The 54750-nt window shown below is 33.4% G+C and carries 44 protein-coding genes and 1 other RNA gene; 12 read left to right on the top strand and 33 right to left on the bottom strand.

Annotated features, from left to right (window positions below; genetic code table 11):
* Nucleotides 1-154 precede the first annotated feature (154 nt).
* The 12 genes from O9307_RS08780 to O9307_RS08725 form a co-directional block, all read right to left on the bottom strand.
* Nucleotides 155-664, bottom strand: coding sequence for a CAP domain-containing protein (locus O9307_RS08780; RefSeq protein WP_298297873.1), 510 nt, complete (start codon nucleotides 662-664; stop codon nucleotides 155-157).
* Nucleotides 665-830: 166 nt separating this feature from the next.
* Nucleotides 831-1475: a pyridoxamine 5'-phosphate oxidase gene (pdxH, locus tag O9307_RS08775; RefSeq protein ID WP_298297870.1), complete on the bottom strand. Its 645-nt coding sequence runs from the start codon at nucleotides 1473-1475 to the stop codon at nucleotides 831-833.
* A 72-nt stretch (nucleotides 1476-1547) separates the two neighbouring features.
* The gene (locus O9307_RS08770; RefSeq protein WP_298297867.1) at nucleotides 1548-2453 is read right to left on the bottom strand and encodes a ribonuclease Z; all 906 of its coding nucleotides are present in this window, start codon (nucleotides 2451-2453) and stop codon (nucleotides 1548-1550) included.
* 54 nt (nucleotides 2454-2507) lie between these two features.
* Nucleotides 2508-2840 (bottom strand): ribonuclease Z, encoded by a 333-nt coding sequence (locus O9307_RS08765; RefSeq protein WP_298297864.1) that lies wholly within the window; start codon nucleotides 2838-2840, stop codon nucleotides 2508-2510.
* Between the two features lies 1 nt (nucleotide 2841).
* Nucleotides 2842-3768, bottom strand: coding sequence for an aspartate carbamoyltransferase catalytic subunit (locus tag O9307_RS08760; RefSeq protein ID WP_159684602.1), 927 nt, complete (start codon nucleotides 3766-3768; stop codon nucleotides 2842-2844).
* An 8-nt stretch (nucleotides 3769-3776) separates the two neighbouring features.
* Nucleotides 3777-4322 (bottom strand): bifunctional pyr operon transcriptional regulator/uracil phosphoribosyltransferase PyrR, encoded by a 546-nt coding sequence (gene pyrR / locus O9307_RS08755; RefSeq protein ID WP_298297857.1) that lies wholly within the window; start codon nucleotides 4320-4322, stop codon nucleotides 3777-3779.
* 148 nt (nucleotides 4323-4470) lie between these two features.
* Nucleotides 4471-6090 (bottom strand): ABC-F family ATP-binding cassette domain-containing protein, encoded by a 1620-nt coding sequence (locus tag O9307_RS08750; protein WP_298297855.1) that lies wholly within the window; start codon nucleotides 6088-6090, stop codon nucleotides 4471-4473.
* Nucleotides 6091-6187: 97 nt separating this feature from the next.
* Nucleotides 6188-7276 (bottom strand): glycosyl hydrolase family 18 protein, encoded by a 1089-nt coding sequence (locus O9307_RS08745; protein WP_298297852.1) that lies wholly within the window; start codon nucleotides 7274-7276, stop codon nucleotides 6188-6190.
* A 191-nt stretch (nucleotides 7277-7467) separates the two neighbouring features.
* Complete coding sequence (locus O9307_RS08740; protein WP_298297849.1) at nucleotides 7468-9540, bottom strand: family 20 glycosylhydrolase; 2073 nt, start codon at nucleotides 9538-9540, stop codon at nucleotides 7468-7470.
* 101 nt (nucleotides 9541-9641) lie between these two features.
* Nucleotides 9642-11579, bottom strand: coding sequence for a glucosamine-6-phosphate deaminase (gene nagB, locus O9307_RS08735; RefSeq protein ID WP_064714843.1), 1938 nt, complete (start codon nucleotides 11577-11579; stop codon nucleotides 9642-9644).
* Between the two features lie 335 nt (nucleotides 11580-11914).
* Nucleotides 11915-13495, bottom strand: a complete 1581-nt coding sequence (locus O9307_RS08730) for a RagB/SusD family nutrient uptake outer membrane protein (RefSeq protein WP_298297845.1) — start codon at nucleotides 13493-13495, stop codon at nucleotides 11915-11917.
* A gap of 10 nt (nucleotides 13496-13505) precedes the next feature.
* Nucleotides 13506-16532 (bottom strand): SusC/RagA family TonB-linked outer membrane protein, encoded by a 3027-nt coding sequence (locus O9307_RS08725; RefSeq protein WP_298297842.1) that lies wholly within the window; start codon nucleotides 16530-16532, stop codon nucleotides 13506-13508.
* Nucleotides 16533-16811: 279 nt separating this feature from the next.
* Here O9307_RS08725 and O9307_RS08720 point away from each other — a divergent pair, with 279 nt between their 5' ends.
* From O9307_RS08720 to O9307_RS08710, 3 genes are all read left to right on the top strand, one after another.
* Nucleotides 16812-17864: a histidine kinase gene (locus O9307_RS08720; RefSeq protein ID WP_298297839.1), complete on the top strand. Its 1053-nt coding sequence runs from the start codon at nucleotides 16812-16814 to the stop codon at nucleotides 17862-17864.
* A complete protein-coding gene (locus tag O9307_RS08715) occupies nucleotides 17854-18561 on the top strand; it encodes a LytTR family DNA-binding domain-containing protein (RefSeq protein ID WP_298297836.1) in 708 nt (235 codons plus the stop codon). Before O9307_RS08720 ends, O9307_RS08715 begins: the two co-directional genes overlap by 11 nt.
* Before the next feature lie 166 nt (nucleotides 18562-18727).
* Complete coding sequence (locus tag O9307_RS08710; RefSeq protein ID WP_298297833.1) at nucleotides 18728-20167, top strand: MFS transporter; 1440 nt, start codon at nucleotides 18728-18730, stop codon at nucleotides 20165-20167.
* Nucleotides 20168-20392: 225 nt separating this feature from the next.
* Here O9307_RS08710 and fsa read toward each other — a convergent pair whose 3' ends face one another.
* The 4 genes from fsa to ffs all read right to left on the bottom strand — a co-directional run bounded on the left by fsa (nucleotide 20393) and on the right by ffs (nucleotide 22404).
* Complete coding sequence (gene fsa / locus O9307_RS08705; RefSeq protein ID WP_064714837.1) at nucleotides 20393-21049, bottom strand: fructose-6-phosphate aldolase; 657 nt, start codon at nucleotides 21047-21049, stop codon at nucleotides 20393-20395.
* A 173-nt stretch (nucleotides 21050-21222) separates the two neighbouring features.
* Nucleotides 21223-21423 (bottom strand): hypothetical protein, encoded by a 201-nt coding sequence (locus O9307_RS08700; protein WP_064714836.1) that lies wholly within the window; start codon nucleotides 21421-21423, stop codon nucleotides 21223-21225.
* A 3-nt stretch (nucleotides 21424-21426) separates the two neighbouring features.
* The gene (locus O9307_RS08695; RefSeq protein WP_298297826.1) at nucleotides 21427-22230 is read right to left on the bottom strand and encodes an SDR family oxidoreductase; all 804 of its coding nucleotides are present in this window, start codon (nucleotides 22228-22230) and stop codon (nucleotides 21427-21429) included.
* A gap of 76 nt (nucleotides 22231-22306) precedes the next feature.
* Nucleotides 22307-22404: signal recognition particle sRNA small type (ffs, locus tag O9307_RS08690), an RNA gene on the bottom strand.
* 88 nt (nucleotides 22405-22492) lie between these two features.
* Between ffs and O9307_RS08685 the strand changes: the two genes are divergently transcribed.
* Both O9307_RS08685 and hutI read left to right on the top strand, forming a co-directional pair.
* Complete coding sequence (locus O9307_RS08685; RefSeq protein WP_298297823.1) at nucleotides 22493-23545, top strand: glutaminyl-peptide cyclotransferase; 1053 nt, start codon at nucleotides 22493-22495, stop codon at nucleotides 23543-23545.
* 4 nt (nucleotides 23546-23549) lie between these two features.
* Nucleotides 23550-24788, top strand: coding sequence for an imidazolonepropionase (gene hutI, locus O9307_RS08680; RefSeq protein ID WP_298297820.1), 1239 nt, complete (start codon nucleotides 23550-23552; stop codon nucleotides 24786-24788).
* A 51-nt stretch (nucleotides 24789-24839) separates the two neighbouring features.
* On the opposite strand, the gene O9307_RS08675 is transcribed toward hutI, so the two are convergent.
* Nucleotides 24840-25715: a hypothetical protein gene (locus tag O9307_RS08675; RefSeq protein WP_298297817.1), complete on the bottom strand. Its 876-nt coding sequence runs from the start codon at nucleotides 25713-25715 to the stop codon at nucleotides 24840-24842.
* Between the two features lie 88 nt (nucleotides 25716-25803).
* Here O9307_RS08675 and O9307_RS08670 point away from each other — a divergent pair, with 88 nt between their 5' ends.
* Nucleotides 25804-26844, top strand: a complete 1041-nt coding sequence (locus O9307_RS08670; protein WP_298297815.1) for a formimidoylglutamase — start codon at nucleotides 25804-25806, stop codon at nucleotides 26842-26844.
* 126 nt (nucleotides 26845-26970) lie between these two features.
* Nucleotides 26971-28221 (top strand): DEAD/DEAH box helicase, encoded by a 1251-nt coding sequence (locus O9307_RS08665; RefSeq protein ID WP_298297812.1) that lies wholly within the window; start codon nucleotides 26971-26973, stop codon nucleotides 28219-28221.
* Here O9307_RS08665 and O9307_RS08660 read toward each other — a convergent pair.
* The 3 genes from O9307_RS08660 to aroC all read right to left on the bottom strand — a co-directional run bounded on the left by O9307_RS08660 (nucleotide 28218) and on the right by aroC (nucleotide 32982).
* The gene (locus O9307_RS08660) at nucleotides 28218-30422 is read right to left on the bottom strand and encodes a response regulator (RefSeq protein WP_298297809.1); all 2205 of its coding nucleotides are present in this window, start codon (nucleotides 30420-30422) and stop codon (nucleotides 28218-28220) included. The genes O9307_RS08665 and O9307_RS08660 overlap by 4 nt on opposite strands.
* Before the next feature lie 190 nt (nucleotides 30423-30612).
* The gene (locus O9307_RS08655; protein WP_298297806.1) at nucleotides 30613-31869 is read right to left on the bottom strand and encodes a cation:dicarboxylase symporter family transporter; all 1257 of its coding nucleotides are present in this window, start codon (nucleotides 31867-31869) and stop codon (nucleotides 30613-30615) included.
* Between the two features lie 51 nt (nucleotides 31870-31920).
* A complete protein-coding gene (aroC, locus tag O9307_RS08650; protein WP_298297803.1) occupies nucleotides 31921-32982 on the bottom strand; it encodes a chorismate synthase in 1062 nt (353 codons plus the stop codon).
* Nucleotides 32983-33341: 359 nt separating this feature from the next.
* On the opposite strand from aroC, the gene O9307_RS08645 reads away from it, so the two are divergent.
* Complete coding sequence (locus O9307_RS08645; RefSeq protein WP_298297800.1) at nucleotides 33342-33773, top strand: hypothetical protein; 432 nt, start codon at nucleotides 33342-33344, stop codon at nucleotides 33771-33773.
* A 48-nt stretch (nucleotides 33774-33821) separates the two neighbouring features.
* Here O9307_RS08645 and bshA read toward each other — a convergent pair whose 3' ends face one another.
* From bshA to O9307_RS08610, 7 genes are all read right to left on the bottom strand, one after another.
* Entirely contained in the window at nucleotides 33822-34955 is a 1134-nt protein-coding gene (bshA, locus tag O9307_RS08640; RefSeq protein WP_298297798.1) for an N-acetyl-alpha-D-glucosaminyl L-malate synthase BshA, read from the bottom strand.
* 69 nt (nucleotides 34956-35024) lie between these two features.
* Nucleotides 35025-35627 (bottom strand): phosphatase PAP2 family protein, encoded by a 603-nt coding sequence (locus O9307_RS08635; protein WP_298297796.1) that lies wholly within the window; start codon nucleotides 35625-35627, stop codon nucleotides 35025-35027.
* 79 nt (nucleotides 35628-35706) lie between these two features.
* Nucleotides 35707-36189 carry an ABC transporter ATPase gene (locus O9307_RS08630; RefSeq protein WP_298297795.1) on the bottom strand — a complete coding sequence of 161 codons (483 nt, stop codon included), beginning with the start codon at nucleotides 36187-36189 and terminating at the stop codon, nucleotides 35707-35709.
* 19 nt (nucleotides 36190-36208) lie between these two features.
* Entirely contained in the window at nucleotides 36209-37000 is a 792-nt protein-coding gene (locus O9307_RS08625) for a (Fe-S)-binding protein (protein WP_298297793.1), read from the bottom strand.
* A gap of 60 nt (nucleotides 37001-37060) precedes the next feature.
* Nucleotides 37061-38392 carry a (Fe-S)-binding protein gene (locus tag O9307_RS08620; protein ID WP_298297791.1) on the bottom strand — a complete coding sequence of 444 codons (1332 nt, stop codon included), beginning with the start codon at nucleotides 38390-38392 and terminating at the stop codon, nucleotides 37061-37063.
* Between the two features lie 4 nt (nucleotides 38393-38396).
* Nucleotides 38397-39362 carry an MlaD family protein gene (locus O9307_RS08615; protein ID WP_298297789.1) on the bottom strand — a complete coding sequence of 322 codons (966 nt, stop codon included), beginning with the start codon at nucleotides 39360-39362 and terminating at the stop codon, nucleotides 38397-38399.
* Nucleotides 39363-39410: 48 nt separating this feature from the next.
* Nucleotides 39411-40556 carry an N-acetylmuramoyl-L-alanine amidase gene (locus O9307_RS08610; protein WP_298297787.1) on the bottom strand — a complete coding sequence of 382 codons (1146 nt, stop codon included), beginning with the start codon at nucleotides 40554-40556 and terminating at the stop codon, nucleotides 39411-39413.
* Nucleotides 40557-40688: 132 nt separating this feature from the next.
* Here O9307_RS08610 and O9307_RS08605 point away from each other — a divergent pair, with 132 nt between their 5' ends.
* Both O9307_RS08605 and O9307_RS08600 read left to right on the top strand, forming a co-directional pair.
* On the top strand, nucleotides 40689-43379 hold the full coding sequence (locus O9307_RS08605) for a putative LPS assembly protein LptD (protein WP_298297785.1): 2691 nt from the start codon (nucleotides 40689-40691) through the stop codon (nucleotides 43377-43379).
* 105 nt (nucleotides 43380-43484) lie between these two features.
* Nucleotides 43485-43865 (top strand): RidA family protein, encoded by a 381-nt coding sequence (locus O9307_RS08600; protein ID WP_298297782.1) that lies wholly within the window; start codon nucleotides 43485-43487, stop codon nucleotides 43863-43865.
* Between the two features lie 285 nt (nucleotides 43866-44150).
* On the opposite strand, the gene O9307_RS08595 is transcribed toward O9307_RS08600, so the two are convergent.
* From O9307_RS08595 to pfkA, 3 genes are all read right to left on the bottom strand, one after another.
* Nucleotides 44151-45002: a hypothetical protein gene (locus tag O9307_RS08595; RefSeq protein WP_064714817.1), complete on the bottom strand. Its 852-nt coding sequence runs from the start codon at nucleotides 45000-45002 to the stop codon at nucleotides 44151-44153.
* A gap of 132 nt (nucleotides 45003-45134) precedes the next feature.
* A complete protein-coding gene (gene gap / locus O9307_RS08590) occupies nucleotides 45135-46139 on the bottom strand; it encodes a type I glyceraldehyde-3-phosphate dehydrogenase (protein ID WP_064714816.1) in 1005 nt (334 codons plus the stop codon).
* A gap of 54 nt (nucleotides 46140-46193) precedes the next feature.
* The gene (gene pfkA, locus O9307_RS08585) at nucleotides 46194-47180 is read right to left on the bottom strand and encodes a 6-phosphofructokinase (protein WP_298297774.1); all 987 of its coding nucleotides are present in this window, start codon (nucleotides 47178-47180) and stop codon (nucleotides 46194-46196) included.
* A 463-nt stretch (nucleotides 47181-47643) separates the two neighbouring features.
* Here pfkA and O9307_RS08580 point away from each other — a divergent pair, with 463 nt between their 5' ends.
* Entirely contained in the window at nucleotides 47644-47787 is a 144-nt protein-coding gene (locus tag O9307_RS08580) for an SsrA-binding protein (RefSeq protein WP_298297771.1), read from the top strand.
* Nucleotides 47788-48098: 311 nt separating this feature from the next.
* Here the strand turns inward: O9307_RS08580 and O9307_RS08575 are convergent, their stop codons facing one another.
* Nucleotides 48099-48959, bottom strand: a complete 861-nt coding sequence (locus O9307_RS08575; protein ID WP_298297768.1) for an EamA family transporter — start codon at nucleotides 48957-48959, stop codon at nucleotides 48099-48101.
* A 149-nt stretch (nucleotides 48960-49108) separates the two neighbouring features.
* Here O9307_RS08575 and O9307_RS08570 point away from each other — a divergent pair, with 149 nt between their 5' ends.
* A complete protein-coding gene (locus tag O9307_RS08570) occupies nucleotides 49109-51532 on the top strand; it encodes an AsmA-like C-terminal region-containing protein (protein WP_298297766.1) in 2424 nt (807 codons plus the stop codon).
* Between the two features lie 247 nt (nucleotides 51533-51779).
* Here the strand turns inward: O9307_RS08570 and O9307_RS08565 are convergent, their stop codons facing one another.
* Together O9307_RS08565 and O9307_RS08560 are read right to left on the bottom strand one after the other, a co-directional pair.
* Nucleotides 51780-53237: a magnesium chelatase gene (locus O9307_RS08565; protein WP_298297763.1), complete on the bottom strand. Its 1458-nt coding sequence runs from the start codon at nucleotides 53235-53237 to the stop codon at nucleotides 51780-51782.
* Nucleotides 53238-53334: 97 nt separating this feature from the next.
* A complete protein-coding gene (locus O9307_RS08560; RefSeq protein WP_298297760.1) occupies nucleotides 53335-54453 on the bottom strand; it encodes a VWA domain-containing protein in 1119 nt (372 codons plus the stop codon).
* Between the last annotated feature and the right edge of the window lie 297 nt (nucleotides 54454-54750).

Genomic DNA, 54750 nt, shown 5'->3' with positions numbered 1-54750 from the left:
GCGAACCAACCAACCAATCCAATTGCACCGAAGAACAACACCAAATGAACCGAAGAAGTGAGTTTATTATTACTGCACTTTAATAGGTTTTTCTAAACCAAAAAAATGCCCTCTGAATTTTTTCATGAGGGCATTTTTTTTAGAGGGAACAAAACTAAATTTTTGCAAATATATTGACATAATATTTTTTACCTGTTGCAGGATCTTCTCTCACAGAAATCCCAAAATGAGTATAATTACCAACGATATTTTCTTTATGAATAGGACTTTTTAACCATGCATCAAACGCTGCTGCAGGAGTAGCATAATTATAAGCAATGTTTTCTGAAACATTTCTTGCGCCTAAAACTCTAATAATTTCATTTGATCTTGACACAAAATCATTGTGATTCACAACATTGTTTGTGATCATGTAATTTACATGCTCTTGAGATTTTACTGAAATAAAGTTTATTTTTTCTAAAGTATTTAAGCCTATAGATTTTCTATAATTGTTGATTAAACTTAAGGTTTCTAATTCAATTGAATTATATGTATAAGCAACAGAGGACTCGGTATTTATTTTGGCTTCAGGCGTTGGGTTCTCTATTGAATCAGCAGTACATGAACAGAATAAAAAAGAGCTAACTAAAACTAACGATAGTAAGTTACAAATTGTTTTCATGATATTGGCAGTTTAAGTTTAAAGTAGATTTGGGGAAACTTCTTTAAATATGTTTTGAATCTTTTTCTTAATTAATTACAATTAAATTTAAGAAAAAAATCGTTTAAATACCAAACTTTATCGATAAACTACACTTTTAATGTATATTTGTAACTTTTTACTTATATTAAGGAGATAATCTACATGTTTTCCATGTATAATCACCTTGAAGTAAATATTGAATTCTATCATGCAAACGATTAGGTCTACCTTGCCAAAATTCAACTTCAAAAGGAACGACTAAATAACCTCCCCAAAAATTAGGTCTTGGAATTTCTTTTCCTTCATATTTAAGCTCCACTTCTTTTAAATTATTTTCTAAAAAATCTCGAGAAGGAATGATTTCACTTTGATTAGAAACAAGTGCTCCTAATTTACTCCCGTCAGGTCTTGAATCAAAGTAACCATCCGATACGATATCACTAGTCTTTTGAGCCCTACCTTTTATTATTACTTGACGTTCCATAGAAGGCCAAAAAAAAGACAAACATATATTTGGATTTGCCTCAATTGCTTTTCCTTTTTGTGAATTATAATTGGTATAAAAAACAAATCCTTCTTCATTGAATTTTTTTAACAGCACTACCCTAGATTTCGGAAATCCATCCAAACCTACTGTAGCCACAGTCATAGCATTTACCTCGTCTACTCCACCAAAATCTTCCACTTCATGAAACCAACGATGAAATAAGTTAATAGGATCTTCAGGAATATTGGATTCTAACAATTCACTTTTATCATAGGACTTTCTGTAATTACCTAAATCTTTCATTTGATTTTAATTTTAAATGATTCGAACAAATTTAAAAACAATTTTTATTTTGTTTTGAGATACAGATCAATACTAAATTTCGAAGGTGGTTCCGTCAGCTGCCAATTGCACATTAGAAAAAAAAGTTAAGGCTTCCTCTTTAAACGAAGCAATACTTTCGTATCGTGTAGAGTAATGACCTAAAAGTAACGATTTTACATTTGCCTTTGAAGCAATTGTAGCCGCTTGAATTGCTGTTGAATGCATCGTTTTTGTTGCTAATTGTGATTCACTTTCTAAAAAAGTGGCTTCATGGTAAAGCAAATCCACTTCTTTAATGATTGGAATTATTGCTTCACAATAAGCGGTGTCAGAACAAAAGGCATAAGATTTTGCAGATTCTCCAGGAAAAGTAAGCTGTTCATTATTGATAACTTGTCCGTTTTCTAGCGTAATGTTGCCTCCTTTTTTTATCTTTTTATAATAACAAACATCAATGGCCAGCTCTTCAATAGCATCAATATTTAATTTTCTATCACCTTCTTTTTCTTTGAATAAAAATCCATTGGTATACACTCTATGTTTTAATGGAATAGTTTGAATCATAACTTTTTCATCTTCAAAAATCAACTCGCTTTCTTTAGAGTGCAATTCATGAAAATGAATAGTATAATTTGTCCAAGAGTGCGAAAGTTTCAATTGAAGTTCGATAATTTCTTTTAATCCTTTCGGGCCATAAATATGTAAGTCTGCCACTCTAGACAAAAGTGAGAAAGAAGAAATTAAACCAATAAGCCCATAAAAATGATCGCCGTGTAAATGAGAAATAAAAATATGACTGATTTTGGTAAACTTAACTTTATTTTTACGCAGTTGTACTTGAGTTCCTTCACCGCAATCAATTAAAAAATACCTATTTTTTATTTCCAACAATTGAGCTGTTGGATTTGTAAAAGTTCGAGGTGTTGCAGCATAGCAGCCAAGTACGGTTAATTTCAAAGTAATGAATGTTGTTTTTAGATAAACTGTAATCTAATCTTGAGAAAGCTTTTATTAAAAGCCTAAATCTCTTTCAATTTCTTCCATTTCAATGATATCATTTGCTTCTAACAAAGAGGGAACTACAGTTATGGTTTGTGGAACCGCATTAAAATCAATAGCATCAGCAACAATAACCAATGACTTTTTAGCTTTTTTATGAGCTTTAACCAAAGGCAAAAAAAGTTTTATTGAAGCAATATCGACTGTTTTATCATTGGATACATCCAAAATCAAATTAAAATCTTTGAAACTAGCATATTGACTGGTTACTTTTTCAATAAAAGTAGTTACAACACCTTCAGTATCTTTAATGGTTATGGTATGCCCTTTAGTATCTACTTTCATCTTATTGAATTTTTGAAGCTAATAAATAAATCACTGCCATTCGAATGGCTACTCCATTCTCTACCTGATTCAAAATAACAGATTGTTGAGAATCTGCCACATCAGAAGTAATTTCAACTCCACGATTGATAGGTCCTGGGTGCATAATTACAATGTCTTTACTTAACGAATCTAATAAATTTTTATCGACTCCATATTGTTGTGCATATTCTCGTGTAGAAGGGAAAAAGTTAACATCCATTCGTTCATTTTGCACTCTCAACATATTTGCTACATCACACCATTCTAACGCTTTACGCAAATCCGATTCAACTGTTACTCCAAGTGATTCAATGTATCTAGGGATTAATGTTTTTGGTCCACAAACTTTAACTTCTGCACCTTGCATTTGCAAAGCATATATATTAGATAAAGCTACTCGCGAGTGTAAAATATCTCCAACAATAACTACTTTTTTTCCTCCTACATCACCTAATTTTTCTCTTATAGAATAACTATCTAACAGCGCTTGTGTAGGATGTTCATGAGCACCATCTCCCGCATTTACGATACTTGCTTTTACATTTTTTGACAAAAAATAAGCAGCTCCAGGATTTGCATGACGCATAACAACCATATCCACCTTCATTGATAAAATGTTGTTAACGGTATCAATTAACGTCTCCCCTTTTTTAACAGAAGATTGAGCGGCAGAAAAACTGATTACATCTGCAGATAAACGCTTTTGAGCCAGCTCGAACGAAAGCTTGGTTCTTGTACTGTTTTCAAAAAAAATATTGGCTATGGTAATGTCTCGTAAAGAAGGAACTTTTTTGATGGGTCTATTGATAACTTCTTTAAAATGATCAGCTGTTTCAAAAATAAGGTCAATATCGTTTTTGGTGATATATTTAATTCCTAATAAATGATTTACGCTTAACTCGCTCATTTTTATACTTATTGATTATTATTGATTAAAAAAACACCATCTTCTTCGCCCTGTTCTGTCCAAGTGACTTTTACAATTTCGTCATTTATAGCATCGACCTGACGGCCTCTATAATCCGGCTGAATGGGTAAATCACGACTAAATCTTCTATCGATTAAAGTTAAAAGTTCAATACCAGAAGGTCTACCAAAGGATTGTATAGCAGTCAATGCTGCTCTGATACTTCTTCCAGTATACAAAACATCATCAACAAAAATTACTTTTTTGTTTTCAACCAAAAAATCGATTTGTGTAATATTGGCCTCCAAAAGCTTATCGGTTCTTCTAAAATCATCCCTAAAAAAAGTAATATCTAAGAAGCCTATTTTTATTGTTGGAACCTGATAGTCATTTTCTAAAATACTTTTTAAACGTTTGGCTAAAAAAGTACCTCTAGGCTGAATTCCGATTAAGATGGTTTCAGAAAAATCAAGATGTTTTTCGATTAATTGACAAGCCAAACGGTTAAGGATGATATTGACTTCTATGGAAGTGAGCAATACTTTTTGATTCATGGTTTAGTTTTGTTTGGTGTGCAAATATACAAATTTCGATTTAGCAATAAATACGAATAGCTATAAAAGTAAACTACTAAAACTATCTTTTAAAAAACAAAATAGAGACAAAAAAACCTTTCGAAAAGAAAGGTTTTTAAGGTGTATCTTATTTAGCATACATTTTGACTCTTAACTCTTGAATTTTTTCATCATCTAAGTATTCATCAAATGTCATGTAACGATCAATAGCTCCGTTTGGTGTAAGCTCCACTACTCTATTACCCACAGTTTGAGCAAATTCATGGTCATGTGTTGTAAAAATAACAGAACCTTTGTAGTTTTTTAATGAATTATTAAAAGCTGTAATCGACTCCAAATCTAAGTGGTTTGTTGGCTCATCTAACATTAAGATATTAGCACGTTCCATCATCATTCTAGACAACATACAACGCACTTTTTCTCCCCCTGATAAAACTCTACTCGTTTTCAAAGCTTCTTCTCCAGAAAAAATCATTTTTCCAAGAAAACCTCTTATAAATACTTCATCACGCTCTTCTTCAGTTTTTGCATACTGACGTAACCAATCTACTAAAGTTAAATCATTTTCAAAGAAAGAATGATTCTCACTTGGTAAATAGGCTTGATTCGTTGTAACTCCCCAATCAAATTTTCCTGAATCTGCAACTTGATTACCATTCAAAATTTCATAAAAAGCAGTTGTTGCACGAGAATCTTTTGAAAAAAGTACAATTTTATCTCCTTTAGCCATATTCAAATCAACGCCTTTGAACAAAAGTTCTCCATCTACAGAAGCACTCAAATCTTGTACATTCAAGATTTGGTCACCAGCTTCACGATCTTGATCAAAAATAATAGCAGGATAACGACGGCTTGAAGGTCTAATTTCAGAAATATTCAATTTCGAAATCATTTTTTTACGAGAAGTAGCCTGTTTTGATTTTGCAACGTTGGCACTGAAACGACGAATAAACTCCTCTAATTCTTGTTTTTTCTCCTCGGCTTTTTTGTTTTGTTGTGCACGTTGCTTGGCCGCTAATTGACTAGATTCGTACCAAAACGTATAGTTACCAGAATAATGGCTAATTTTATTAAAATCAATATCTGAAATATGCGTACAAACTGCATCTAAAAAGTGTCTGTCGTGAGAAACTACAATTACGGTATTTTCATAATTAGCTAAGAAATTTTCTAACCAAGCAATGGTTTCAAAATCCAAGTCATTGGTAGGCTCATCCATAATCAACAAATCAGGATTTCCGAATAAAGCTTGCGCCAAAAGTACACGCACCTTCATTTTTCCTTCCAAATCTGCCATCAAAGTATAATGATTGTCTTCTGTAATACCAAGATTTGACAACATAGCAGCTGCATCAGAATCTGCATTCCAACCATTCATTTCTTCAAACTGCACTTGCAATTCTCCAATTCTGTCAGCGTTTTTGTCATTATAATCCAAATAAAGTTCGTCCATTTCTTTTTTGACAGCATACAAAACTTTATTACCCATCATCACCGTTTCAAGTACCGTATGTTCATCAAACATGTTGTGATTTTGGTTCAGAACTGACATTCTTTTTCCTGGTTCTAAATGAATATGTCCAGAAGTTGGGTCCATTTCACCTGAAATTATTTTTAAAAAGGTAGATTTTCCAGCACCATTGGCTCCGATTACTCCATAAACATTACCATGAGTAAATGTAGTGTTTACTTCGTCGAATAAAATTCTTTTACCAAATTGAACTGATAAATTATTAACTGTTAACATGAATTGCTTTTTTAAAAATTTTTTGCAAAAATACAAAAAAATACTGATTTAATTTTGTAGAAATAAATCAGTATTTTCGGAAACAAACTCGAGTTACTTAATTGACTTGTTTTACTTTATCGATTGCATCTACCAACCCGTTCTGGGTTTTATCCAAAATCAATTCCCAAAACATGATGCCTCCAAGCTTTTTCTTGATAGCATAACTTGTTTTAACTCCCACCGATTTTAGGTCATCGCCAGTAGCAAACAATTGCTCTTTTTCGTTGTACCAATAAGGCGCTTGTGCTTTTTCATCCCAAAAATAATTCCAACCTTTGTTCTTTGTTAATTTGGTATCAAAATCTTTAAAATTTATCCCATTTGTAGCGATACCTGATTGATACAAACCGTTATTCATAGAAGCAACATTTTTCCAAATACGAGTATAAAAAGCCGCACCAATAACAAGCTTTTTTGATGGCAAACCCAAATCTAAAAGGTAATCAACAGCTTTGTTCGTTGATTCCTCCTCATTTTTCACACTATACAAAGGTGTGTGATGGCCTGTGATCGTAGCATAACCATTTACTAAGTCATAGCTCATAATATTTACTCTATCTACCAACGGAATAATCGCTTTCCAATCTACAGCTTCTTTCAGATACTTCATAAACCCTCCAGCGGCAAAACTCAGTTCGTTTTTCGGACCTAAAGCTTCACGTAATGCAACTACGAGAGCCGTAAAATTAGACTTATCTTGGGGTTGAAATTTGTGCCCAGGAAAACCTTCAATCGAAGGGTATTCCCAGTCTAAATCTAATCCATCGCATTTAAAATAGGCATTTACTTCCTGTACAGATTTGGCAAAAACAGCAATTTTTTCAGCAGAATCAAAACCATCCGAACAAGGCTCACAACCACCCCAGCCTCCTAGAGACAACATCACTTTCAATTTTGGATTTATTGATTTGAGTGCTACCAAATGCTTAATAGCTGCTGAATCTTTAGCAGTATCAACATTTAATTTCCCTTCCTTTAAATGGCAAAAACTGTAGATGATATGAGTCAATTTCTTTACATCATAAGTATCAATTTGCTTATCATCGCCAGTATAGTAGGCAATCACTGAAAAATCTTTGCGTTTTTGTGCTACTGCAAAAAGAGAAAACAAAAGAAAAACAATCAAAATTTTATAATTTTTCATCACCAATTTATTTAAATTAAAACACTACTATTTACAAAAAAAACCTGGTAAAACTACCAGGTTTTCTAGATTAACTTCTTATAAAAACAATAACCAAATTGAAAAGAAATTAACACCAGTTCAAAAATTAATAGAAAAAAAATAAACCAAACTTAATAAAACCAAACCCTATTAAAAATTGAACAAAAAAATTATAATTCTACGATATTTTTTAAACCTGTATACACTGCCAACTCAACATCAGCATGAGCTTTGGAGTTACACTTGTCTAATAACTCTTTTGCTAAAACTGCATTATAAGTCGACTTCATTTGCAACTTCAAAAGCAATTGTCCTGACAAATCATGCAAGGCTTTAGACAACGGTAAAAGAGGTTGTACTAATGGAGCATTCTGACTTAAACCCTCTAATTCTTTATAGTTTTGTATCCATTTATTAAAATACAGACTAATGGCTGCTTCTGATGCAACATCTTTTTTTCTCAAATATTCTTCAATTAATTGATTAAAAGGTAACGCATCTTCCGCATCAGGAGTACATGCATCAGCAAATAAAGTGAAAGGTGAATACATTTGATATTCTGTTCCTCCTACATTACGAGAATAAATTTTCAAAGGTTCACAAACTGCTGAAAATGTTTGCAAAGCTGCAGTGTTTTGGTTGTTACTAATATTTCTAAACAACACCTCTTTATTTCGAATATGTGTTATTCCAAGTTCTTCTAAGCGAAACGAAACTACTTTCAATCTTTTTCTCATACTGACTAAGTCCGTCACATTGGCATCAGACCAGAGTCTTTCTGCAATTGCTGCGGTTCTTGGCCAAATCCTTGAATCAATGGTTTCGGGGGTAACCAATTCACTCCACATAGTAGCTTCGCCACCCAGAATTCTAGCTTTTTCTTCTGATGAAAGCGAGTTGTTTTTAGGCATAGGATCATTCAAATAATGACTCTCAACTCCTTGTACCAAATCCACATAATAACCATTGGACAAAACGGTTTTATAACCATTTGTTGCTGCGGCTATCAAGGAACTACCAGCTGCTACTCCTTCATTAGGTCCTTTCCAAGAATGTATAATAGCCTCTTTGGACATATTTTTGGTCATAATTTCTTCCCAACCCATCAATTCTTTTTGATGCTTTTTTAACATTGGGATTAACTGCATGGTAAAATAAGTTTGCAACTCATGATTGTTGACCAACTTATTTTTCTTCATGAATTCTTGAATTTTGGGATTCGCATCCCAATCTTTGCCTTCGTTTTCATCCCCTCCAATATGGAAATACTTTCCAGGAAATAATGGGCAAACTTCGTCGAAAATTTCACTCAACAATTGATACGTTTTCGGATTAGAAGGATCCAAAGTTGGCGTAAAAATACCAGCGTTTCTCTCTAGCGAATAAGTTACCAAACCTGAGGCTTTCTGCGTAGTTTCAGAAGAGCCTTTATTTATCGTTACAACTTTACTTCCTATTTCTGGAAAGGCAGTCAAAATTGCTGAAGCATGTCCTGGAACATCAATTTCAGGAACTACTAAAATCCCTCGATCGGCAGCGTATTTAACGATCCCTTTAATTTCTTCTTGGGTATAAAAGAGACCATCAGAAGCTTTATCTGTAAGCACTTTATGCTTTTTCATTTCTATTCTCCACCCTTGATCGTCTACCAAATGCCAATGAAAAACATTCATTTTCAAGGCTGCCATGGCGTCTAAATTCCTTTTAATCAGTTCAACAGGTTGAAAATGTCTTGCAACATCAATCATTAATCCACGCCAAGTAAAACGAGGCATATCGGTAATAGATACATTAGGAAAATAGAAGGAAGTAGCATTATTTTGAAGCAATTGCAAAAGAGTTTCTAATCCGTGCAAAGCTCCTAAATCCGAAGAAGCATTAATTGAAATACCATTAGATTGGATGGTTAATTGATAACTTTCATCTTCATACAATCCAATTTTTCCAGCTTTTGTGCAATTAATTTGTAACTGCGCTTCTGGAAATTCATTAGTTGAAGTCACAAAACCTTGTTTGAAAAACAACCCTGTTCTACCATCTAATCTTCTTAAAAAATTTGTAACCGCGCCAAAGATTCTTACATTAGGTTGCCCAGTAACATTGACTTTAAAAGTGGAACTTAAAGTAAAATTTCCAGTTTTAAGTTCTACTTTTTGTGGCCAAGGCATTAAATTCAAAGACTCTTTTGTGACTTGGGCAGCCGCAGATAATGATATAAAAAACAGTATAAATAGGTATTTCATTTGTGGTTTTGGTTTATAAAATATCTCAAATCAGGTGGTTATTACTGATTTTTAGAGATTATCCATTCGGTCGCTTCTACAACCGAATGGATTTTAAATTCTTAGTAATCAAATCGTTTAAAAGCTTCAATAGCTTCATATTCTGCCAAACCTAAATCATCATATAACTTGGCAGTATTTTTATTACGATCTTCGGCACGTACCCAAAATTCTCTAGAATCGTTCCCTTGGAACATCACACGATCTTTTTGAGATTGGTGAAATAAAATCGCTTGTCGCTTCAATAAAACTTCATCAGGACTTAATGGTACCGACATATCAATCTCGTGTAAATCCCATTCGTGCCAAGCTCCTCTATAAAGCCACAACCAACAATCTTTCATATAAGGTTTCCCTTTTAATTGTTTTAAAGCGGCGAAAATAGCATTCAGACACACTTCATGAGTTCCGTGTGGATCGGCTAAATCTCCAGCTGCAAATACTTGATGCGGTTTAATTTTAGCGATGATCTCCGCTACGATTTCAATATCTTCTGTTCCAAGCGGGTTTTTCTTTACTTGACCTGTTTCATAAAAAGGTAAATCCAAGAAGTGAACATTCTCGTCTTTCAAACCGATGTAACGCACTGCTGCATAAGACTCTCTTCTTCTAATTAATCCTTTTAATTTTCTAACTTCTAAAGAATCGATTTGATTGTCATTCTTGTTTTTTAAGAAATCAATTACGGCTTGGAAATTGATTTTGCTACTGTCTTCGCCCACAAAATCATTACATACTTCTGCAAATTTTAAAGCTTCATCATCAGTTACTGCAATATTTCCAGACGTTTGATACACTACATGCACCTCATGTCCTTGCTTGATTAATTTAGCAAAAGTTCCTCCCATAGAAATTACATCATCATCAGGGTGAGGACTAAATAAAATCACTCTCTTTTTAGCTGGATTAGCTCTTTCTGGTCGGTGCGCATCATCTGCATTAGGTTTTCCTCCTGGCCAACCTGTAATGGTATGTTGCAACACATTGAACATATTAATATTCAAATCATAAGCCGACCCTTCTTGTGCTAACAAGTCAGACATTCCATTATTATTATAATCTCTATCTGTAAGTTTTAATATAGACTGATTTGTTTTTTGGCATAACCAAACAATCGCTTTACTTTTTAATTCTTGATTCCAAATACACTCCCCAACTAACCACGGTGTTTCAAAACGGGTTAAAGATGAAGCTGCTGATTGATCCAAAACAAAAGTTGCATTAGGATGATTTTGCAAAAAAGTAGCGGGTACTTCAGAACTAATTTCACCTTGAATGGTTCTTTTGATGATATCGGCTTTATTTTGTCCCCAAGCCATCAAAACAATTCGTTTAGAACGCATAATGGTAGAAACTCCCATCGTAATAGCGCGTTTCGGTACATTATTAATTCCATTAAAATCAGATGAAGCATCTACTCTAGTGATATGATCCAAAGTTATAATTCTAGTACCTGAATTGATATGCGAACCAGGCTCATTAAAACCCACGTGTCCCGTACGACCAATTCCTAATAATTGAAAATCAAGACCACCTGCTTTTTTAATATTCATTTCATAATCAATGCAGTATTGATTCAATTCTTCAATTGCAACTGTTCCATCTGGAATATTGATATTATCAGGATGAATATCAATATGATTGAAAAGATGCTGATGCATAAAATAGTGATAGCTTTGCTTGCTTTCTTTGTTCATTGGATAATATTCATCCAAATTGAACGTAATCACGTTTTTAAAGCTTAATCCTTCTTCTTTGTGCATACGAACCAATTCTTCATATACTTTTATTGGAGAAGAACCCGTAGCAAGACCTAAAACACAATTTTTATTTGCTTCTTGTTTAGATCGAATTAAAGTAGCAATTTCCTCAGCTACAATTTTTGAAGCTTCAACAGAATTTTTAAAAATTTCGTTATGAATTTTTTCAAATCGAGTTTCTTCAAATTTACCTGCACTCTTGTAGCTAATGTCCGGTTTTATGTCTAAAGTGTTTTTCATTGTATTATAATTTTAAATTCTAGCTGATTATTTTTTATTTATAATTTCTTTGTTTTTACTATAGCTTTTCGAGAATAATGATATTTTTTTTCAAATGATTATTATTATTTTAAGAAAAAAAAATCAAATCATTTTATAAAATTTATATCAAATGTAGGAGTTATAATTGGTGCAAAAAAATAAAAAAAACAAACAGTCAGAGTTTATATACCAACGACATTAATTACTCAATAAAGCGTTAGTCGATATTTAGATTTAGCTATTAGTCCCTAGCGTTAGTTCTTAGCATAAAGCCAAGAACTAATCACTAAGAACTATTAACTAAGTACTAGAAACTAAAAGTTAGGTCCAGTAGTATCCCACCATAATCTTGTTCCTCCTGTGTCTGGCCCACCTAGTTTTGACAAACCAGTAGCTACACCTCCAGGATTTCCATCTTTTTCAGATTGTACAAAGTTTACTCTACGTACGCCTAAAGCTGAAGATATTTTCCCTCCACTTGTGTTTTTAAGTACTGGCAATAATTTTGGATAACCTGTTCTTCTATATTCAGACCAAGCTTCTTGTCCTTCTGGGAAACCAGCAATCCATTTTTGAGTAATAATTTTTTGCAACTTTACTTCATTAGAAGCTGCTGCATCCCATGCAACGGTTACTGTATTTAGTGCAGCTCCATTGTTTACAGGGAAATTTGGATCCACATAATCTTTGGCAGTTTTAGTATTATCTGCGATGTAAGCAGCAACACCTGAAACTCCATGTTGAGCAAATGAATTTGTTATACCTAATTCATACAAACTTTGAGCTGTTCCTCCCATATTCCATCCTCTTAATGCTCCTTCAGCTCTTAACAAATAAACTTCGGCAGTTGTCATTAATACAATTTCTTTAGAATTAACAATTGGTCCAATTTCAGAAAAATCTACGTGATCAGCTTTGGCAGCAATCTCAATACCTGTTCTAACACCTTTGTATTGTCCTGGAAATTGTTTTGAAGTTTTGAAAAATACAGCAAGTCTAGGATCATTATACCCGCCCATAATAGACTCCATATCAGCAGACATTCTTACGTCTCCCCATGCACCACTAATGGTAGCGATTGGATTCGTAAAGTTAGGAGATACTATTTTGAAGACATCATCATTTGTAGTAAATACTCCGAATTTATGAGCAAATGCTTTTTCTGCTTCAGCTTTAGCCAAAGTTGGGTTTTTCTTTACAATACGCATTGCTAAACGTAAACGCAAAGAGTTTGCAAATTTCACCCATTTCTTGTAATCTCCTTTGTAAGCAGATAAATCTGTAGTTGTGAACGTTGAAACTTCACCTGCATCTACTCTTTTAGTCAACTCCGCAACTGCAAAATCCAATTCTTTAAACATTTGGTTATACACTTCTTCTTGAGAGTCATATTCAATTGTTTTCTCAGTAGTTCCAAATTTTGAATACACAATTGGACCATAAGTATCCGTAACTCTATGCATTCCTTCTACTTTTAAAATCAAAGCTAAAGCATAAAATTGATCGTATTTCCCTTTGGCTTTTTGTTCAACCGAATAAGCATTGTACATTACATCACCATAAGCAGCGCCCCAAGCGAAACCGTTCCAACCGTCTACCAAATCATATGTAGTATTGTTAGTTCCTCCTCTAAAAGCGGTTCCGGTTGCCATATAACCTGACCATATATCACCTTGAAGCCCTTGTTGCACTTGGTATTTCCATTCTGGAGTTAATACCAGAATATTATTAAACATTGGTGCAAACGATCCTTTTATATGGTTAAAATCTTGTTCTAATAAAGCCTCAGTAAAACCTTCTTGATTGGTATTTAATTCGTCAAAATTGTTTGTGCAACTTACTGCTGCGAGTAAGGAAACACAAATAGCTGTTTTTTTAATTGTATTTAGTTTCATGTTTTTTTAATTAGAAAGTTACGTTTAAGTTAAGACCGATACTTCTTGTAGATGGCATTCCATAAACATCAACACCTTGTAAACCTTCACCTGTACTTAAAGAAATGTTTGGATCAAAAGGAGCATCTTTGTAGATAAATCCTAAGTTTCTAGCAATTAAAGACAAGCTAGCTGATTGTAAAAAAGGTAATTTTTTAGTATTGAATGTATATCCAATAGAAACCTCTCTTAAACTTACATTCGTTGCATCGTAAACATACTCTCCTGTTGCTCCTGCTCTACCACCCACTTGTTTGTAATAGCTTTCAGCAGGATATTTTCCTGAATAAGCCGTTCCATTTGGATAAACTGCATTAATAGCTACCCCACCTTCGTTTCTTGCGTCACCAGTAGCTTTTGAAACACCAAACTCATCGTTTGTAGCCTCTGTCAAACTCATCACATTTCCCCCAAATCTTCCATCAATTAATACATTAGCGAAGAAAGAACCAAATTTGAATGAGTTAGAAAAACCTAACATAAAATCAGGATTAGAGTTACCTACCTCTTCAAAACCAGTTTTTTGAATGGTTCCATCAGTATTCAATAGCACTCTACCTTGTGCGTCTCTTTTAATATTTACTCCCTCAATAACACCAAAAGGTCTACCTTGTTTCAACACATATCTATAGTTGTTTACCCCAGCTTCAGTTAAAACTACTGTTCCTCCTAAATCTGTTGGAATTTCATTAACAACGTTTTTGTTTTTAGAATAGTTAACGGTTGCATCCCAAGAGAATTTATCTCCTTTTATGATTTTTCCAGTTACCACTGCTTCAATACCTTTATTAGAAATACTTCCTGCATTAATACCATAATAAGTTACTCCTAATGGATTTGTTAGAGGAGCTAAAATTTGTAAGTATTGATTATCTGTTTTAGAATCATAGTATGAAATTTCAAAACCTAATCTATTATCAAACATTCTCCATTCTGTACCAATTTCAAACTCAGATTTTAACTCAGGACGTAAAGAAGTTCCTGGTCGTGGAGCCACTAAAGGCTGTTTCTTTCCTTCTGAAGTATAAGTATAAGTTGGAGAAGTTATATAAGGAAAGATATCATTACCTACTTGAGCATAGGTTGCACGAACTTTACCGTAGTTGATGAAATCTGGCATTTTTACCATCTCGCTAAGAATAGCAGTAACCCCAACAGATGGGTAGAAAAATCCTGTTTTATCAGTATTTGCTAATGTTGATGACCAGTCATTTCTAGCAGCTACATCCAAGAATAACATTTCTTTGTAACCAAATGTAGTAGCAGCAAAAACAGATTGCACCTCTCTTCTAGCATCCACAGTTTGTAAGTTCAATGCATTGTTAACAAAGTTTCCTAAAGTAAACCAGTTAGCAAGTTGCAAACCTCCACCAATACCTGAATCTAAAGTAGTCCTTTTGTTCGCTAAAGTATTGTTAATACTTGTACCAATATTAGCATTAAAGGTAAAATCATCATTGAATTTAGTATTGATAGTAGCTATTAAATCAGCATAACGTTGAGTACTCAAATTATTGATATCAATATATCTACCATTGATATGAGATAATGTACCTTGAGTACTAGCATAAATTTCTTTTGTGAATCCACTCTCAATTCTATTATAACTATATCTAGCAGCAATAGACAACCAATCTGTTGCTTTATAATCTAAAGCTAAATTACCATTAAAAAATTGATTGGTATCTTCTGATTGATTTCTGTTGATTCCCCAGTAAGGATTTTGCATGATATCTCTATTGGTCATCCAATTTTGTACATACATATTTCTAGTAGGGTTAAAAACTTCAAAGTTATTTTTGTAATTATTAAAGTCATTCCCTCTTGGCATTAAATAAACACCTGTTAATGGGTTAAAATAAAAACCATTTACTGGTCTATTATTAACTGTTCTAGTAGTATAGTTTGCATTAGCAGCAACAGTTAATTTGTCAAACAATTTACCAGACTGACGGAAGCCAAAGTTGTTTTGCTTCAAACCATTTCCAGGAATAATACCAGATGCTGTTGTGTTAGAATAAGACAATGATGTAGAAGCAACATCAGAAGCAGTTGAAAAATTCAAAGATGAAATTTGCGTATTTCCAGTTTCAAAAAAACCTTTTACGTGATCATTTACTTTTTGCTTTGCTCCCCAAGTCTCTTCACCACCAGCAACTGCAACATAATCATTTTGGAATTTTGGTAAAAAAGCGGCAGATTCAAAAGTTGTAACTGAAGACGCTTTTAATTGAGCTTTACCTTGTTTAGCTTTTTTAGTAGACAATAATACTACACCATTTGCTCCTTGAGAACCATACAACACAGAAGCTGCTGCTCCTTTCAATACTGTCATCCCCTCATAATCCTCAGGATTGATTAATGAAACCACATCACCACCATCACGGTTACCACCTGCTGTGTCACCAAAGGCACTATTTGGTTGTCCAGAAGTTCCATTATATAATGGAATACCATCAATTACATACAAAGGTTGATTATTACTTACAGAAGAGTTACCACGAATAACTACTTTAGTAGAACCTCCAGTACCACCTGAGCTTCTTGTAACTGCAACACCAGCAATCTTACCTGCTACCGTATTAATAATGTTAGCATCTTTTACTCTTGTGAACTCTTCACCTTTTAGTTCTTGAGCTGCATAAGTAATTGATTTTCTAGTTTTCTTAATACCTAATGAAGTTACTACTACTTCGGTTAATGCCGTTGTAGCGTCACTTTTTAAGATTATTCTAATAGAATCTGCATCACCAACTACTACTGATTTAGTTTCGTATCCTAAATAAGAAACTATTAAAGTCTTACCTACATTTACTTGGATAGCAAAACTACCATCAAAATCGGTAGTTGTTCCTTTTGATTCTCCTTGTACTTGTACATTTGCAGAAGGAATTGGTGCGCCACTGCCATCAATTACCGTTCCTTTGAGCGTTTTCACTTGCGCAAACGAGAGTTGCGAAGCAAAAATAATCATAACGATTAATAAAATTTGTTTCATTTTTTTAAATGTATTTGTTAGTTATGATGTAAACTTATCCTTAAGGTTTTGTTAAAAAAAATAAATTATACCAACTGTAGTATTCTTTAAACGAACGACATCTTTTGTTCAATAATATGTCACACGAAAACGTTTTCTTGTTTTACTATACTTTATAATATTAAATAATAAATTCTTTTTTCATTAAAAAATAGCGTTTTTATTGACAAAATGATTAAAGTTGCACTATCAAATAAAAAGATGCATTTGTTAACTTGTCCCCAAAAGAGCTACTAAACTATGACTAAAGTAAAAGACATCAAATTCGACATAAAAATTCAAAATCATTTATGGTTTTGGGGGTTATACTTTTTACTGAATTTTTTTAGATGGGGGGCTTATTTCAATGATTATGAATATTCGTTTAAGTCAAATTTAATCGAATTCATGTTGCACATCCCTTTAGTCTATTTCAATTTATTTGTTTTAGTTCCCAGACTGGTTTTAAAATCAAAGTATCTTCAATATTCTTTAGCACTGTTAGCTAGTTTAGGATGTGTATACATTTTGAAAACGGGATTAACGTATTATATCATTTCAAAAAACATTTGGCCCGAAGCCAACAGAGACTATCAGCCTTTTGAAATCAATCATATTCTTGCGGTTTGCATTGGAGAACTCTATGTTTTGGCGATGGCATCTTCAATATACCTTATGCTGACTTGGCTAAAAGAAAGAGAAAGAAATCGAATTCTAACAGAAAATCAATATAAAATAAAGCTCGAGTATTTAAAAACACAAATCCAACCCCATTTTTTCTTCAACACCTTAAATAATCTTTATGCTCTTTCATTAGAAGATTCAGAAAAGGTTCCTGATGTAATCATAAAACTTTCCCTTTTAATGGAATATGTTCTTTATGATATAGAAGGAACCAAGCTTACTCCCCTGCTAAAAGAATTCGATTATATACAGAATTACATTGAAATAGAAAAATTAAGATTTGAAAATGCTACTGTTTTTATTAATCTAGAATCTAATATTGATACTATAAATGTTCCTCCTTTGTTATTAATCTCATTGATTGAAAACGCCTTTAAACATGGCGGAATAAATAACAAAGAGTTGTGCATAAAAATAAATTGTAAAATCATCAATAATAAAACCCTCGATTTTGAAATAATAAATAATTTTGTACTTTCACAAAATGAAAACTCCAAAAGAGGAATTGGGTTAACCAATACCAGAGAACGATTACAATTACTATATAAAAACAATTATCAATTAAGCCATCAAATCAAGTTTAATTTTTACATAATTCGTTTACAAATACCTATAAGCAATGAAGATTAAGTGTGTATTGATTGATGATGAACCATTAGCCGTTAAAGTATTACTTACCTATTTTCAAAACTTTCCGGAATTTGAAGTTATAGCAACTTTTAATAATCCAATTGAAGCCTTAGATTTTTTAAATAACAACCCAACAGATGCCTTATTTTTAGATATTAATATGCCATTAATGTCTGGTTTTGAATTGATACAATTGTATAACAATAAACACAACACCAAAATCATCATCACAACGGCATTTCGAGAATTTGCTGCCGAAAGTTATGATTTGGATGTTTTAGATTATCTTGTTAAACCTATTCCGCTACCTCGATTTATAAAATGTATTTCAAAAATAACGGGTGAATTTCAAAACCGATTGGTGGTAAAACAAGAAAATCATCGCGTAGAACCCCATATTTTCATCAAAGTTGATAAGAAAATGGTAAAAATTAATATTGATGAAATTTTATTCATTGAAGGCATGAAAGAATACATCAAAGTAGTTACTCCAGAAAAAACATATATAACCCACAAATCACTTTCATCTTTGACCGAAGAACTTCCAGAAGATCGTTTTATTCGCATCCATAAATCCTACACCATTGCATTAGACAAAGTCAAAACCATTGAAGGAAATAGAATTCAAATCACTACCTACACCTTACCTATCGGAAGAAATTATAGCAAAGAAGTGAAAAGCAAAATTTTAGATTAACCCCTTTACTTTTACAAATTCTAAAAAAGTATTTTGTTGAAAAAATAAGGTCGTTGGTTTAAATCTAACTAAATTTCACTAAAATAATTTTTTTATATGTTTGTTAAGAAATACATTTACCGAATTGCAGCAACATTTATTTACTAACCTATTAATTTAATTAAACATGAATTCTGAAAATTTAAAAACCAATTGGGGGCAATTTATTCCCCTTGTAACCGTCTTCTTCTTTTGGGGATTTGTCGCTGCAAGTAATGACATCCTAATCCCTGTTTTCAAAACCGCTTTTAATCTTTCTCAAGGCGAGAGCCAATTAGTTGCTTTTGCATTTTATATTGCTTACACCGTAGGTTCATTAATCTATATGGGGATTTCCCTAGCGATTAAAGAAGATTTAGTAAACAAAATTGGCTATAAAAATGGTTTATCATTAGGACTATTAATCTCTGCTTTAGGTACACTTCTATTTTATCCAGCAGCCAATACAGGCTCTTTTCCTTTAATGCTTGCAGGTCTTTTTATTGTTGGTTTAGGTTTTTCATTGCAACAAACTGTTGCCAATCCACTTGCAATTGCTTTAGGTCCAATTTCAACAGGCTCACAACGTCTTACCTTAGCTGGTGGAATAAACAATTTAGGAACCACTATTGGTCCTCTTATTGTTAGTTTTGCCATTTTTGGTTCAAGTGCTAACGCTAATACAAGTGCTAGTATCGAAAGTGTAAAAATCCCTTATTTAGTATTAGGTGTTGCGTTTTTACTCGTTGCAATCCTTTTAAAATTTTCTTCATTACCAGACAAACCAGCTTTGGTTGAAGAAACAGAAGCTCACGATGGAGTTCCTGCAAAAAAATCAGCTTTACAATACCCTCAGTTAGTAATGGGTATGATTGCTATTTTCTTATATGTAGGTGTTGAAGTTTCTACAGCAAGTAACTTACCCGCTTACATGGAAAGCAAATTAGGGTTCTTGACAAAAGATGTAGCACCATATATCTCTTTATATTGGGCGAGTTTGATGATTGGTCGTTGGACAGGTGCTGTAGAAGCTTTTACAGACAATATGAGCTGGCAAAAAATATTGCGATTTATCGCGCCTTACCTAGCTTTTGGTGTGTTTTTAGGAGTTAACGCAATTGCAAAACACGACTTGACTCCTTTTTACGTTTACGGATTAGTAATTTTGGTTCTAATTGCTGCTGATATGGCTAGTAAAGGAAACCCAGCTAGAATGTTATTAATTTTTTCAACACTTGGAATCATAGCAACAGGAATAGGAATGACAACTAGTGGAATGGTAAGTGTTTACGCTTTCACAAGTGTTGGTTTGTTTTGTAGCACCTTATGGCCTTGCATCTTTACTTTAGCAGTAAGTGGGCTTGGAAAAAACACTAGCCAAGGAAGTAGTTTCTTGATTATGATGATTATGGGTGGTGGTTTTATCAGTGTGTTACAAGGTAAAGTAGCTGAAGGAATCGGAATCCAAGAAAGTTATATTGTTGGAATTCTATGTTTTGCTTACTTAGCTTTTTATGCTTGGAGAGTAAGCGGAATCCTTAGAGCCCAGGGTATTGATTTCGATAAAAAAATAGCTGGAGGACATTAAGAAGTTTTTCAAACAATTCAAAGTCCCATTCTAATAAAATAGAATGGGATTTTTTATTAATATTCAAATCGCTGAGAATCGCTTATATGAAATTCATCTAAGCATAGTTTCAAATATTGCATTTTCAGCCAGTTTAGGTAACAAAAAAACTCCCATTTGCAATGCATATGGGAGTTTCTATTACTATATAAAATCTTAAATAATCGTTAGTCAACGATCTTAAATCTATTTGTTTCCTTTTTCAAAATCAGCTACAAATTGAGCCAATCCTATATCAGTCAAAGGGTGTTTCAATAAACCATAAATAGCAGAAAGTGGGCCAGTCATAACATCAGCACCAATTTTAGCACAATTTACAATATGCATTGTATGACGAACTGAAGCTGCCAAAATTTGAGTTTCGTAACCGTAGTTATCATAAACCAATCGAATTTCTTCAATTAAATTTAAACCATCAGTAGAAACATCGTCTAAACGACCAACAAATGGCGAAACATAAGTAGCTCCCGCTTTGGCAGCCAAAATAGCTTGACCCACAGAAAAGACAAGTGTTACATTCGTTTTAATTCCTTTATCAGAAAAATATTTAGCTGCCATTACCCCCTCTTTGGTCATTGGCAATTTAACTACGATTTGCTCGTGTAAATCAGCTAACTCTTCTCCTTCTTTAATCATGCCATCATAATCCAAAGCATTTACCTCGGCACTAACATCACCCTCAACCAAATTACAGATATCCACGTAATGTTTCAAAATATTATTTTTCCCTGTAATACCTTCTTTAGCCATCAAAGACGGGTTTGTAGTTACTCCATCCAAAACACCCAATGATTGTGCCTCTTTAATCTGCGCTAAATTAGCCGTGTCAATAAAAAATTTCATATTATTATTTATATTTAATTGTGTTCCTTATTTTGGGCGTGACCGGATTTGTAAAAGGCGCAACATTCAGACCTGTTATAGGCGCCTTTTACAAATACGGTCGGGCTATACGCACTACTTCGGTAGTTTGCTCCTATCCCTCACGCAATTTTTTACAAAACTACGACATATAATTATTTAACAGAATTGTTTTTATTTAATTCTTTCAATTCATCTCTAATCTCCTCAAGAACATTCAGAATATCTTCTTTATAAAGCTCTGAATTATTTATTTTATCACTTAAAGAAACTAAAATCTTTCGGACAAAATACCAAAACACGAGTAACACAAGTACCCACATCACAACAGGGAACATTTCTGAAATCACTTCCATAGACTATAATTTATAATGATTCATAAGCATTTTTTCATAGACTTTATCCGGCAGTATTCGTTTAAGAACAATAGAGAATTTTTGCATAAAAGCCCCAACTTTGTAATGAATTTTTGGCGATGGCGACGTAATAATTTGATAGACCGCTTCAGCCATTTCGTTAGGATTACTCCCACTATCAACATGTTCATTCATAGCTTGCAACGTTCTACCATAAACCGCCTCATAAGCAGAGCCTTCAATAACTGGCGCATGATATCTTCCTGCTGCAATATTAGTAGCAAAATCTCCTGGAGCCACATTAGTAATTGAAATTCCAAAATCTTTAACTTCCATACGTAAAGCTTCGGTAATTAACTCTAAAGCGCCTTTAGAAGCTGAATAGACACTTCGGTAAGGCAAACCCATGTAGCCTGCAATAGAAGTCACATTAATAATTAAGCCTGATTTTTGTAGTCGCATTTGTGGCAAAACAGCTTTCATGACTTCGATTGGTCCAAAAAAATTAGTTTCGAAGTTGTTTTTTATCTCATCGGTTGGAATTTCTTCTAATGGTCCGGTAATCCCAACCCCAGCGTTATTGATAACCACATCTATTTTTCCCGAGGAAGCTATAATGTAGTTTACAGCCTCTTTGATTGAAGTACTATTTCTAACATCAACAGCAAGTAACGGAAAAACTGTATCGCTGTTTTTTTCTGGATTGCGACTGGTACCGTACACAATAAATCCTTTTTGATGCAAAAACTCCCCAATAGATTTACCTATTCCTGATGACCCACCAGTAATCAAAACAACTTTATTCATTTATTTGAAATTTATGGATGTGGTAAAAATAAAAAAATCTTCCTAAGGAAGACTAAATTTACTCAAAGAAAGAAAAAAAAGGCAAGCGACCTACATCGCACCGCTCAACCGCTTACCCTTGCTATGTTCCCATCCTGGGGGAGTCAGCAGGAGCTGGTCGTGTAGGACTTGCCGGTGCAAATATACAATCTTTTTATATTTTTGCAAGTGCTTTGACTCTTAAAAATATCGTTGTATATTGGCTTATTCAAAAAATGTAGACATGAAAAAACTCAACCTCCTTTATATCATTTTATTAGGAATTATGGTAACCAACTGTGGCGACACAAAAAAAGGCGAAAATTCTATTTTTACAATCGATAATTCTGCTTTCAAACCTTTTTACACCTCAAAAGATGTCTTAAAAGTTGGTGTTTTGAACCCAACTTCTAAAACTATTGATAGTATTGTTTACTATATTAATGAGGTTAAAATCTCCACCAGTAAAGGAAATACAGGTCTTGATTTTCCTTTTAAAGATCAAAAATTAGGTTACCAAAACATCAAGGCGTTGGTTTATTTTGGAGGAGACAGTTCTGAAGCTACCGCTAGAGTAGAATTGGTTTCTGACATCGAACCTAAATTGCTTAAATATACCGTTGTGAACACCTATCCTCATGATGCGAAATCGTTTACCGAAGGATTGGAATTTTACAAAGATACACTCTATGAAAGCACGGGACAGGAAGGCAATTCCTATATTAGAAAATATGATTATAAAACAGGAAAAATTTACAAGCAAATCAATTTAGAAAGCACTTATTTTGGTGAAGGAATAACTATTATCAATGATAAATTATTTCAACTTACTTATAAAAATAAAAAAGGTTTTATCTATAATGCTAACACATTAAAGCTAGAAAAAACTTTTGATTATGAAAAAGACATTGAAGGATGGGGAATGACAAACGACGGAAAATATATTTACCAAACTGACGGAACTGAAAAAATATGGAAAGTAGATCCCGCAACTCAGAAAATGATTGATTATGTTAATGTGTATTCAGGTTCATCAAAAATCAAAGAGATTAATGAGTTAGAATTAATTAATGGTAAAATTTATACAAATATCTGGTTCAAGGATGCTATCGCAGTTGTTAACCCAAAAAGCGGTGCTGTGGAAGAAATTTTAAACCTTTCGGATTTACGGAAAACTATGAATGACATCACAAAAGATGATGTCTTGAATGGAATAGCATACAATGCTAAAACCAAAACAATATTGGTAACAGGTAAAAATTGGAGCAAAATGTTCGAAATTAAAGTTTCTGAATAAGCATATGATTACATTAATTACCAATATAAAAGAACTTTTACAAGTACGAAACTCAGATATTACAAAGGTTTCTGGTACAACAATGGCTATTTTACCCACCATAAAAAATGCGTACTTGATCATCAAAGACGATTTAATATTTGATTTTGGCTCCATGGATAACCTACCCGATGTAAAAGCTGATAAAACTATTGATGCCAGTGGAAAAATAGTACTCCCTTCTTGGTGTGATAGCCATACTCATATTGTGTATGCAGGTAATCGTGAACAAGAATTTGTAGATAGAATTAATGGTTTGACTTACGAAGAAATTGCCAATCGTGGTGGCGGTATCTTAAATTCAGCTAAAAAATTAAACGAAACCTCAGAAGACGAATTATATCTTCAATCAGAAGAAAGACTCAAAGAAGTAATACAATTAGGAACAGGAGCAGTAGAAATAAAATCAGGATATGGACTAACTGTAGAAGGAGAACTAAAAATGCTGCGGGTTATCAAAAGATTAGCCAACAACTATCCTATTGCGATTAAAGCTACCTTTTTGGGTGCACATGCCTTTCCTTCCCTTTTTAAAGATAATAAAGAAGCCTATATTGACTTAATTATTAACGAGATGCTACCTGAAATTGCCAAAGAAAATTTAGCAGAATTTATCGATGTCTTTTGCGAAAGCGGTTATTTTACGGTAGCACAAACCGAAAAAATTATCACCGCAGGAATTCGTTATGGTTTACGACCAAAAATTCATGTTAATCAGTTCAATTCGATAGGTGGAATTCAAGTGGGGGTTCAAAATAATGCCCTATCAGTAGATCATCTAGAAATAATGACTCCAGAAGACATTAACGCTTTAAAGCACACCGAAACAATGCCCGTGGCTTTGCCATCCTGCTCCTATTTTCTAAGCATCCCCTACACGCCAGCACGTGAAATGATAAAAGCAGGACTACCACTAGCCTTAGCTTCAGATTTCAACCCTGGATCGACTCCTTCAGGAAACATGAATTTTGTGGTAGCAACAGCTTGTATCAAAATGAAAATGACACCTGAGGAAGCTATAAATGCAGCTACCCTCAACGGCGCTTATGCTATGGGGATTGCTACAACTCATGGTAGTATCACTATTGGAAAAAAAGCCAATCTTATCATCACCAAGCGTATTCCTTCTTATTATCAGTTGCCATATTCTTTTGGTAGCAATCTAATTGAAACGGTGCTATTAGAAGGCAAAATATACTCATAAAAAAAAGGAGGAAATCAAAATTCCTCCTTTCTTTTATAGATTCAATTCGTTTTATCTTAAAGTAAAACTTGTTTTAGAAACCAATACGTCTTTATCAAAGATATTGATAAAATAAGCACCTTTTTCGAAATTTTTACCTTTCAAATCCTCAGAAACTTCTACAGTTTTGTTGGCATAAGTTACAGTTGTTGCAAAACTATAGGTTAAAATAGTTTCCCCAAATGTTTCTGTTTGCTTTTCTCCTAAAACGTTATTTTTACTATCAATTACTTGAACATAATACGTTTTGTCTCCAGATTTCGCGATTTGATTTTCTGCAATAGTAAAACTAATTTTTAAGATATCAGCTCTACTTGCTTTATCTGTTTCTATTTGTTTTCCAGAATTTCTTAGTTTGTAAGCAGCAGTTTTAGTATTCAAAATAGTTAATTTCGCTCCTTTTTCAACTGTTTTAGCTAGCTCTTCGTTTTGACCAACTAATACTTCATTAAACTTTTTAGATTCACCTAAAACTACTACGGTACTGTCTCTTTGAGCAGTAACTTTTTCATTGGCTTTTTTCAATCCTTCGTTTTCAGTCATTAACGACTTCATTTTATTTTGCAAAGCAGATAATTGAGTCTTAAATTTTGAAACATCACCTTTAGATTGATTTAACTCATCCATAAGAGCTACAATTTTGTCTCTTTCTTGAATTAATTCTTCAGACATTGTAGTATTTTCAGCAATTGCTGCGTCATAAGTTGCTTTTAACGTTTGTAGATCCTTCATCACAGACTCTTTCTCTGTCAAAGTAGTAGTTAATTCTGTTTTTACCACTTCTGCATCAGATGACATTTTGAAGATATAAACCAAACTACCTACTAATAATACTGCTAAAACGGCAATAATCGCCTTTAGACTTGAATTGTTTTGTTGTTTTTCCATGTTATTTTAAATTTTTATCCAAAATTAAGAATATAATACAAAGGTATAACCTGTGTTAACAATTTTATAGTATTTTTGAAATAAAAAAATGGAAAAATTAATCCAATTCACCTCAAGTGATCTGGCTAAAATTACCAATCACAGAAGTGGTGAGATCAAGTTTGGAGAAAAAATGATTACTATACCAAAGGATACAGATCTTGTATCCTTTATAAAATCTACTGAAGCAAAATATGTTTTACTTGGTATTCCTGAAGACATAGGTGTTAGAGCGAATTACGGAAGACCAGGAGCTGCATCGGCATGGGAAAGCGCTATAAAAAGCATTGCCAATATTCAACATAATCGATTTTGCAAGGGAAGCCAAATTCTTGTTTTGGGTCAAATTGACGTAAAACAAGAAATGAGTGAGGTTACAAATTTAGACTTTAATGATGTAGATGATCGTTCAAAACTAAGTCAATTGGTAAAGAGAATTGACAAAGAAGTTTCCTATATCATTTGCACAATAATCCAAGCAGGCAAAATACCTATCATTATTGGTGGTGGTCATAATAATTCATATGGAAACATAAAAGGAACTGCTTTAGCTAAAGGAAAAGCGATCAATGCTGTGAATTTTGATGCCCATTCTGATTTTAGAATATTAGAAGGAAGACATAGTGGCAATGGATTTTCTTATGCCTTTGAAGAAGGATTCTTAAAAAAGTATTTTATTTTTGGTCTTCATGAAAACTACACTTCCAAAAGCGTTTTAGATATTATAAAAAAACTAGAAGACCGCGTCCGCTATAATACTTACGACAGTATTAATGTTCGAAAAGAAAAAGATTTCAAACAGGAAATGAATATCGCCCTAGAATTCATCAAAAACGATCCTTTTGGAATTGAAATTGATTTAGATGCCATACCGAATATTGCTAGTAGCGCCATGACATTAAGTGGTTTTTCTATTGAAGAATTAAGAGCCTTTATTTCCTTTTTTTCTAAACAAAAAAATGCTTCATACATTCATATTTGCGAAGGTGCACCCGATTTAGATCAACAGCAAAACAATCATTTGATTGGCAAATTAATTGGCTATTTGGTCACTGATTTTATAAAAGGGTATAATCAAAACTTATTATGAAGCGCTTTTAAAACGACCGATTTGCATATTAGCCTTCATTTCATAAATAAATAGGCAACAAAAATAATAACACTATCTTTGTTGCCTTATTCTTTGTGCTACTCAAAGAATTTAAATTTCAAAAATATGTTATTCGAAGATTTATCCCTTTCAAAAAGTATACAAAAAGCAGTGTTTGAAGAAGGTTATACCGAACCTACTCCCATTCAAGAACAAGCGATTCCATTAGTTCTCTCTGGTAGAGATCTTGTAGGTTGTGCACAAACTGGCACAGGAAAAACAGCTGCATTTGCTATTCCTATCATTCATCAACTCCATCGTATTGTTGGTTCCTCCAAAAAAGCAAAGTTAATAAGAGCACTCGTAGTTACTCCAACTAGAGAACTTGCGGTTCAAATTGGGCAAAACTTTGACACTTATGCAAAGTATACTAATTTGACGCAATTAACGATTTTTGGAGGTGTTTCCCAAAACCCACAAGTGGATACATTACGACAAGGAGTCGATGTATTAATCGCGACACCCGGAAGACTATTAGATCTTCATAAACAAGGCTTTATCAATTTAGACCATTTACACACTTTAGTGCTAGATGAAGCCGATCAAATGTTGGATATGGGATTTGTGAATGATGTAAAAAAAATTGTAAAATTAACCCCAAAAAACAGACAAACCCTGCTATTCTCAGCTACAATGCCAATAGCTATTAGAGAATTGGCTGAAATGTTTCTGAATGATCCCGCTACGGTAACAGTTTCACCGGTTTCTTCTACCGCTGAAAAGGTAGAACAACGATTGTATTTTGTTGAAAAAGCTGAAAAAAGAAACTTGTTGTATCATTTAATAAAGAACGAAAACTTGACTGATGTATTAGTTTTTTCAAGAACAAAACATGGTGCAGATAACGTCGTAAAAGCATTGCGAAAAAGAGATATTGCCGCTGAAGCTATCCATGGAGACAAATCTCAAAATGCAAGACAACGCGTTTTGGATGCCTTTAAAAACAAAGAAGTTGGTGTTTTAGTTGCTACTGATATTGCTGCTCGAGGCATTGATATTGACCAATTACCCTTTGTAATCAACTTTGACTTACCAAACATTCCAGAAACGTATGTCCATAGAATAGGTAGAACTGGTCGCGCTGGAAATGGCGGTATCGCAATTTCTTTTTGCGGAAAAGATGAACATCCGTATTGGAAAGACATTCAAAAATTAATAAAAGTTGATGTTAAAACAATCACCGATCATCCCTATCCTTGGCAATCGGGCAATCCTACTCTAGCAAATGAAAAGCATAAAAATTCCAATAGAAGTGGCGGTGCTCATAAATCAAGAAAATCTGCAAATGCAAAGCAAAATAAAAAACGTTGGTATTAACCAACGTTTTTTGCATTTTGTATCAGCGTACTCATTACTTTAAACAATCGTAATTGATCAAATGGCTTGATTATAATATCGTTTATACCTGCCGATAGCGCTTCTTCTGCTATCTCTTCTTTATCAAATGCTGTCAAGGCAATAATTGGAGTTTGAATGTTTTTATTGCGAATTAATCGAGTAGTTTCAAAACCATTTAAAAATGGCATATTAATATCCATCAAGATAATATCAAACGATTCTTTTTCTAACATCTTTAAAGCCTTCTGACCATCATCGACTACACAACATTTGTAGTGATTTTTTTCCATTATTTTTTGGGTCACTAATTGATTAATTCTATTGTCTTCAACTACTAAAACATTAAAAATTTGGCTACTTGACAAATCAACTCTAATATTATTAATAATCTCATTGGTCTTTTCTAGATCGCTTTCAAAAGGAATACAAAAACTAAACGTTGTACCTTCTCCAAGAACGCTCTCTAATGTAATATCGCTTCCAAACAAATGCAATAATCTTTTTACAATAGACAACCCCAAACCAGTCCCTTGATAATCTGTATCATTACGCCCTACTTGAACAAATTTATCAAAAATCTTATCTTGATCAATTGCTGCAATTCCTACGCCAGTATCTTTGATTTTAAAACCAATATAATTAAGCTTTTCCTCAGTCTTTTCTAATGTAGCGGTTATAGTAATTGTTCCTTTTTTAGTGAATTTTAATGCATTACTTATTAAGTTCATAAGAATTTGTGAGAAACGCAATTTATCACCAATTAAGTATTCTGGAATTTTTGGATCAATCAACAATTCAACTTTATTTTTATTAGTCTGAGATAAAAAAGAAAGTGAACGAATAATCATTTCAATTTCATCCGAAATATTAAAAGTCATACTTTCCAAAACAATTCTATTTTCCTCAATCTTATTAATTTGCAAAATATCATTGACCAGAGAGAGCAAATAACGAGCCGAAAACTTAAGTGAATTCAAATGAGGACTTGTTGACAAATCTTTGTATTCATCAATAAGCATATTCGTTATGCCAATTACACCGTACAATGGTGTTCTTAATTCATGACTAATCGTTGAAACAAACTGTGATTTCATTTGGGAAGCTTCTTCCGCTTTCTCTTTGGCTAGTAACAAATCATTATTAGCAATGGTCAATTCTCTGTTTAATTTTCTTTTAAAACTATTATTTCGAATCAAAGTAAAAATCAATATCAGCAAAATAAAAAGAACAATAACAAATAAGATTACTATAATTTTTGATTTTCTAAGGTTTTGATTTTGTGACTCCTTAATCAACTCAATTTTAGATAATTCCCTTTTATATTCATCTAATTCAACATTCAAACCAGTAATTGACGCTTTTATGAGTTTATCTTCATTATAAATTTTCTCTTTGAGATCATCAAACTTTCTGAGGTGAATATAAGCTTCTTTATAATTCCCCATTTTAAAAAGCAGCTTAGAAAATTCGTTATGCGAATAGGAAACATCATTTAACTCATTGTATTTGTATCCCAAAGCGATTGCTTTTGTATAATAATTTTTAGCTTTTGCATAATTACCAATATGATCATTATACATCCCATTAACCATTTGATGCACCACACTTAAAGTTTCTGTGCCATATTTAGTGAAATTTGCATTTGAAAAAAGTAAGTATTCTAATCCTTCCTCAAAATTTGAATCATCAAAATAGACCCAAGCTAAGTTCAAAGTTGTTAGTAAAGTATAAGTATAATTAGGAATTCTTTTGCTATAAAAAATAGCTTTTTTATAATATTGGACGCCAATTTTATATTCTCTTTTTTCAAAACAATATAAATTTCCTAAATTATTATTGGCTTTAAATTTTAGAGTATCGTTAAGCGTTTTATTAGCATAAAACAATGCTTTTTTATAATATACTATAGACTTATCAAATTCAGAAATCTCACTATAATTCGAACCAATTGTATTGTAGGAAGCAGCTATCAAAACGGTATCCTTAAGAATCAAAGCCTTTTTTAAGATATCTCTTGATAGCAGTAAAGATTTTTCAAAATCTTTTTTATGGAAAAAATTAGTAGCTAGAACAGATTGTTCTATAAGTTCTTTTCTTTCAAAATTGTCGTTTTGAGCAGCTACAAAAGAAGCATTACCAAACAACAAAACAAATACTAAAACAATTTGATTTGGGCGCATTATTGTTTATAATTTTTTCAAATATACACTTATAAACAAATAAATTATTATTTTTTATCTTAAAAATAATACATAAAATTTAATATAATTAACAATTTCACTCGAATACACATAAAACAGCTAAAACAATTAATTGCAAAAAAAAGCCTGTTTACCAAAATAAACAGGCTTTGTTACATTCACCAAATGGTTATTTATCTTCTTCCCACTTCCCTACTACTGATGTTGCCAATGCATTTCCTAAAACATTAGTTGCACTTCTAAACATATCACAAAAATGGTCTATAGGTAAAATCAAAGCTATACCTTCTACAGGAATATCAAACATACCGCACGAAGCGGCAACAACTACCAAACTTGCTCTAGGAACTCCAGCAATTCCCTTACTAGTCAACATAAGAACTAGCAACATGGTAAATTGGGTTGGTAAATCTAAATGAATTCCATAAGCTTGAGCAATAAAAATTCCAGCAAATGTCATATACATCATACTACCATCAAGATTAAATGAATATCCTAAAGGAAGCATAAATGAAACGATTTTATCTTTAACGCCAAATTTTTCTAATTCTTCCGTTAATTTTGGAAAAACAGCTTCAGAACTAGTGGTTCCAAAAGCAATAATCAACGGACTAACTATATGCTGCAAAAGCACTTTCATTTGCTTTCCTAAGAAAAAGTACCCGACAAGTATCAATATCACCCAAAGAGAAGCTATTCCAACTAAAAATGAGCCGAAAAATTTGAAATAAGTAATTGCTAATTCATTAAAATCTCTAACTGCAAAAACTCCTGCAATAGCACCAAAAACACCTATTGGAGCAAAATTCATTACAAAATTCACCATTTTCAAAACAATATGAGAAATTTTGTCCATTGCATTAACAATTGGCTTTGCGGTTTCTCCAAGAGAAGCAGCTGCTAATCCAAAGAAAATTGAAAATACAACAATTTGAAGTATTTCATTTGTAGCCATTGCCTCAAAAATACTTTTTGGAACAATGTGTTCTATAAAATTATTAAAAGAAAGGCTTTTAGCATTACCAGTAACATCTGAAGCCGCTGTTACATCTACATTAGACAGATTAAGCCCTACGCCAGGTTGTAAAACATTTACATAAAGCATCCCAATTAAAAGAGAAATAAATGATGCCGTAAAAAACCATCCTAATGCTTTACCACCAATTCTACCAACCGCTTTCACATCACCTAACTTAGCGATACCCACTACAAGTGTCGCAAAGACTAATGGTGAAATAATCATTTGAACTAAACGAATAAAAATAGTCGCTAAAATTTTAATTTTATTACTAAACTCTTGCGCTGCTTCTGTAGTAACGGAATTATGAATTACGACCCCAAGTATAGCACCAAGAACCATTGCTATTAATATTTGCCCTGTAAGACTCTTGAAAAAAGGTTTTTTGATAGTTTGGATTGATTCCATTGGTTGCTTAGATATTAAATTGATAAGTATTTAGCTCGTTAAAATACAAAATTATAAGTAGGTTTTATTAATTAAATAGAAATCCGCTAAAACGATTGCTGCCATTGCTTCTACAATAGGAACTGCTCTAGGAACAACACAAGGATCATGTCTTCCCTTGCCAGTCATTTCAACAAAATTCCCTTCATTATCAATAGTTTCTTGTTTTTGCATAATGGTAGCTACTGGTTTAAAAGCCACTCGAAAATAAATATCCATACCATTACTAATCCCTCCCTGAATTCCACCAGAAAGATTTGATTTTGTAGTACCATCAGCATTGTATAGATCATTATGCTCGCTCCCCTTCATTTTAGCACCACAAAAACCACTTCCAAATTCAAATCCCTTAACGGCATTAATAGAGAGCATTGCTTTTCCTAACTCTGCATGCAATTTATCGAAAACGGGCTCTCCTAAACCTACAGGAACATTTTGAATCACACAAGTTACCGTTCCTCCAACAGTATCACCTTGCTTACGGATTTCTCGAATGTACTCCTCCATTTGCGAAGCCATTGCGTCGTCAGGGCATCGAACCGGATTACTCTCAATTTTTGAAAAATCAATCTCTTGATAAGGTTTTTCTAGAAAAAGAGGTCCAACTGAGGATACGTAGGCATTTATTTTTATTTCAGACAACATTTGTTTAGCCACAGCTCCAGCTACAACTCTGCTTGCTGTTTCTCTTGCAGAACTTCTTCCTCCACCTCTATAATCACGTGTACCATATTTTTTATCATAAACATAGTCTGCGTGACTTGGACGGTAATTATCTTTTATATGAGAATAATCATCAGACTTTTGATTTGTATTAGGAATAATAAAACCAATTGGAGTACCAGTTGTTTTACCTTCAAAAATACCGGATAAAAACTGTACTGCGTCAGGTTCTTTTCTTTGCGTTACAATAGCGGATTGCCCTGGCTTTCTTCTAGCCATTTCCCTCTCTATGGCTTCAAAATCAAGAGTGATTCCTGGAGGACAACCATCGATAATACCACCTAAAGCTTCACCATGAGATTCTCCAAAAGTTGTTATTCTGTATAGTGTTCCGTAACTATTTCCTGCCATTTTAAAAAATTTTAAGCAAATGTAAGTTTTAAGAAGTAAAGAAAAAAATTTCGTAAAGGTTAAATTTTGATATAATTATTACAAAATAAGATTTTTTAGTTAATTTTTTTCTTTTACAGTATTAATAAAAATAATTTATTGTGTTTATACTAAAAAAAAAGTTAATATTTACTACAAATGAATTATATTGAATACAACAATTCGCAATAAGTATTTTAAAAGTAAAATTCAATCATCATTTTTTTTGAATCTTAAAATGCTTATTATTTGTTAAAAGAACAAAATAGTTTACCTCTACATTTAATTATTTTATTTTTGCAAAATAACTTATATTAATACTAATGTTTAAATTACAGATTATGAAAAAATTACTTTTGGGAATTTTATTTTGCGGTTCAGTTCATTTTGCCAACGCACAAGAGATTGGGGTTCGATTTGGAGATGTAACAGGTAATGATGTTGCAGTTGATGCCGTTTTTTCAGCTGGAAAATTTAGCCGTATTCATGCTGATGTCTCTTTTGGAAATGGCGGCGTTGGTGCAGAAGCATTATATGACTTCATATATAGACCTCTTGGAGGAGAATCTTTCAATTGGTATTTAGGAGTTGGTCCGTCTGTTTTTATTGGCGATGATTTTTTACTTGGTGCTAGTGGAGAAATTGGTCTAGAATACAAGTTTAAAACTGCTCCAATTGCGATAGGCTTAGATTGGAGACCTACCCTTTGGGTTGTTGAAAACACTGATTTTCATGCAGGAGGCTTTGGATTAAACGTTAGATATGTGTTTTAGTTTATATATTGAAAACAATAAAAAGGGGAAGCATTTTGCTTCCCCTTTTTATTGATATTTTTGAATCGCTCTTTGATATAGATCTTCATAAATAGGTAGAATTTTTTTGATATCAAATTTTTCCGCTATAGTCAAGGCATTTTTCTTAAACAGGTTTAAAACTTCGTCATCCCTTAAAATTTTAAGCGCATTTTGAGCCATTTCATCCACATTACCAACATCGCTTAAAAAACCTGAAAATCCATCAAAATTTACTTCAGGAAGTCCTCCCGAGTTGCTAGAAATCACAGGTACAGAACTCGCCATAGCCTCAAGAGCTACTAAACCAAAGCTTTCGGTTTCAGATGGTAACAAAAACAAATCGGTTAAACACAAAATCTTATCAATCTCATTGCTATTCCCAAAAAAAATCACTTTATCTTGAATACCTAATTGAAAGCATAATTCTTCAGCCTTCTGTTTCTCTGGACCATCCCCTACCATCATTAACTTCGCAGGAATTTCATTTTGAATTTTAAAGAAAATTTTAATTACATCTGGAATTCTTTTTACCCCCCTAAAGTTACTAATGTGTGTGATAATTCTTTCCGTTGGACTTGCCATAACCGAACGATGGCAAGGCGTTGAAGGATCTTTCTTTTCTCTATCTAAATCAATAAAATTCGGTATTACTTGAATTTCATTTTTTATAGAAAATAACTTAAGCGTATCTGCTTTTAAACTTTCTGAAACTGACGTTACAAAATCTGATTTATTGATACTAAATGTTACAGCTGGTTTGTAAAAAGGATGATTTCCAACTAATGTAATATCGGTTCCATGAAGTGTAGTTACCATTGGAATGTTCATCCCTTCATCTTTTAGCATTTGCTTAGCCATATAACCTGCATAAGCATGCGGAATAGCATAATGAACATGAAGCACTTCAATTTTGTACAATTTTACCATATCAACCAACTTACTAGACAAGGCTAATTCATAAGGCTGATAGTGAAATAGAGGATATTCCGGAACATTCACTTGGTGGTAATGCACATTTGGATTTAAAAGTGCTAAACGGACTGGCTGACTGTAAGTAATGAAATGAATTTCATGTCCTCTTCTAGCTAATTCAAGTCCAAGTTCTGTAGCTACTACACCACTTCCACCAAATGTGGGATAACAAACAATGGCTATTTTCATGTATTTATTTTAGGATAACGAAAGTACTTAAAAATGAGCAATCAAAAAGTTAAGGAAAGTAAAAATAACTTATAGTCCTTCCTTATTTCTTTTCTTATTCATCCATTTGTTGATCTTATAAGTAAGATAAGCGGATCCACTTCCAATGAGTGCGCCTGCAACAACGTCACTTGGATAATGTACTCCAAGATGCATTCTAGAATAGCCAACAGCGGATGCCCAAACAAATGAAGGTACAATTACATACCATTTGGGATAAGCCATACTCAAAGAAGTAGCAGTTGCAAAAGCAATAGAAGTATGTCCTGAAGGCATAGAATAACCACCCGCAGAAGTTAATTTTTCAATCTCTGGGTACGTAACAAAAGGGCGATCTGTTTTAATAGCTTCTTTTAAAGCAACCGTAATAAATACTGAAGCAGCCACGGACTCTACAATAAAAATGGCATCTTTTTTTAATTTTGCATCTTTATTAATTAGCCCAACTGCATACATTGTCAGAGGTGTTCCAATACTCACAACTGCATAACTATTGGTAATATGCTCAAATGTTGGATCTAAACTCTCATTGCGATTCAAATTGATAGAACGCAACGTATTGATATCAAAGTTTTGCGAAAACAAACGTGACACAAATAGCAATAAAAAAAGAATGAAAATTTTTTTTGTCATTGAGTAATAAGGAAAGGTTGAAAACAAAAAAACTAGATTACATTTAAAATAATCTAGTTTAAAATTTCTTTATTATTTTTTAGAAGAATCTGCTATGCCAACTATCAACTGCAGGAACTTCCCATGATTCATTAAACTCTTGAATATTATTGACTAAATTATTAAAAACAATAGTATTCTCGGTTACAGCTTTGTCTTTAACCATTTTCTTAAAATCAAGCAATGGTTTATGCGCTACGTGTTCTCCTAATTTGAATGTAACATTCATTTTATCTAATAAATCTACGTCGTACTTCTTTTCTAAACTTTGAATAAATTCAACCGAGCTATCAATTGAACAACCCGTTGCAGCTTGAACTTCTTGGTTTACTGCAATAATTATGAAACGATTGTATTTTAAAAGATAAGATGACTCCAAACTTGTACCATGAGCGGCCCAATCTTTCAAAAAAGCTTGTAATGCTTCTTCTATTTCGGTCATTTCAGCATCAGAAAACTTTCTATTAGATTGATAAATCCATATTCTAGATTCCTCAGGTAAACTTTCAAAGGGTACGTACATAGTTTTGAATTAAATTCTTTTATAAATCTTGAGCATTAGCAATAAGTTCCGCAATGTCTAAAACTTTTACATCAGCTTCTTTTTCTTTATTTTTTATACCATCAGTAAGCATCGTATTACAGAAAGGACAGCCAGCAGCAATAATACTAGGTTGTACCTCTAAAGCATCTTCTGTTCTTTCGATATTCACTTCTTTATTACCAGGCTCAGCATCTTTAAACATTTGAGCTCCACCAGCACCACAACATAATCCATTGGCTTTTGAACGCTTCATTTCAACTAACTCAGCATCTAATTTTTGGATTAAATCTCTTGGTGCTTCATAAATATTGTTGGCTCTTCCCAAATAGCAAGGATCGTGAAAAGTAATTTTTTTTCCTCTGAATTGTCCTCCTTCAATAGTCAAACGACCATCGTCAAGCAAGGATTTTAAAAATTCGGTATGATGTACTACTTCGTAGTGACCGCCCAATTCAGGATATTCATTTTTCAATGTATTAAAACAATGAGGACAAGCAGTTACAATTTTTTTAGCCTCGTAAGCATTTAAAACCTCAATATTCATCATCGCTTGCATTTGAAACAAAAATTCATTTCCCGCTCTTTTTGCTGGATCTCCAGTACAACTTTCCTCTGTACCCAAAACAGCAAAAGAAACGTTAGATCGATTTAAAATTCTAACAAATGCTTTAGTTATTTTCTTGGCTCTATCGTCAAAACTTCCTGCACAACCTACCCAAAACAATACTTCTGGTTGTTTGCCTTGTGCTAACATTTCGGCCATTGTAGGCACTACTAAATTTTCTGACATTGTATCTTGGTTATTAGTTAATGGGTTAAGTAACTAACCGATTAAAAATTTAAACTTTTATTATATTTCGTTTTTCCAGTTTAAACGGTCTTGTTGATTGTATTGCCAAGGCGCTCCGTTGTTTTCTATATTCGTCATCATTGCGTTCAAAGGCATTGGTGCAGCACTTTGCTCCATCACTAAATAACGACGCATATCTAAAATGATTGATAATGGACTAATATTTACTGGACATTCTTCTACACAAGCATTACATGAAGTACATGCCCATAGTTCTTCGGCGGTAATATAATTATTCAAAAGCGAAACTGAATCTGGCACAAAAACACCTTTGTTTTTGTCAATATTCCTTCCAACTTCCTCTAAACGATCTCTAGTATCCATCATAATTTTACGAGGAGACAATTTCTTACCGGTTTGATTTGCTGGACATGAAGAAGTACAACGTCCACATTCTGTACAAGTATATGCATTCATTAACTGTACCCAATTCAAATCCATTACATCACTGGCGCCAAACTTACTTGGAGCAGTATTAGCATCTGCAGGAGCTGCAAAAGGATCTGCGTTTGGATCCATCATTAACTTCACTTCATTTGTAACCGAAGATAAATTATCAAATTGACCTTGAGGTTTTAAGTTGGCAAAATAAGTATTTGGGAAAGCTAAAAGAATATGTAAGTGTTTTGAAAAATATAAATAATTCATAAAAATCAAAATACCAACAATATGCAACCACCAAAAAGCTTCTGATAAAAGCATCACCAATTCATTAGACATTCCATTAAAAATAGGCTCTATAAATTGACTTATAGGAAAAGATCCTGCTTTGATGAAATGAGAAAAGCCTCCCGGTACTTGTTGTAAATGCAAATCAGATGCATTCATTAACAAAAACAAAGACATCAAAACTACTTCGAAATATAAAATATAATTCGCGTCATTCTTAGGATATCCATTTAAGTCTGAACTTATAAAACGTTTTAAACGAATAATATTTCTTCTGGTCCAAAAAGTAAAAACAGCCAGCAATACTAAAACAGCTAAAATTTCGAAAGAACCAATAAGGAAATCGTAAGTTCCTCCCAAAAAAGCAAAAACACGATGCGTACCAAAAAGCCCATCAATTATGATTTCTAATAATTCAATATTAATGATTATGAATCCAAGGTAAACAACAATATGTAAAATTCCAGCAACTGGTCTTTTTACCATTTTTGATTGTCCTAAAGCAATCATTGCCATATTTTTCCATCGCTCTTTAGGATTATCTCTTCGGTCAACTGCGGTACCTAACTTAATGTTTCGAATGATTTTTTTGACATTCATAAAGAAATATCCAAAACCAATTGCCAAAACGATGGCGAACAATACATTGTCTAAAAAATTCATATAATTAGTTATTAGCTTTTACTATTGAATCAGCAGCAGGAGCTACATAAGGTTTGTTTTTCTTTCCAAAGACAGAAACATTAACATATCTAGTAGGGTTCAAGCGAACATCTTGAAGTAACAATTCCAACTCTTTTGATGTTTTTGATAAATTAGCATATAGTGCTTCATCATTAAGTAATTTACCCATAGTTCCTTTTCCTGATTGCAAATTACTCATTAACTTGTCTACATTAGCCAAAGTTCTATTCAATTCTTTTACTGTTTTTCCTAAATCAGCTTTTTGTAAAGAATCTGAAATTTTAGAAAAATCACCAGAAACTTTATTAAAATTAGTTACTATGCCATTAATTTTAGCCTTATTCGTATCTAAAATTCCATTAACACTAACTGAAGCTTTATGAAATTGTTCCATTGTTTTGCTCAATTCAGCCAAACTATTTTTCAAATCAGCTTGTCCTTTTTGATCTAAAACAGTGTTGATTCCAGTAATCATTTGATCAGCACTTACCAGCAATTTTTCAATTTTTTGCTGCACCGGACCAAGTTTTTCGCCCATGCTTGCTGCCATACCCAACTCAACACCTCCTTTTAAAGTTGCTCCGTCTTCGATTATGGATTTATCATTAAGATTAGGATGAATGGCTATTTGTTTCCCACCAATCAATCCAGGTTCATAAATAACAGCTGTACTAGATTTTGAAATAGGAAAATCTGTTTTTAGTTGTAACTCTACTCGAAGTTTGCCGGTAGTATTATTAATAGTGATTGCGGTTGCTTTACCTATTATTAAACCATTCAAAGTCACAACAGAAGAAGGTGTTATACCTTCTACATTATCATACTCCACATAATAGGTTTTGTAATTTGTAAAAAGATCGCGTCCTTTTAAAAAACTATATCCCCAAATAAATAATAAAATAGCAGTAATTACTATAATAGCCGTTTTGATTTCTCTTGTTAGTTTCAAAATATAAGATTTTGCGCAAAAATAATATAAAAAATTAACTTCAATGAATTATTTAATGGCTTCTTGAATACTAATTTTCTTTCCATTTTTATAAGCTATCAAAAAAGCAGAATCATAGCCTTTAGCCTTAGCCGCTTTTAAATTCTCTTTAGCTACATTAAAATCAGTAGTTTCTCCATAAAAATACTTATACAAATTATTATCGCGCTCCATTGAAATAAAATTTAACCCTTTAAAATTCTTTGGTTGCAACTCTAATTGAATATAACTAGCTGATAGTTGAACTTTAAAGATTGTTCCGGTGATTGGTGTTGTTGAAACTTTAGCAGCTTCTTGAAAATCGGAAGTATCTTTCGGTTTTATTATCTCCTTTTTTTCTGTGGCATCCACTTTTGGCGTTGGAAAGTTTTCAAAACCTTCACTTTCAAAAAATTCATTTTTATATTTAATTATCGCTTTAGCAATTGCTTGAGCCAAATCATTTTGACCTTGCTCAGACACCAAAACAGCTCCTTCTTCTGGGTTAGAAATAAATCCCATTTCTATCAAAACTCTTGGCATATATGCACGATGCAAGACAAGATATGGCGCCTGTTTCACACCTCCACCGCGTATTTTCTTACCTAGATTTTGAAACTCATTTTCAACTTTAGATGCTAATGAAATACTATTGTCTAAATACTCCTCTTGCATCAAAGTCATACCAATCATGGTTTCAGGAGAGTTAGGATCAAATCCTTCATATTTTTGTTTATAATCTTTTTCTAAAGTAATAACAGAGTTTTCTTTCTTTGCTGCTTCTAAATTCGAAGCGATTTTGGTCATACCCATAACATAGGTTTCCGTGCCATCAGCAGCTAAATTTTTATTGGCATTACAATGAATAGACACAAAAATTGACGCTCTAGCTCTGTTAGCAATGTTAGCTCGTTCATTTAACTCAATAAAAACATCAGTTTTTCGAGTATAGACTACTTCTGCTTTCTTAGATTCTTCAAGAATTTTACCCACTTTTAAAACTACCGCCAAAGCAACATCTTTTTCAACTCGTCCGCTATATTTTGCTCCCGCATCATGACCTCCATGTCCTGCATCTAAAGCTACTCTAAAGACTTCGGATTGACTATAAGAAAAAAAAGAGGAAAAGAAGAAAGTAATAACAAACATTACTTTTAGACAAATCTTTGTATCCATAAATTAAAAGTTAATTTTATTAGGGTGCGTCAGCTATAATTATGTTAATTGATTATTTTTGCAAAAAAATATATGTAAGTTTGGTGCTTCAAAAAGCAAGCCATCATTTTTACAAAAATAGCATTAAAACCTTTGCGTACAAACTTATTTAATATCGTTTTACTATCATTTTTTCTTACACTAGGAACTACTAGTGCTTATTCACAAGATATAAAGAAAAAAAACACTGCAATTCCTTCCAAAAAGGAAACTACAAAAGCAAAAGAAGATAAGACAAAAAACATAATTACCCCCGAAATTACTAAAGATTCAATTAAAACGGATACGGTAAATGTAAAGAAAGCTTTTCTTGAAGGTAAAGTCAGATACAAATCACAAGACTACACTAAAATAGACCAAAAAAAGAAACTGATTACGCTTTATGATAAGGCAGAATTGTATTATCAAGACATTGAACTAAAGTCGGGAATCATAGTAATGGATTATGACAAAAATGAAGTGTATGCAGGACGAATCAAAGATTCTACTGGTAAATACACACAATATCCTAACTTTAAACAAGGATCTAATGTTGTAGAACCTGATTCTATACGATTTAATTTTAAAACAAAAAAAGCCTTAATTTGGAACTCAAGGTCTGATCAAGGAGAATTTAAAATCAAAGCTGCTGTTACCAAAAAAGAAAATGATTCCGTATATTTCCTAAAAGGAGCACGATTTACTACTTCAAAAGATGTCGATAATCCTGAGTATTATTTTCAAACGAATAAAGTAAAATTTATTCCTGGCAAAAAAGTAATCACTGGATTAACCAATATGGTCATTGCCGATGTTCCCACACCCATTGCACTCCCTTTTGCTTATTTTCCTATGAGCAAAGAAACCAGTGTTTCAGGGATTATTTTACCTAATTACAACGACTCTAATACTCGCGGTTTTTCATTGCAAAATTTCGGATATTATTTTGCTTTAACCGATCATTATGATTTAACGGTTCTTGGTGACTACTACACCAATGGAAGCTATGGCATGCGTGTAGAATCTAGTTATGCTAAACGATATAACTATAGAGGAAATTTCAACTTCAGATTCGAAAATCTAATTAATAGCGAAAGAGGTTATCCAGATTATTCAAAACAAACGATTTATAACATTCAATGGTCACATTCCAAAGATTCAAAATCTAACCCTAATTCTAGTTTTTCAGCCTCAGTAAATTTAGGTAGTAGTAAATACTTCCAACAATCTATCAATTCTGCTAATTTTGGTTCAAATCTTAATAACACCTTAAGTTCATCTGTTTCTTATTCCAAAACATTCAATTCTATCCCACAAGTTCGAATGTCGCTATCGGCTACACATTCGCAAAACACACAAACAAGCCAAATCGATATGACCTTACCTACTCTTCAATTAAGTGTAGATAGAGTCTTTCCATTTGCAAAAGGGGACGGCATTAAGAAAGGTTTTATCAAAAATATCAATTTACAATACAATTTAAACGGAAGAAATAGTTTTGTAACCACAGACTCTTTATTCTTTAAACCTGAAATGTTCAAAAATGCACAAGTAGGGATGCAGCACAGTATTCCTATTAGTACCAACTTTAAAATATTCAAGTATTTTAGTGCGTCTGCATCGGCCAATTACAATGAAGTATGGTACTTAAAAACGATTAGAAAATACTATGACACTAATCAGAGTAAAGTAGTTCAAGAGACCATAAATGGATTTGACGCCTTTAGAACTTATTCTTTGTCTAGTAGCATTGGAACCACGATTTATGGTACATTTAATTTTGGGAATGACAAAAAAATAAAATCCATCCGACACGTCATGCGTCCCTCAATTTCGTATGGCTACACTCCCAGTTTCCAAAAGTATTATGACACCTACGCAGAAGATGCCAGTGGCAAAATGAAATCTTACACTCGTTTTGAAGGTGGAATTTACGGAGTACCTAGTATTGCAAATTCTAACAATATTGGATTTGATTTAAGCAATACTTTTGAAGCAAAAGTAACGGATAGCGATACTACGAAAGTAGAACCCAAAAAAATCATGCTGTTAAACAACTTGAATTTTTCTACCAGCTACGATCTTAATGCTGATGGAAAAACAACTTTGGCTTGGTCACCGGTTCGTGTGAGTGGAGGAACGCAATTGTTTAAAAATAAAATGAACCTTAATTTTGGCGCAACCTTAGATCCTTATGCCATTGACAATTCTGGAAATCGAATTAACATATACAATATAAACAATGGAGGAAGTTTATTCAGAATGACTAGCGCCAATATGACTATTAATTATTCTATTGCGAGTAGTGATTTTGATGACAAGAAAAAAAATGATGACCAAGTAACAAGAAACGGAGGAAGAGAAGATGATTTGTTTGGAAAAAGTAGGGATCTTTTAAATCAAAAGAGTCAATTTGATGATACCGATGATTCCAAAGATGAGGATGCAATTACAACATTTTTCAAATCAAAATTACCATGGGACATGACTTTTGCTTACTCCCTAACCTACGGAAACAACAATCGTGAAAAGAAAATCATCAATAACTCCATTATGATTTCTGCGAACGCAGATTTAACTCCTAAATGGAAAGCTGGTATCTCAACTGGTTATGATTTTGTACAAAAAGGAGTGACTTTTACACAAATACGTTTTGAAAGAGATTTATTAAGCTGGAGAATGGATTTTAACTGGACGCCTTTTGGTGATTATTCAAATTGGAATTTCTTCATCGGAATAAAATCAGGTGTACTAAGCGATATCAAGTGGAATAAACAACGAGTAAACGACAGAACAATAAAATAAATATGTTTTTATGAAATCGACATTTACAACAAGTTTGTTACAAACAAACACCGACAGATAAAAGGCGATATCATATATAACAGCTAATAAACAACTTTTACCTTTATGAAAAAAATTATTTTTACAGACAAAGCTCCTTCTCCAATTGGCCCTTACAGTCAAGCCGTTTTAAAAGGAGACACCCTGTATACCTCTGGACAAATAGCCATTAATCCAGCAACTGGTGAACTAGTAACCGACTCTATTCAGGCAGAAACCGAGCAAGTGATGCAAAATATGAAAGCAGTTTTAGAAGCCGCTAATATGACTTTTGAAAATGTTGTAAAAACAAGTATTTTTATCATGAACATGAATGACTTTTCGGCTATAAATGAGGTTTACGGCTCGTATTTTAACGAAAAAACCGCTCCAGCTCGTGAAACGGTTCAAGTGGCATGTTTGCCAAAAAATGTAAATGTAGAAATAGCGATGATTGCAGTGCTATAACGATTAGTTTTAGTCACAAATGGTCAAAGTAAAAAGACTTAACTATTATTTTTTCGTAAACTCAGATTAGCCATTTAATCGCGCCTCGTGTAGGGGAATGGAAAACAGATTTAAAAATAAAAATTTTTATTCGCTTTCCCTTCACCTACTCTTCTGGCAAATCCTTCATCATTTTCAACTCCAATAAACATTTTCATATTGCTGAAAATGTATTTTTTCTTCGGTTTACTTTTCTGGAACTCCTTTTGCAAATATTAGTTTTGTAAAACTAAATTTTCAATTGAATTAACTATTAGCAACGTGATACGCTATTAAACCGTCAATTGGTCTGCGTAATACATTTCCTAATTTCATTTCGTATTTATCAAAGGTTACTTGTAATTCTTCTTTCAAATAGAAAGCAATAGAACCAATAAAATGGATTGGCACTTCCTGATAATTGTCGAATTGTTTAATGTAATTTTTAACAAAAGACTTCATTCCCTTATAAATAATTTTTTTACAGAATTCTTCTTCTTTGTGTTTAATTAAAAATTTAGCAAAAGTCGCTAAATAAGCATTAGGGTTAGGTTCTTTATATAATTTACTTTTAATAAAATCTGGATCTACATTATATTCTTTTTCAAATTCAACAGCAATATGTTTTGGCATTTTATTAAAATAGTATTTTCTAATTAATTCTTTACCAAAAACATTTCCACTACAATCATCCATGATAATATATCCTAAAGATTGTACCTTTTGATGCAAATTTTTTCCATCAAAATAACTACAATTAGAACCTGTACCTAATATACTTACAATAGCTTCCTCTCCTTTTGGAGTTGTGGCGTACACTGCTGCATAGGTATCCTCTTCTACAGAAACAATTGCATTTGGGAAATAGTCCTGAAAAATACGTGTTAATTCCACTTTCATTCGTGCAGTCCCACAGCCAGCCCCATAGAAAAACAAATGGGTTGCCGTTTTTTTATTTTGTAAAATATCAAAACGATCGTTTAAACGTTCAATAATTTCATGACCTTCTAAAATTTCAGGGTTTAATCCAAGGGTTTGGGTTGTAAATAGGACCTTTCCTTTTTCATCAATTGCAATCCAATCTGCTTTTGTTGAACCACTGTCTACTATTAATTTCATATACTTATTTTTTGGGAATTGATATAATATACAAATGTACACAAGAAATGCATAAAACTTCTCGTGTGCATTATCTGTATATACAAAAAGATTCCAAAAGCCGAAACTTTTGGAATCTTAACCTTTTAGTTTTTATTTTAAACCTGCAATATGAACAGACAAGTCAATCAATTTGCTTGAATAACCATACTCATTATCGTACCAAGATACTAATTTAAAGAAAGTTGAATTCAAACCAATTCCAGCAGAAGCATCGATAATTGATGTTCTTTTATCAGAAATAAAGTCTTGAGAAACCACTGCATCTTCTGTGAATCCCATAATTCCTTTCAAGGTAGTTTCAGAAGCTGTTTTTAAAGCTGCCATAATTTCTTCATAAGAAGTCTCTTTAGCTACTTTTACCGTTAAATCTACTACAGAAACGTCTGCTGTAGGAACACGGAAAGCCATACCCGTTAATTTTCCATTCAAGGCAGGAATTACTTTCCCAACTGCTTTTGCAGCTCCAGTTGAAGAAGGAATAATATTAATTGCAGCTGCACGACCACCTCTCCAGTCTTTTCTAGAAGGACCATCGGCAGTCATTTGCGTCGAAGTTGTAGCGTGAACAGTTGTCATCAATGCTTCTTCGATTCCGAAGTTATCATGAATAACTTTTGCTAAAGGTGCTAAACAGTTTGTAGTACAAGATGCATTTGAAACTACTAAATCTGACGCTTTGGCTGTTTCGTGATTTACTCCCATTACAAACATTGGAGCATCAGCAGATGGAGCCGAAATAATTACTTTTTTTGCACCACCTTTAATATGTTCAGTTGCAGTTTCAATTGTTGTAAAAATACCAGTACATTCTGCTACAACATCAACATCCACTTCATTCCATTTTAAATCAGCAGGATTTCTTTCGGCAGTAATACGGATATTCTTTCCGTTTACGTATAATTTTCCTTCTTTTACTTCAACAGTTCCATCAAATCGACCGTGAACTGAATCGTATTTTAATAAGTAAGCTAAGTGGTCAACATCCAATAAATCGTTGATTGCAACAACTTCTACATTATCTCTATTGAAAGATTCTCTAAAAACAATTCTTCCAATTCTTCCAAAACCGTTTATTCCTAATTTTACTTTTGACATTTTACTTAATTTAAATTATTTTTTATTCTTTATATTTTTTTTCTTTTTTAAAGTTTAAATAGACATAATATCAGAAACACGTAGTAACTCTCTATCAATTTCTGTATGTCCTTTAATGGCTTGTTCAAGTGGAGTTAATGCAACTTTATCATTCAACAAGCCAACCATATAATTTGATTTTCCTTCCAAAATACTTTCAACGGCTTTAACACCTAATCGACTAGCTAAAACTCTATCAAAACAAGAAGGTGAACCTCCACGTTGCATGTGACCTAATACAGAAACACGAACGTCATATTCTGGAAAGTTGGATTCTACATAATCTTTCAATTCAAATACATTCTTTCCGGTTTTGTCTCCCTCGGCAATAACCACAATACTTGAAGTTTTACCAGTAGATTTACTTCTTTTTAGCGAATCCATTAATCTTTCTAATCCTAAGTCCTCTTCTGGAATCAAAATTTCTTCAGCACCTGCGCCAATACCAGCATTCAAAGCAATATGCCCTGCATCTCTTCCCATAACTTCGACTAAAAACAATCGATTATGAGAACTGGCTGTATCTCTAATTTTATCAATTACTTCAACAACTGTATTCAATGCGGTATCGTAACCCAAAGTATGACTTGTACCATATATATCATTATCAATAGTTCCTGGAATACCGATTACTGGAAAACCAAATTCTGCATTAAACAACAATCCTCCAGTAAAAGAACCATCTCCACCAATAACAACCAAAGCCTCAACACCTTCCTTCACTAAGTTTTCATGTGCTTTTTTACGACCTTCGGGTGTTCTAAATTCTTGAGAACGGGCAGATTTCAAAAATGTTCCACCTTTATTAATAATATTATTGACACTTCTAGGCCCTAATTCTTTGAAATCTCCTTCTATCATCCCTTGATAACCTCTGTAAATCCCAACACATTCTATATTGTGAAAAGCACAGGTACGAACAACAGAACGTATAGCTGCATTCATACCAGGAGCGTCTCCTCCTGAAGTAAGTACTCCAATTTTTTTTATTGTTTTTGACATTTTTTAAGTATTAATATGTAAATTTACTAAACAAAGACTAGTTTTAATACTATCTTATTATATTTTTAATAAAAGGGTCGAAATTCAAACGTTTTCGTTGATAAGTTTTGCTTTTAGCAATAAAAAATCATTAATTTTCAACAAAAAGCAATAAAATAGTTTTTTTTTGCATTATTATCAAGCTTTGCTAAAAAACAAATAAATTACTCATCTTCAATATTTTACCAAAAATAATTAACAACCAAAAAATTAACGTTTTTTTTAGTAGTTTGTACTCGTTAAAAATTGACAACAAAGAAATACGAAAGAGAAAAAAAACACTTTATTCTAATTTGAATCGCATGTGGAAGGAAAATCAAAAGGAGTTATTTGACTATCAAATAAATAAAATAGCCGTTTATTTTGAAAACTAGTATTCAGTTTTAATGCTCTCTTTTATATCTTTTAAAAAAAAAAAAAAAAGATGTTCAAAATTATTGCTCAAATCAACAAAATCATTTTACCAAGCTTTACCAAACAAAAAATAGACATCACCAAAGCCAAAAAATGGCAGATGGCAATCATAGGGTATCGCTATTATGTTACTACAAGAGCACTCTCTAAGTAAGTAAACTCGTTGGATCAAATTACTTTGTACCAAATAGGACCACATACTTCATCAATTGAAGTGTGCTGTGCGAACGTCTGTGATTTTAAGCCATTTTTAATCTTCTTGTCCTCCGCAAACGCAATAAAAGTCTCATGGTTTTACTGTAACTATCGTTAGAATAGTTGCCTTTTCAAAAGGTTTAAAAATAAAACTACAAAGCAACTGTTCGGTTGTTTTGTAGTTTTTTGGTTTAAAATGATATGTGTATATTGTAGCGGAAAGCGGGACGACTCGTGTGGTGCGCAAAGATGTGGTGCTCCTAGAAAAGATTACGCTTTTAATTGAGCATACGTGAGGAGGACAATGGCTAATAAGGCCAAGAAAATCCCCAAATAGTTCTTCTGAGAAAGTTTTTCTTTAAAAATCAACACGCCTATGAGACTACCCAAAACGATGACGCCCATATTCATTCCTGCAAAAACAGTGGACGGATTTTCGGAAAAAGCTTGGTGCGCCTTGAGGTAAAAATAGATATTTCCAAAATTGAATACGCCTACTGCTATTCCCCAAAGGGCATTGATACCCGAGATTTTTGGGCGTTGGATAAAAATTTCGTAGCCCACTACTCCACTCATAATTACCAAAGCCAACGCAAATATGACCAAAAGCGAGGTGGTAAAAGGCAGTTGGGTATGCAAGGCGATTTGTTTGAACAAAATATCGATGACTCCAAAACCCAGCAACACCATAGCAGGATAGCCCCAATTGGAATTGCTATTGGCGGTGGGCTTAGACAAAATAAGCAGCAAGGCTGGAAATCCTAGGCCAAAAGCCAAAACTTTGAGGGTACTAAATTGCTCCCCAAAAAGCAACCAAGAAGCAAGTAACGGAATAAACAACGACAAGCGCTGTGCGGCATCAGTCTTGACAATACCCATATACCGAATGGACTGGGAAAGCAGTAAAAAAACACTCGGCAACAGCAGTCCGAGAGCGAGATACAACGGCCAAGGTGCTTGTTCAAGTAGCGTATCGAATTGTGGTGGAAAACAAAAATAACAAAGCAACAAGGCAATCGCATAATTGGTCGCAATAATGGCTTTACTGTTGAAAGCAGCGTGATTTCTGAACCACTTGAAAAGAACGCCCACGGTAACACTACAAACGATACTTAGAATTAAAAAGAGCATAACAATTGGATTATTTACCAAAAATACAAATTCTATTGTGGTTTTCTTTCTGTAAAGAAAGGCATAGTTTGCGTTTTACTTCCGTAAGTGGCTTCAGTTGATTATATTTGATTCAAAATGAAGCCTTTTCAATTCCAAAACATTTTACTATGACAGAAAAATGGTGGCCAATAGGCAAAAAAGTGGGTAAAATTATCCTATTCTTGACGATGCTTCTTTTTATTGGCTATGGTGCTTTGGGTTGGTATGTAAGCGCTCATCATAACGAACTGCTAAAAGAGGTGCGTCGGATTGCCAATGAAAATTGTAAAGGCGAAGTAACAATTGGCGACCTAGAAGTACTCTTTTTTCGTGGATTTCCCAACATAACCATTGCTGTAAAAGAAGTAAGCATCAAAGACAGTTTGTGGGCACAACATAAAAGAACGTTGTTACAAGCCCCTTCGATTTATGCCGAAATTCAGCCTTGGGCGATATTCCTAAAGAAGATAAAATTAGACCATCTCTCCATCAATGATGCCGAAGTACAACTGTTTTTAGACGCAAAAGGCTATAGCAATACCTCCGTTTTTTCTAGTGCACCAAAAACCGATACTACAAGTTCAAGTTCGTTGTCATTGGATTTGAATCACCTAAAATTCAACAATGTTTCCTTTGTTTCTGACAACCAATTCAAGCATAAAAAATTTGATTTTTTTATCGAAAAACTTCGGATAGAAAAACATACTACTTCAGAAGGTTGGGAAGCTGATATTGCGTTAAACACCTTAGTGAAAAGTTTGACATTTAATACACAACACGGAAGTTTTGCTAAAAACAAAATCATTCAAGGAGCTTTACAAGCAAAATATTCCGAAAGCAAAGGCTCTATCACCATTAAAACCATAGGTTTGTCTATTGGAGAAGATGTTTTTCAAATTCAGTCGTATTTTGGGATTAGCAAGACCAACAGTTCCTTTTCTATTGCTATTAGCAATCCAAATATTCGCTGGCAAGCGGCTTATAAATTGTTGTCCAACAACATTAGCAGCAAACTCAAACCTTTTGATTTTAAAGACCCTTTTGGCGTGCAATGCACTATTGATGGCGACTTGAACAAAGAAGGCGACCCCAACATTCGAGTGGAAGCTAATATCAAAAATAATGAACTGAACTACTTCGAACATCAAGTAACCGATTGTACTTTTAAAGGCATTTTTACCAACGAATACCAAAAGAACAAAGGCATAAGCGATGAAAATTCGGCAATCTTGCTCAATGATTTTCGGGGAAAAGTCCATTCGATTCCATTTACCACCAAAAATATGATGATTTTGGATTTGAAAAAACCCATCGCCTCGGGTGCATTTGTAAGCCGTTTTGATTTGGCAAAACTCAATCAAACGATGATTGGTAAAACCCTGTCCTTTGGGAATGGAAAAGCAGATTTGCGTCTTACATTCAAAGCTGATGTGGTGAATTTAGAAATGCAAAAACCTTTTCTAATTGGGTCAGTCGTGATTCAAAACGCGAATGGAACACATTTAAGTTCAAAGAAGAAATTCAACAACAGTAGTGTAGATTTATCCTTTACTTCAAATGAATTGAAGGTGAACCAAATCGTTTTAAATACACAAAATAGTACTATAAATATAAAAGGTCAGTCTGATAATTTTTTAAATTACTACTATGATGCTCCAGAAAAGATTTTTATGAAATGGGATATAAAAGCTAAAACTATTAATTTAAAAGACTTTAGCTTTGGTAGTAGAACAACTAAATCGATAAAAAAATCTACTGCAATTACTCAAAATCTCATCAATGTTTTACATCAATCCAATGCAACAGTTCATCTAAGAGCCGAAAATATTGTCTATAAAAAATTCAAGGCTCGAAATGCGATAGCACAAATTAATGTAGTTCCTGACCGTACCATCTTAAAAGAGGCTTCGCTACAATTTGGTGGCGGTTCATTAATGGTAAACGGAATGGTTTCGTATCAAAACAAAAACAACCACTTCAACGCAAAACTTAACGCAAGTAAAGTAAATAGTGCAGAACTATTGAAGGCTTTTGACAATTTTGGTTCCAAAGCACTCACTCCAAAAACCGTTTCGGGTTTAATTTCTGTTTCCGGTGTTTTGGATGGCTACTTTGATAATAACATTACTATAGTAAAGCGTTCTCTAACCGGAAATTTAAAACTTAACCTGAATAATGGCGCTTTGAACCAATTTGAACCTTTGCAAAGAATTGGAAAATACGCCTTCCCGTTTCGGAATTTTAATCGCGTAACTATTAATCCTCTTGCAATCAACATTGTTTTTAAAAATGGTTTTGCCAACCTTTCTCCTACGCCAATAAACACATCTGTATTCAATTTTGATTTAGCAGGAAGTTATGGATTTTATGGAAATTCTAATATGCAACTCGATGTTCATTTGCGAGACCCTGCAAAAGACAAAGAGATAACCAATAAAAAAGTAGTCCAAGAAAATAGAAAAAAAGGCATCACCCTGCACCTTCAAGCCATTGAAGAAGGCAATGCACCGTTTAAAATCAAACTGCGCTACAAAAACGAAAAACTGCAATAAAAAGTGTTTAGCTTTTACACTAAACCTTTTTGCAATTTATTTCCGGTGGAATGGAATGGTTTTTACCACATAGAAACATAGAATTTGTAGTTTTTTTAAAAGAAATAGATAGACGTTATACTATTCACATAGCTAATCTATGTGAGAAAATAGAGTTATTTCTATTTTTTCTATAACGATTTGCTTTAATCTATAATTCTATGTGGTTAATTCTCTATCTTAATTTGTATTTCATCCAACAGGTTATTTATAATTTACTGATGTAACTCCCAAACGGATCCTTGAACTGATACCCTTCAGAAAAACGATCTTTGCTCAACTTTTTATACGAAGCCAAGCCCCACAACAAGAATTCTTTCATAAAATAATAATCCTCTTTCGGTAATTGAGGCTGGTATTTTTTGATAATGACTTCTAATGGTGTCACACTATCCAAAATAGTTTGATATTCTGAATTCGTGGCATCATCCAATAATTCGAAACCACTTTCGGCAAAAAACCATTCTAAAGTATCAGTATAGGCTGTTTTTTCTCCTTGTTTTTCCAATTTTTCAATCTTTGGGAAATAGCCCGGGAAAAATGTACGAATCGCATCATTGATTAAATGTTGGGCTACCACAGCTGCCCCTTCTTGCTCGCCTTCGTACACCAATTCCACTTTTCCGGTTATGGCAGGAATAACCCCCATAAAATCAGACAAACGAACAGATGTAGTGCTTTCACCCGCTTTTAAGGCACGACGTTCAGCAGTACTAATCAGGTTTTCGTAGGCTGTAATACTCATTCTAGCGCTCACGCCACTTTTTGGATCAATAAAATCGCTATCACGAGCTTCAAAGCTAATTTGTTCCAACAAATCTTTGGCCAAAGCAGGTACATACACCACATCGGTTTGACTGCTTTCTAACTTGGCTTCTTGCTGAGTAATAGTGCGAGCAATAGCAATAGTTTCTGGATAATGCGTTAAAATTTGAGAACCTATACGGTCTTTCAATGGCGTAACAATACTCCCACGATTGGTATAATCTTCTGGATTGGCGGTAAAAACAAACTGCATATCCAAAGCCATTCTTAACTTATAGCCTCGAATTTGAATATCACCTTCTTGCAAAATATTAAACAACGCCACTTGAATTCTAGCTTGCAAATCGGGCAATTCATTGATGACGAAAATACAGCGATTCGCTCTTGGAATCATACCAAAATGAATCACACGATCATCCGCATACGACAACTTTAAATTCGCCGCCTTGATAGGATCGACATCGCCAATTAAATCGGCTACTGTTACATCGGGTGTCGCTAATTTTTCATAAAAACGCTCACTTCTTGGCAACCATTCTATGGGCGTTGCATCGCCTAACTCGGCAATTAAATCCTTGGCGTAACGAGAAATCGGATGGAAAGGATCATCATTAATCTCAGAACCCGCCACAAATGGAATGTACTCATCCAATAATTCGACCATTTTTCTAGCCAGTCTAGTTTTGGCTTGCCCGCGAAGTCCCAGCAAATTGATATTGTGCTTCGACAAAATAGCACGCTCCAACTCTGGAATCACCGAATTTTCAAATCCGTGTACCCCTTCAAAAGTTGGAATACCTGCTTGCAATTTCTTCCTCAAATTATCGCGCAATTCTTCTTTAATCGTTCTTGGTTGATAACCCGATTGTTTTAATGCACCTAAAGTTGTTATATCCTTCATTGATGGTATTTTTATTTTGATTCGCTTTTACTAATTTCTATTTTCTGACTTCTATTTTCTTCTTTCTGAACACTGCCGTCTGCCTTCTGAACACTCCCTACTTAATTCGCTTCTTCCTATTCGCTTCATAATCCTCAAAAATCATTTCACCTAGTCCTTTCAAACCCGTGTAAAAAGCTTTCCCTTGATTGGCTTCGGTAAAATTAGTCACAAATTTTTGGAGATATGGATCATTCGCTATCATAAAAGTGGTGATAGGAATGTGCAATTTTCTGGCTTGTTGCGCCTGAGTGTAGCATTTGTCTACAATGTATTGGTCCAAGCCATTACTATTCATATAGTACGAGCCATCTTTCTCCCGAACGCAACTTGGTTTCCCGTCGGTAATCATAAAAATTTGCTTGTTGGTGTTGCGTTTTCTTCGCAATAAATCCATTGCCAATTGTAAACCTGCCACCGTATTGGTATGAAAAGGACCTACTTTTAGATACGGTAAATCCTTAATCGCAATTGTCCAAGCATCGTTCCCAAAAACTAAAATATCTAAAGTATCCTTTGGGTATCTAGTGGTAATCAATTCAGCCAATGCCATAGCCACTTTTTTAGCAGGCGTAATGCGGTCTTCACCGTACAAAATCATGCTGTGACTAATATCAATCATTAAAACCGTACTCATTTGGGCTTTGTATTGCGTGTCTTCAACCACCAAGTCATTTTCTGTAAGTTTAAAATCAGCTACTCCATTATTGATTTGGGCATTTCGTAAACTTTCGGTCAGTGAAATACGTTCCAAACTATCCCCAAAATGAAACTCTCGAAACTCACCCGTATGCTCATCGCCATTGCCACTGTGTTTCGTTTTATGATTACCATTCCCGGAGCGTTTCATAGTGCCAAAAATGGTATCCAGCGCTTGTTGACGAATAGCGCGTTCGGTTTTGGCCGTAATGCCCGTTCCAGTTGTGCCGTCGTCTTTCAGTTCCTCACGGATGTAGCCTTTTTTCTTTAAATCTTCAATAAAATCATCAATGGTATAACTGGCATCGGTCAATTTATATTCCTTGTCCAATTCGCGTAGCCAAGCAATCGCCTCGTCAAAATCGCCCGAAGTATGCGTAATCAATTCTTTAAAAATAGGAAACAAACGGTCAAACGGCGACTGAAATGGCGCTTCATACGTCTTAAAATAAAATCCAGCACGGTTTTGGTTTTTCATCGCAAACAACAAATAGGATTAGGAATCACAATATTTTCAATACAAACTTCACTCCTATTTTGGAGCAGAAACAATAGGCTTTTTAGCCAGCAACGTCCCGTCATCCGCTGTATCTTTTTCTTTTAAAGAAAAAAGAAAAAGGATGCCGCTACTACCCTACCGTCTGGACACAAATATTTTTATGTTAAAATGGCACGCAGATTAGGCAGATTATCGCCGATTTTTGGTTGTATATTAATAATATTATTTATAAAACTTAATGTTTTTTCAACACATTATTTTAAAAGACAACAAATT

It is taken from the genome of Flavobacterium sp., assembly GCF_027531905.1.
Classification (GTDB): Bacteria; Bacteroidota; Bacteroidia; order Flavobacteriales; family Flavobacteriaceae; genus Flavobacterium.
Note: the sequence above shows the minus strand (reverse complement) of the source record. Positions and strands in the feature narration are given on the sequence as shown.

What these genes read in the sequence shown, in the direction of transcription:
- O9307_RS08700 (WP_064714836.1), bottom strand. Translation starts at nt 21,423, where the DNA reads ATGGAAGTGATTTCAGAAATGTTCCCTGTTGTGATGTGGGTACTTGTG.
- O9307_RS08710 (WP_298297833.1), top strand. Translation starts at nt 18,728, where the DNA reads ATGAATTCTGAAAATTTAAAAACCAATTGGGGGCAATTTATTCCCCTT.
- O9307_RS08625 (WP_298297793.1), bottom strand. Translation starts at nt 37,000, where the DNA reads ATGTCAGAAAATTTAGTAGTGCCTACAATGGCCGAAATGTTAGCACAA.
- O9307_RS08780 (WP_298297873.1), bottom strand. Translation starts at nt 664, where the DNA reads ATGAAAACAATTTGTAACTTACTATCGTTAGTTTTAGTTAGCTCTTTT.
- O9307_RS08635 (WP_298297796.1), bottom strand. Translation starts at nt 35,627, where the DNA reads ATGACAAAAAAAATTTTCATTCTTTTTTTATTGCTATTTGTGTCACGT.
- O9307_RS08765 (WP_298297864.1), bottom strand. Translation starts at nt 2,840, where the DNA reads ATGAAAGTAGATACTAAAGGGCATACCATAACCATTAAAGATACTGAA.
- O9307_RS08745 (WP_298297852.1), bottom strand. Translation starts at nt 7,276, where the DNA reads ATGAAAAATTATAAAATTTTGATTGTTTTTCTTTTGTTTTCTCTTTTT.
- O9307_RS08630 (WP_298297795.1), bottom strand. Translation starts at nt 36,189, where the DNA reads ATGTACGTACCCTTTGAAAGTTTACCTGAGGAATCTAGAATATGGATT.
- O9307_RS08715 (WP_298297836.1), top strand. Translation starts at nt 17,854, where the DNA reads ATGAAGATTAAGTGTGTATTGATTGATGATGAACCATTAGCCGTTAAA.
- O9307_RS08565 (WP_298297763.1), bottom strand. Translation starts at nt 53,237, where the DNA reads ATGAAGGATATAACAACTTTAGGTGCATTAAAACAATCGGGTTATCAA.
- O9307_RS08660 (WP_298297809.1), bottom strand. Translation starts at nt 30,422, where the DNA reads ATGCGCCCAAATCAAATTGTTTTAGTATTTGTTTTGTTGTTTGGTAAT.
- bshA (WP_298297798.1), bottom strand. Translation starts at nt 34,955, where the DNA reads ATGAAAATAGCCATTGTTTGTTATCCCACATTTGGTGGAAGTGGTGTA.
- O9307_RS08725 (WP_298297842.1), bottom strand. Translation starts at nt 16,532, where the DNA reads ATGAAACAAATTTTATTAATCGTTATGATTATTTTTGCTTCGCAACTC.
- O9307_RS08570 (WP_298297766.1), top strand. Translation starts at nt 49,109, where the DNA reads ATGACAGAAAAATGGTGGCCAATAGGCAAAAAAGTGGGTAAAATTATC.
- O9307_RS08685 (WP_298297823.1), top strand. Translation starts at nt 22,493, where the DNA reads ATGAAAAAACTCAACCTCCTTTATATCATTTTATTAGGAATTATGGTA.
- fsa (WP_064714837.1), bottom strand. Translation starts at nt 21,049, where the DNA reads ATGAAATTTTTTATTGACACGGCTAATTTAGCGCAGATTAAAGAGGCA.
- O9307_RS08655 (WP_298297806.1), bottom strand. Translation starts at nt 31,869, where the DNA reads ATGGAATCAATCCAAACTATCAAAAAACCTTTTTTCAAGAGTCTTACA.
- O9307_RS08580 (WP_298297771.1), top strand. Translation starts at nt 47,644, where the DNA reads ATGTTCAAAATTATTGCTCAAATCAACAAAATCATTTTACCAAGCTTT.
- pyrR (WP_298297857.1), bottom strand. Translation starts at nt 4,322, where the DNA reads ATGAATCAAAAAGTATTGCTCACTTCCATAGAAGTCAATATCATCCTT.
- O9307_RS08695 (WP_298297826.1), bottom strand. Translation starts at nt 22,230, where the DNA reads ATGAATAAAGTTGTTTTGATTACTGGTGGGTCATCAGGAATAGGTAAA.
- pdxH (WP_298297870.1), bottom strand. Translation starts at nt 1,475, where the DNA reads ATGAAAGATTTAGGTAATTACAGAAAGTCCTATGATAAAAGTGAATTG.
- O9307_RS08665 (WP_298297812.1), top strand. Translation starts at nt 26,971, where the DNA reads ATGTTATTCGAAGATTTATCCCTTTCAAAAAGTATACAAAAAGCAGTG.
- O9307_RS08670 (WP_298297815.1), top strand. Translation starts at nt 25,804, where the DNA reads ATGGAAAAATTAATCCAATTCACCTCAAGTGATCTGGCTAAAATTACC.
- nagB (WP_064714843.1), bottom strand. Translation starts at nt 11,579, where the DNA reads ATGAAAAACACTTTAGACATAAAACCGGACATTAGCTACAAGAGTGCA.
- hutI (WP_298297820.1), top strand. Translation starts at nt 23,550, where the DNA reads ATGATTACATTAATTACCAATATAAAAGAACTTTTACAAGTACGAAAC.
- O9307_RS08645 (WP_298297800.1), top strand. Translation starts at nt 33,342, where the DNA reads ATGAAAAAATTACTTTTGGGAATTTTATTTTGCGGTTCAGTTCATTTT.
- aroC (WP_298297803.1), bottom strand. Translation starts at nt 32,982, where the DNA reads ATGGCAGGAAATAGTTACGGAACACTATACAGAATAACAACTTTTGGA.
- O9307_RS08560 (WP_298297760.1), bottom strand. Translation starts at nt 54,453, where the DNA reads ATGAAAAACCAAAACCGTGCTGGATTTTATTTTAAGACGTATGAAGCG.
- O9307_RS08740 (WP_298297849.1), bottom strand. Translation starts at nt 9,540, where the DNA reads ATGAAATACCTATTTATACTGTTTTTTATATCATTATCTGCGGCTGCC.
- pfkA (WP_298297774.1), bottom strand. Translation starts at nt 47,180, where the DNA reads ATGTCAAAAACAATAAAAAAAATTGGAGTACTTACTTCAGGAGGAGAC.
- gap (WP_064714816.1), bottom strand. Translation starts at nt 46,139, where the DNA reads ATGTCAAAAGTAAAATTAGGAATAAACGGTTTTGGAAGAATTGGAAGA.
- O9307_RS08575 (WP_298297768.1), bottom strand. Translation starts at nt 48,959, where the DNA reads ATGCTCTTTTTAATTCTAAGTATCGTTTGTAGTGTTACCGTGGGCGTT.
- O9307_RS08610 (WP_298297787.1), bottom strand. Translation starts at nt 40,556, where the DNA reads ATGGATACAAAGATTTGTCTAAAAGTAATGTTTGTTATTACTTTCTTC.
- O9307_RS08600 (WP_298297782.1), top strand. Translation starts at nt 43,485, where the DNA reads ATGAAAAAAATTATTTTTACAGACAAAGCTCCTTCTCCAATTGGCCCT.
- O9307_RS08595 (WP_064714817.1), bottom strand. Translation starts at nt 45,002, where the DNA reads ATGAAATTAATAGTAGACAGTGGTTCAACAAAAGCAGATTGGATTGCA.
- O9307_RS08720 (WP_298297839.1), top strand. Translation starts at nt 16,812, where the DNA reads ATGACTAAAGTAAAAGACATCAAATTCGACATAAAAATTCAAAATCAT.
- O9307_RS08620 (WP_298297791.1), bottom strand. Translation starts at nt 38,392, where the DNA reads ATGAATTTTTTAGACAATGTATTGTTCGCCATCGTTTTGGCAATTGGT.
- O9307_RS08675 (WP_298297817.1), bottom strand. Translation starts at nt 25,715, where the DNA reads ATGGAAAAACAACAAAACAATTCAAGTCTAAAGGCGATTATTGCCGTT.
- O9307_RS08730 (WP_298297845.1), bottom strand. Translation starts at nt 13,495, where the DNA reads ATGAAACTAAATACAATTAAAAAAACAGCTATTTGTGTTTCCTTACTC.
- O9307_RS08760 (WP_159684602.1), bottom strand. Translation starts at nt 3,768, where the DNA reads ATGAGCGAGTTAAGCGTAAATCATTTATTAGGAATTAAATATATCACC.
- O9307_RS08750 (WP_298297855.1), bottom strand. Translation starts at nt 6,090, where the DNA reads ATGTTAACAGTTAATAATTTATCAGTTCAATTTGGTAAAAGAATTTTA.